Annotated in this window: 59 protein-coding genes, 1 tRNA gene and 1 pseudogene (2 of these 61 only partly in view); 35 read left to right on the top strand and 26 right to left on the bottom strand. The window is 66.3% G+C overall.

Annotated features, from left to right (window positions below):
- Window positions 1–323: the final stretch of a carbohydrate kinase family protein gene (locus tag AC4LGL_RS02950; RefSeq protein WP_491837534.1), read on the top strand. It extends 601 nt beyond the left edge of the window; 323 of the gene's 924 nt are visible here — the last part of the coding sequence; the start codon falls outside the window, past its left edge; the stop codon is at window positions 321–323.
- 6 nt (window positions 324–329) lie between these two features.
- On the opposite strand, the gene pdxR is transcribed toward AC4LGL_RS02950, so the two are convergent.
- Window positions 330–1766: a MocR-like pyridoxine biosynthesis transcription factor PdxR gene (gene pdxR, locus AC4LGL_RS02945; RefSeq protein ID WP_491837533.1), complete on the bottom strand. Its 1437-nt coding sequence runs from the start codon at window positions 1764–1766 to the stop codon at window positions 330–332.
- A gap of 80 nt (window positions 1767–1846) precedes the next feature.
- Between pdxR and AC4LGL_RS02940 the strand changes: the two genes are divergently transcribed.
- On the top strand, window positions 1847–2482 hold the full coding sequence (locus AC4LGL_RS02940; protein WP_491837532.1) for a pyridoxamine 5'-phosphate oxidase family protein: 636 nt from the start codon (window positions 1847–1849) through the stop codon (window positions 2480–2482).
- 60 nt (window positions 2483–2542) lie between these two features.
- Complete coding sequence (ku, locus tag AC4LGL_RS02935) at window positions 2543–3436, top strand: non-homologous end joining protein Ku (RefSeq protein WP_491837531.1); 894 nt, start codon at window positions 2543–2545, stop codon at window positions 3434–3436.
- Window position 3437: 1 nt separating this feature from the next.
- Here the strand turns inward: ku and AC4LGL_RS02930 are convergent, their stop codons facing one another.
- Window positions 3438–3761: a hypothetical protein gene (locus tag AC4LGL_RS02930; protein ID WP_491837530.1), complete on the bottom strand. Its 324-nt coding sequence runs from the start codon at window positions 3759–3761 to the stop codon at window positions 3438–3440.
- A gap of 154 nt (window positions 3762–3915) precedes the next feature.
- Window positions 3916–4392 carry a glucose-6-phosphate dehydrogenase gene (locus AC4LGL_RS02925; protein ID WP_491837529.1) on the bottom strand — a complete coding sequence of 159 codons (477 nt, stop codon included), beginning with the start codon at window positions 4390–4392 and terminating at the stop codon, window positions 3916–3918.
- A gap of 183 nt (window positions 4393–4575) precedes the next feature.
- Between AC4LGL_RS02925 and AC4LGL_RS02920 the strand changes: the two genes are divergently transcribed.
- The 6 genes and pseudogenes from AC4LGL_RS02920 to AC4LGL_RS02895 form a co-directional block, all read left to right on the top strand.
- Window positions 4576–5367: an SDR family oxidoreductase gene (locus tag AC4LGL_RS02920; protein WP_064931841.1), complete on the top strand. Its 792-nt coding sequence runs from the start codon at window positions 4576–4578 to the stop codon at window positions 5365–5367.
- 8 nt (window positions 5368–5375) lie between these two features.
- Window positions 5376–6452: an NAD(P)H-dependent amine dehydrogenase family protein gene (locus AC4LGL_RS02915; protein ID WP_491837528.1), complete on the top strand. Its 1077-nt coding sequence runs from the start codon at window positions 5376–5378 to the stop codon at window positions 6450–6452.
- 24 nt (window positions 6453–6476) lie between these two features.
- Window positions 6477–6743 (top strand): hypothetical protein, encoded by a 267-nt coding sequence (locus AC4LGL_RS02910; protein ID WP_003881781.1) that lies wholly within the window; start codon window positions 6477–6479, stop codon window positions 6741–6743.
- Between the two features lie 55 nt (window positions 6744–6798).
- Complete coding sequence (locus tag AC4LGL_RS02905; protein ID WP_491837527.1) at window positions 6799–7029, top strand: hypothetical protein; 231 nt, start codon at window positions 6799–6801, stop codon at window positions 7027–7029.
- Window positions 7030–7119: 90 nt separating this feature from the next.
- Entirely contained in the window at window positions 7120–8346 is a 1227-nt protein-coding gene (locus AC4LGL_RS02900) for an Nramp family divalent metal transporter (protein WP_491837526.1), read from the top strand.
- Window positions 8347–8757: pseudogene (locus AC4LGL_RS02895) on the top strand (gamma-glutamylcyclotransferase family protein); the annotation flags it as partial.
- A 5-nt stretch (window positions 8758–8762) separates the two neighbouring features.
- Here the strand turns inward: AC4LGL_RS02895 and AC4LGL_RS02890 are convergent.
- Window positions 8763–9860, bottom strand: coding sequence for a glutamate--cysteine ligase 2 (locus AC4LGL_RS02890; RefSeq protein ID WP_491837525.1), 1098 nt, complete (start codon window positions 9858–9860; stop codon window positions 8763–8765).
- A gap of 62 nt (window positions 9861–9922) precedes the next feature.
- On the opposite strand from AC4LGL_RS02890, the gene AC4LGL_RS02885 reads away from it, so the two are divergent.
- The 8 genes from AC4LGL_RS02885 (at window position 9923) to hchA (ending at window position 17106) form a co-directional block, all read left to right on the top strand.
- Entirely contained in the window at window positions 9923–10738 is an 816-nt protein-coding gene (locus AC4LGL_RS02885) for an LLM class F420-dependent oxidoreductase (RefSeq protein WP_491837524.1), read from the top strand.
- A 34-nt stretch (window positions 10739–10772) separates the two neighbouring features.
- On the top strand, window positions 10773–12083 hold the full coding sequence (locus AC4LGL_RS02880; RefSeq protein WP_491837523.1) for an NAD(P)/FAD-dependent oxidoreductase: 1311 nt from the start codon (window positions 10773–10775) through the stop codon (window positions 12081–12083).
- On the top strand, window positions 12077–12823 hold the full coding sequence (locus AC4LGL_RS02875; protein ID WP_491837522.1) for a DUF1365 domain-containing protein: 747 nt from the start codon (window positions 12077–12079) through the stop codon (window positions 12821–12823). The genes AC4LGL_RS02880 and AC4LGL_RS02875 overlap by 7 nt, the downstream gene beginning before the upstream one ends.
- Window positions 12820–14088 (top strand): class I SAM-dependent methyltransferase, encoded by a 1269-nt coding sequence (locus tag AC4LGL_RS02870; RefSeq protein WP_491837521.1) that lies wholly within the window; start codon window positions 12820–12822, stop codon window positions 14086–14088. The genes AC4LGL_RS02875 and AC4LGL_RS02870 overlap by 4 nt, the downstream gene beginning before the upstream one ends.
- 8 nt (window positions 14089–14096) lie before the next feature.
- A complete protein-coding gene (locus AC4LGL_RS02865; protein ID WP_491837568.1) occupies window positions 14097–14864 on the top strand; it encodes a DUF1295 domain-containing protein in 768 nt (255 codons plus the stop codon).
- Between the two features lie 2 nt (window positions 14865–14866).
- Entirely contained in the window at window positions 14867–15448 is a 582-nt protein-coding gene (locus tag AC4LGL_RS02860; RefSeq protein WP_491837520.1) for a sigma-70 family RNA polymerase sigma factor, read from the top strand.
- Window positions 15445–16152: an anti-sigma factor gene (locus tag AC4LGL_RS02855; protein WP_491837519.1), complete on the top strand. Its 708-nt coding sequence runs from the start codon at window positions 15445–15447 to the stop codon at window positions 16150–16152. The genes AC4LGL_RS02860 and AC4LGL_RS02855 overlap by 4 nt, the downstream gene beginning before the upstream one ends.
- Before the next feature lie 75 nt (window positions 16153–16227).
- On the top strand, window positions 16228–17106 hold the full coding sequence (hchA, locus tag AC4LGL_RS02850) for a glyoxalase III HchA (RefSeq protein ID WP_491837518.1): 879 nt from the start codon (window positions 16228–16230) through the stop codon (window positions 17104–17106).
- Between the two features lie 18 nt (window positions 17107–17124).
- Here the strand turns inward: hchA and AC4LGL_RS02845 are convergent, their stop codons facing one another.
- Genes AC4LGL_RS02845 through AC4LGL_RS02835 form a run of 3 tightly spaced genes read right to left on the bottom strand, consistent with a single transcriptional unit; the run spans window position 17125 to window position 20853 of the window.
- Entirely contained in the window at window positions 17125–17544 is a 420-nt protein-coding gene (locus AC4LGL_RS02845) for a hypothetical protein (protein WP_491837517.1), read from the bottom strand.
- Window position 17545: 1 nt separating this feature from the next.
- Window positions 17546–20410 carry an MMPL/RND family transporter gene (locus AC4LGL_RS02840; RefSeq protein ID WP_491837567.1) on the bottom strand — a complete coding sequence of 955 codons (2865 nt, stop codon included), beginning with the start codon at window positions 20408–20410 and terminating at the stop codon, window positions 17546–17548.
- A complete protein-coding gene (locus AC4LGL_RS02835) occupies window positions 20389–20853 on the bottom strand; it encodes an MmpS family transport accessory protein (RefSeq protein ID WP_491837516.1) in 465 nt (154 codons plus the stop codon). Before AC4LGL_RS02835 ends, AC4LGL_RS02840 begins: the two co-directional genes overlap by 22 nt.
- A 227-nt stretch (window positions 20854–21080) precedes the next feature.
- Here AC4LGL_RS02835 and AC4LGL_RS02830 point away from each other — a divergent pair, with 227 nt between their 5' ends.
- The 3 genes from AC4LGL_RS02830 to AC4LGL_RS02820 all read left to right on the top strand — a co-directional run bounded on the left by AC4LGL_RS02830 (window position 21081) and on the right by AC4LGL_RS02820 (window position 24592).
- Window positions 21081–21551, top strand: a complete 471-nt coding sequence (locus AC4LGL_RS02830) for a MarR family transcriptional regulator (RefSeq protein WP_491837515.1) — start codon at window positions 21081–21083, stop codon at window positions 21549–21551.
- Between the two features lie 133 nt (window positions 21552–21684).
- A complete protein-coding gene (locus AC4LGL_RS02825) occupies window positions 21685–22146 on the top strand; it encodes an SRPBCC family protein (RefSeq protein WP_491837566.1) in 462 nt (153 codons plus the stop codon).
- Window positions 22147–22372: 226 nt separating this feature from the next.
- Window positions 22373–24592 (top strand): hypothetical protein, encoded by a 2220-nt coding sequence (locus AC4LGL_RS02820; RefSeq protein WP_491837514.1) that lies wholly within the window; start codon window positions 22373–22375, stop codon window positions 24590–24592.
- A 19-nt stretch (window positions 24593–24611) separates the two neighbouring features.
- Here AC4LGL_RS02820 and AC4LGL_RS02815 read toward each other — a convergent pair whose 3' ends face one another.
- Window positions 24612–25190 carry a TetR/AcrR family transcriptional regulator gene (locus AC4LGL_RS02815; protein WP_491837513.1) on the bottom strand — a complete coding sequence of 193 codons (579 nt, stop codon included), beginning with the start codon at window positions 25188–25190 and terminating at the stop codon, window positions 24612–24614.
- A gap of 70 nt (window positions 25191–25260) precedes the next feature.
- Here AC4LGL_RS02815 and AC4LGL_RS02810 point away from each other — a divergent pair, with 70 nt between their 5' ends.
- The 3 genes from AC4LGL_RS02810 to AC4LGL_RS02800 all read left to right on the top strand — a co-directional run bounded on the left by AC4LGL_RS02810 (window position 25261) and on the right by AC4LGL_RS02800 (window position 29406).
- Entirely contained in the window at window positions 25261–28506 is a 3246-nt protein-coding gene (locus AC4LGL_RS02810) for an arabinosyltransferase domain-containing protein (protein WP_491837512.1), read from the top strand.
- Between the two features lie 62 nt (window positions 28507–28568).
- Window positions 28569–28961 carry a hypothetical protein gene (locus tag AC4LGL_RS02805; RefSeq protein WP_491837511.1) on the top strand — a complete coding sequence of 131 codons (393 nt, stop codon included), beginning with the start codon at window positions 28569–28571 and terminating at the stop codon, window positions 28959–28961.
- Between the two features lie 52 nt (window positions 28962–29013).
- Window positions 29014–29406: a hypothetical protein gene (locus tag AC4LGL_RS02800; RefSeq protein WP_491837510.1), complete on the top strand. Its 393-nt coding sequence runs from the start codon at window positions 29014–29016 to the stop codon at window positions 29404–29406.
- Here the strand turns inward: AC4LGL_RS02800 and AC4LGL_RS02795 are convergent.
- Window positions 29403–29648, bottom strand: a complete 246-nt coding sequence (locus tag AC4LGL_RS02795) for a hypothetical protein (RefSeq protein ID WP_491837509.1) — start codon at window positions 29646–29648, stop codon at window positions 29403–29405. The genes AC4LGL_RS02800 and AC4LGL_RS02795 overlap by 4 nt on opposite strands.
- A gap of 32 nt (window positions 29649–29680) precedes the next feature.
- Window positions 29681–30760 (bottom strand): phospho-N-acetylmuramoyl-pentapeptide-transferase, encoded by a 1080-nt coding sequence (gene mraY / locus AC4LGL_RS02790; protein ID WP_491837508.1) that lies wholly within the window; start codon window positions 30758–30760, stop codon window positions 29681–29683.
- Between the two features lie 77 nt (window positions 30761–30837).
- On the opposite strand from mraY, the gene AC4LGL_RS02785 reads away from it, so the two are divergent.
- From AC4LGL_RS02785 to AC4LGL_RS02775, 3 genes are all read left to right on the top strand, one after another.
- Window positions 30838–31038 (top strand): hypothetical protein, encoded by a 201-nt coding sequence (locus AC4LGL_RS02785; RefSeq protein WP_491837507.1) that lies wholly within the window; start codon window positions 30838–30840, stop codon window positions 31036–31038.
- 138 nt (window positions 31039–31176) lie between these two features.
- On the top strand, window positions 31177–31485 hold the full coding sequence (locus AC4LGL_RS02780; RefSeq protein ID WP_491837506.1) for a hypothetical protein: 309 nt from the start codon (window positions 31177–31179) through the stop codon (window positions 31483–31485).
- Between the two features lie 192 nt (window positions 31486–31677).
- Window positions 31678–31750, top strand: a tRNA-Arg gene (locus tag AC4LGL_RS02775).
- Window positions 31751–31801: 51 nt separating this feature from the next.
- On the opposite strand, the gene AC4LGL_RS02770 is transcribed toward AC4LGL_RS02775, so the two are convergent.
- Window positions 31802–32239, bottom strand: coding sequence for a rhodanese-like domain-containing protein (locus AC4LGL_RS02770; protein ID WP_491837505.1), 438 nt, complete (start codon window positions 32237–32239; stop codon window positions 31802–31804).
- Between the two features lie 105 nt (window positions 32240–32344).
- Between AC4LGL_RS02770 and AC4LGL_RS02765 the strand changes: the two genes are divergently transcribed.
- The 6 genes from AC4LGL_RS02765 (at window position 32345) to AC4LGL_RS02740 (ending at window position 38198) form a co-directional block, all read left to right on the top strand.
- Window positions 32345–33058: a DUF1326 domain-containing protein gene (locus AC4LGL_RS02765; RefSeq protein ID WP_491837504.1), complete on the top strand. Its 714-nt coding sequence runs from the start codon at window positions 32345–32347 to the stop codon at window positions 33056–33058.
- A gap of 382 nt (window positions 33059–33440) precedes the next feature.
- Window positions 33441–33677 carry a hypothetical protein gene (locus tag AC4LGL_RS02760; protein ID WP_491837503.1) on the top strand — a complete coding sequence of 79 codons (237 nt, stop codon included), beginning with the start codon at window positions 33441–33443 and terminating at the stop codon, window positions 33675–33677.
- Window positions 33678–33790: 113 nt separating this feature from the next.
- Entirely contained in the window at window positions 33791–35005 is a 1215-nt protein-coding gene (locus tag AC4LGL_RS02755; RefSeq protein ID WP_491837502.1) for an acetyl-CoA acetyltransferase, read from the top strand.
- Window positions 35002–36453: a carotenoid oxygenase family protein gene (locus tag AC4LGL_RS02750; protein WP_491837501.1), complete on the top strand. Its 1452-nt coding sequence runs from the start codon at window positions 35002–35004 to the stop codon at window positions 36451–36453. The genes AC4LGL_RS02755 and AC4LGL_RS02750 overlap by 4 nt, the downstream gene beginning before the upstream one ends.
- Window positions 36454–36487: 34 nt before the next feature.
- On the top strand, window positions 36488–37357 hold the full coding sequence (locus tag AC4LGL_RS02745; protein ID WP_491837565.1) for a winged helix-turn-helix transcriptional regulator: 870 nt from the start codon (window positions 36488–36490) through the stop codon (window positions 37355–37357).
- Window positions 37358–37748: 391 nt separating this feature from the next.
- The gene (locus tag AC4LGL_RS02740; protein WP_064881352.1) at window positions 37749–38198 is read left to right on the top strand and encodes an Hsp20/alpha crystallin family protein; all 450 of its coding nucleotides are present in this window, start codon (window positions 37749–37751) and stop codon (window positions 38196–38198) included.
- Here the strand turns inward: AC4LGL_RS02740 and AC4LGL_RS02735 are convergent.
- On the bottom strand, window positions 38195–38800 hold the full coding sequence (locus tag AC4LGL_RS02735; RefSeq protein WP_491837500.1) for a GNAT family N-acetyltransferase: 606 nt from the start codon (window positions 38798–38800) through the stop codon (window positions 38195–38197). The genes AC4LGL_RS02740 and AC4LGL_RS02735 overlap by 4 nt on opposite strands.
- Entirely contained in the window at window positions 38800–39237 is a 438-nt protein-coding gene (locus tag AC4LGL_RS02730; protein ID WP_491837499.1) for a hypothetical protein, read from the bottom strand. The genes AC4LGL_RS02735 and AC4LGL_RS02730 overlap by 1 nt, the downstream gene beginning before the upstream one ends.
- Before the next feature lie 19 nt (window positions 39238–39256).
- On the opposite strand from AC4LGL_RS02730, the gene AC4LGL_RS02725 reads away from it, so the two are divergent.
- Complete coding sequence (locus tag AC4LGL_RS02725; protein WP_491837498.1) at window positions 39257–39709, top strand: cupin domain-containing protein; 453 nt, start codon at window positions 39257–39259, stop codon at window positions 39707–39709.
- Here the strand turns inward: AC4LGL_RS02725 and AC4LGL_RS02720 are convergent.
- The 13 genes from AC4LGL_RS02720 to AC4LGL_RS02660 form a co-directional block, all read right to left on the bottom strand.
- Entirely contained in the window at window positions 39684–40457 is a 774-nt protein-coding gene (locus AC4LGL_RS02720) for a VOC family protein (RefSeq protein ID WP_491837497.1), read from the bottom strand. The genes AC4LGL_RS02725 and AC4LGL_RS02720 overlap by 26 nt on opposite strands.
- Window positions 40458–40527: 70 nt before the next feature.
- Window positions 40528–41085 (bottom strand): hypothetical protein, encoded by a 558-nt coding sequence (locus AC4LGL_RS02715; protein WP_491837496.1) that lies wholly within the window; start codon window positions 41083–41085, stop codon window positions 40528–40530.
- An 18-nt stretch (window positions 41086–41103) separates the two neighbouring features.
- Window positions 41104–42138 (bottom strand): acyl-CoA dehydrogenase family protein, encoded by a 1035-nt coding sequence (locus AC4LGL_RS02710; RefSeq protein ID WP_491837495.1) that lies wholly within the window; start codon window positions 42136–42138, stop codon window positions 41104–41106.
- A complete protein-coding gene (locus tag AC4LGL_RS02705; RefSeq protein ID WP_491837494.1) occupies window positions 42138–43301 on the bottom strand; it encodes an acyl-CoA dehydrogenase family protein in 1164 nt (387 codons plus the stop codon). Before AC4LGL_RS02705 ends, AC4LGL_RS02710 begins: the two co-directional genes overlap by 1 nt.
- Window positions 43298–44221, bottom strand: a complete 924-nt coding sequence (locus tag AC4LGL_RS02700; RefSeq protein WP_491837564.1) for an acyl-CoA dehydrogenase family protein — start codon at window positions 44219–44221, stop codon at window positions 43298–43300. The genes AC4LGL_RS02705 and AC4LGL_RS02700 overlap by 4 nt, the downstream gene beginning before the upstream one ends.
- Window positions 44222–44226: 5 nt before the next feature.
- Entirely contained in the window at window positions 44227–45381 is a 1155-nt protein-coding gene (locus AC4LGL_RS02695) for an acyl-CoA dehydrogenase family protein (RefSeq protein WP_491837493.1), read from the bottom strand.
- Between the two features lie 11 nt (window positions 45382–45392).
- The gene (locus AC4LGL_RS02690) at window positions 45393–46532 is read right to left on the bottom strand and encodes a CaiB/BaiF CoA transferase family protein (RefSeq protein WP_491837492.1); all 1140 of its coding nucleotides are present in this window, start codon (window positions 46530–46532) and stop codon (window positions 45393–45395) included.
- On the bottom strand, window positions 46529–47449 hold the full coding sequence (locus AC4LGL_RS02685) for an SDR family NAD(P)-dependent oxidoreductase (protein WP_491837491.1): 921 nt from the start codon (window positions 47447–47449) through the stop codon (window positions 46529–46531). Before AC4LGL_RS02685 ends, AC4LGL_RS02690 begins: the two co-directional genes overlap by 4 nt.
- Complete coding sequence (locus tag AC4LGL_RS02680) at window positions 47446–48288, bottom strand: TauD/TfdA dioxygenase family protein (protein WP_491837490.1); 843 nt, start codon at window positions 48286–48288, stop codon at window positions 47446–47448. Before AC4LGL_RS02680 ends, AC4LGL_RS02685 begins: the two co-directional genes overlap by 4 nt.
- Complete coding sequence (locus AC4LGL_RS02675; protein WP_491837489.1) at window positions 48285–50129, bottom strand: flavin-containing monooxygenase; 1845 nt, start codon at window positions 50127–50129, stop codon at window positions 48285–48287. Before AC4LGL_RS02675 ends, AC4LGL_RS02680 begins: the two co-directional genes overlap by 4 nt.
- Window positions 50126–51298, bottom strand: a complete 1173-nt coding sequence (locus tag AC4LGL_RS02670) for an LLM class flavin-dependent oxidoreductase (protein ID WP_055117395.1) — start codon at window positions 51296–51298, stop codon at window positions 50126–50128. The genes AC4LGL_RS02675 and AC4LGL_RS02670 overlap by 4 nt, the downstream gene beginning before the upstream one ends.
- Before the next feature lie 65 nt (window positions 51299–51363).
- Window positions 51364–52779: an aromatic ring-hydroxylating oxygenase subunit alpha gene (locus AC4LGL_RS02665; protein WP_491837488.1), complete on the bottom strand. Its 1416-nt coding sequence runs from the start codon at window positions 52777–52779 to the stop codon at window positions 51364–51366.
- Window positions 52779–53636 carry an SDR family NAD(P)-dependent oxidoreductase gene (locus tag AC4LGL_RS02660; protein ID WP_491837487.1) on the bottom strand — a complete coding sequence of 286 codons (858 nt, stop codon included), beginning with the start codon at window positions 53634–53636 and terminating at the stop codon, window positions 52779–52781. The genes AC4LGL_RS02665 and AC4LGL_RS02660 overlap by 1 nt, the downstream gene beginning before the upstream one ends.
- A 153-nt stretch (window positions 53637–53789) precedes the next feature.
- Between AC4LGL_RS02660 and AC4LGL_RS02655 the strand changes: the two genes are divergently transcribed.
- Window positions 53790–55391: an SMP-30/gluconolactonase/LRE family protein gene (locus AC4LGL_RS02655; protein ID WP_491837486.1), complete on the top strand. Its 1602-nt coding sequence runs from the start codon at window positions 53790–53792 to the stop codon at window positions 55389–55391.
- A gap of 7 nt (window positions 55392–55398) precedes the next feature.
- Window positions 55399–55454: the 5' portion of a GntR family transcriptional regulator gene (locus AC4LGL_RS02650; RefSeq protein ID WP_491837485.1), read on the top strand. It continues 682 nt past the right edge of the window; 56 of the gene's 738 nt are visible here — the first part of the coding sequence; its start codon is at window positions 55399–55401; its stop codon lies off the right edge, out of view.

Here is a 55454-nt window from a genome sequence, read left to right as displayed (position 1 = left end):
TCGGCCCGTCGATCGTCACGGTGACGTCGGGCGAGCGTGGCGCGTTCGCCGTGTGCCGGGCCGGCTCGGTGTCGGTCCCGGCGCGATCGGTGCAGGTGGTCGACACCGTCGGGGCCGGCGACGCCTTCATGACGGGTCTGCTCGACGCGGTGTGGTCGTTGGGGCTGCTCGGCGCGGACCGCCGGCGCGACCTGTCTCGGATCGGCACCGAGGCCCTCGAGGGTGTCCTGAGGTCCGCGGCGCTGTCGGCGGCGTTGACGGTGGCCCGGCCCGGCGCCGACCTGCCGGATCGAGCGGCGCGAGACGCCGCAGCGCAGTCCTGAGCGCGCTCACGGCCGACGGATCGCGTCCGTGATGAGCTCAGCCACGACGTCGGCCTGCGTCTCGGGCAGACGCGAGTATCCGCACACCAGGCCGCGGGCGGCGGGAACGTCGGAGAAGCCCGAAAAGAACCCAGACAGGGGCGGTACCGTGACACCCCGGTCATGCAGCGTTGCGGCGACCGCGCAGTCGTCGGCCCCGTCGGGCAGCCGCACCACCAGGTGCAGACCCGCCTCGACGCCCTCCAGGCGGATGCCGGCACAGCGCCGTCGGAGCGCATTGACGAGCGCCGACCGCCGTGCCGAGTACGTGCGCGCCGCCCTGGCGAGGTGCCGAGTCAGCGCACCCGACTCGATGAACCGGGCCAACGCCAGAGTGGTTACGGTACAGACGGATTCACCGCTGGCTTCCAGCGCGTCGGCGATGGCATCGTGCAGCCTCGGCGGCGGCAGCAGCCAGGCCACCCGCAGTGCGGGTGTGAGAACCTTCGACGCCGTCCCGACGTAGGCCACGCGATCGCGCCCGCCGTCGATGCCCCGCAATGCGGGCAACGCGGATACGTCGTAGCGGAACTCCCCGTCATAGTCGTCCTCGATGAGCAGGCTGCCGGTCCGGGCGGCCCACTGCACCAGCCGGGCGCGGCGCGTCACCGGTAGCCGCGCCCCGAGCGGATACTGGTGTGCCGGAGTGCAATACACCGCCGCATCGGAACCGCGCAGTGATGCCGGGTCGAGACCGTCAGCGTCGACCGCCACGGGACGCGTTCGGGCGCCCGACATCTCGAAGACCCGCCTTGCCTCGTCGTAACCGGGCTCCTCGAACGCGATGTCGCACCCGGCCAGCCCTGCTGCCGCGGTGACGGTCCGCAACGCCGAGACCACGCCGGGCACGATGATCAGCTCGCTCGGGTCGGCAACTATTCCGCGGGTGCGACGCAGATGCCCGGCCAGGGCGTGGCGCAGCTCGGCATGCCCGTGCGGCCCCGCGGCCGCGGAGGGTATCGGCGCAACAGCGGCAGTCCGCCAGGCGCGGCGCCAGTCGCTGGTCGAGATCAGGCCCGGGTCAGGATGGCCGGGCATGAGATCCCACACCGGTGGCCGCTCTCGCGGGGCACTCCGCACTGCGGGCATGACGCCGCTCGAGGTGACATGGGAGGCCGCACCGGCGTGGGCTGCGACATCTGCCCCGGCAGCGATCCGCGTCCCCGATCCGAGCTGGGCGGTGGCGTACCCGGCCGCGGCGAGCTCGTCGTACGCGTCGACCACCGACGAGCGGGCCACCCCGAGTTCGGCAGCCAGACTGCGGGTCGAGGGCAGCGCGTCGCCGGGTCCGAGCCGGCCCAGCCTGATCTGCTCGATGACGGCCGCCGCGATGCGCTGTCGCAGCGGGGAGTCGTCGGCAGGAAGCTGCAACGCCAAGTGCAGCTCGGGAGCGTGACGCGCCATGCGAGCCACAATAGTGGTCTGTAGATATCCACAGGTTCTGGATCTTCTGGCCATGCCGGAATGTCCGCAGAATCGGGCCTGTGAAGCAGATCAGAAGAGAAAGTCACCTTGCCCGCACCGACCGGGCCGCCCTTGACTCGGTGCTCGACGCGGCGTCCGTCGGCACGCTCGCGACGGTGGTGGACGGACTCCCGTGGGCCGTGCCCATGCTCTACGCCCGCGACGGTGACCGGATCCTCCTGCACGGTTCGACGGGCGCGGGTGCGCTGCGGCATGTCGCGGCCGGAGCACCCGTCGCGTTGTGCGTCACGCTTCTCGACGGGATGGTCGTGGCGGACACGCTCTTCGACTCGACGGCCAACTACCGGTCGGCGGTGGTGCGGGGCAACCTGACCGCCATCGACGCGGGCGATGCGGCGTACGCCCTGGATCTGCTGAGTGATTCGCTGATTCCCGGCCGCAGCAGTGAGGTGCGGTCCAGCACGAAGAAGGAGCTCGCTGCGACGCTCGCGATCGCGCTGCCCATCGAGCCGGAGGGTTGGACGGTCAAGATCCGGGATGCGCCGCCGCCACGTCCCGAAGTGCACGCCGACCTCGGCAGTTGGGCCGGGGTGGTGCCGCTACGCACGGTGGCCGGCGAGCCGGTTCCGGCGCCGTGGGTGGGCGCGGACGTCAGCACACCCGAATCCGTGCTCCGCCTGGTGAAAGGCACCTGACGCGGCGCACCGATCTGGTGGTTCTTCGCAACGACGGCCATATCAGGACATACTGGGCAAATGCGATCCATCTGGAAGGGTTCGATCGCCTTCGGCCTGGTGAACGTGCCGGTCAAGGTCTACAGCGCGACCGAGGACCACGACATCAAGTTCCACCAGGTCCACGCCAAGGACAACGGGCGCATCCGCTACAAGCGGGTCTGCGAAGTGTGTGGCGAGGTCGTCGAGTTCCGGGACATCAACAAGGCATTCGAATCAGACGACGGGCAGATGGTGGTGATCACCGACGAGGACATCGCCACGCTGCCCGAAGAACGCAGCCGTGAGATCGAAGTGGTCGAGTTCATCCCGGCCGACCAACTCGACCCGTTGATGTACGACAAGAGCTATTTCCTGGAGCCCGACTCCAAGTCCTCCAAGTCCTACGTGCTGTTGGCCAAGACCCTCGCCGAGACCGAACGCGTGGCCATCGTGCACTTCTCGTTGCGCAACAAGACACGGCTGGCCGCGTTGCGGGTCAAGGACTTCAGCAAGCGCAACGTGATGATGATCCACACCCTGCTGTGGCCCGACGAGATCCGCGATCCCGACTTCCCCGTGCTGGACAAGGAAGTCGAGATCAAGCCGGCCGAGCTGAAGATGGCCGGTCAGGTCGTGGAGTCGATGACGGACGACTTCAAGCCGGACCAGTTCCGCGACGACTACCAGGAACAGCTGCACGAGCTGGTTCAGGCCAAACTCGAAGGCGGAGAAGCGTTTTCTGTCGAAGAGCAGCCGACCGAGCTCGACGAGACCGAGGATGTGTCCGACCTGCTGGCCAAACTCGAGGCCAGCGTGAAGGCCAGAGGCGGCGCCGCGAAAGAGCCCGCCAAGAAGGCGCCCGCGAAGAAAGCTGCCGCGAAGAAGGCACCGGCCAAGAAAGCAGCGGCCAAGAAGGCTACCGCCAGGAAGTAGCTCAGCGCCTGCAGTCCAGATCCACGTACACCGTCGTGTACTGCAGATTCTGTCCCGGGTTGAACGACGTGATGCTCGCCGCTCCGGCCGGCACCTGCGGGCCGGTAACCGAGCGGCCCTGGCGCACCGCGCTGACCGTGCAATCGTCGATGGCTTTGGTGCCGACCTTGCTCAAGATCACCCGGTAGCCCTGACTTTCGAGGTCACTGATGGTTTGGCTCGCCGTCGACTCGGTGGGCGCGGCAGCAGCAGGCGCGGCCAACACCGTTCCCAGCCCACACAGCGCGGCACCGGCAACACACAAGCCCTTCAAGTTCCGTTTCACTGGGTTCAGCCCGCCCTTCGGTTTCGGTGAGGTGGGCTAAACCGTAAATCGACGAAATCCCTTGTCCGACAGACTCATACCGAACACATACGGGTTAATACGCACCGAACATCACCGAAACACGGCGTTAACATCCACCCGCCGGGGGGCGGCGTCACACAGTCACGTCGACGCGCAAGGCCTCGTGTTCATCGAGGATGCGACGCAACGCGGCATCCATGGGGTGGGCCGATTCGAGATCGTGACTGCAGCGACGATCGACGGCGACCACCGTGCCCGGGCGCAGCGACGTGTGCTCGATCTGGTCGACGAACGCGTCGAACATCAGGTGCGGAGTGGCCAGGTAGTACAGGCCGTGACGGGCGTCGGCGAACCGCGCGCCATACATCAGGCCGCACTGGGTGAAGACGAACAGTTCGGACGTCGGGTGCACGTGGCCGGGGTGGCCCATCTCCTCCTCACCCCACGCCGCGGCCGCGAGGCGCGCCTGAGCCAACCGGTCCTGCACGTCGTCGGTACACGCCAGCAGGCGGTGGACAAGGGTGCCCGCCGTGGATGGGTACCGATCGATCGCGGGGCTGAAGTACCGCGCGAACAGGTCGCCGAAGAAGTCATATCGCTGCTGGGTCATCGCGGCTCCCACCTTGAGCTGACCCCTCAATTGTGCGCCCGCCCGGGCCACCGCGGAGGGCTTTGCGCACACTGCGTGACACCGACGCGTGCAAAACGGGACAACTAGAACGTGTTTCAGAAACCGCTCCCATGCGCCCGCTCCCCCTGCTAGCGTGACGCCGAGCAAGCGATTGGAGTGCACGTGATTCTGGACAGATTCCGACTCGACGACAAGGTTGCGATCGTCACCGGAGCCGGCCGTGGATTGGGCGCTGCCACCGCCCTGGCATTCGCGGAAGCCGGTGCGGACGTGGTCATCGCGGCTCGTACGCAGACCCAACTCGACGAGGTTGCCGCCCAGATCGCCGCGACCGGGCGGCGGGCCCACGTGGTCGTCGCCGACCTGGCCCACCCCGAGGCCACCGCCGAGCTCGCGGCCGCCGCGGTGGACGCGTTCGGGAAACTAGACATCGTCGTCAACAACGTCGGCGGCACCATGCCGGCACCCCTGATGAACACCTCCACCAAGGACCTGCGCGACGCCTTCACCTTCAATGTGTCGACCGCGCACGCGCTGACCTGTGCGGCGGTTCCGCTGATGCTCGAGCACTCGGGCGGCGGCAGCATCATCAACATCACCTCCACGGTGGGGCGCCTGGCCGGCCGCGGGTTCGCCGCCTACGGCACCGCGAAGGCCGCGCTGGCGCACTACACCCGACTGTCCGCACTGGACCTGAGCCCCCGCATCCGCGTCAACGCCATCGCGCCCGGTTCGATCCTCACCTCGGCCCTCGACATCGTCGCCTCCAACGATGCGCTGCGCGGGCCGATGGAGCAGGCCACCCCGCTCCGCCGGCTCGGCGATCCGGCCGACATCGCCGCCGCGGCGGTGTACCTGTCCTCCCCCGCCGGTGGCTATCTGACCGGCAAGATCCTCGAGGTCGACGGCGGCCTGAACATGCCCAACCTCGACCTCCCCATCCCCGACCTCTGAGGAGAGAAATGACCATTCGCGTAGCGGCGATCGGCACCGGAAACGTCGGCAAGCATGCCCTGGCCCAGCTCGTCACCAACCCGGACTATGAACTCACCGGGGTGTGGGTGTCCTCGTCAGCCAAGGCCGGTAAGGACGCCGGAGAGCTTGCCGGCCTTGATGTTTCGACGGGCGTCCTGGCCACGGACGACCTCGACGCGATCCTGGCCGACAAGCCGGAATGTGTGGTCTACACCGCGCTCGCCGACAACCGGTTGCCCGAGGCCCTTGAGGACTACCGGCGCATCCTGTCCGCCGGGGTCAATGTCGTCGCCAGCTCCGCGGTGTTTCTCCAGTACCCCTGGGAGGTGCTGCCGGCCGAGTTGATCGAGCCCATCGCCACGGCTGCCGAGGCAGGCGGGGCCAGCATTTTCGTGAACGGCATCGATCCTGGTTTCGCCAATGACCTTCTGCCCCTTGCCCTTGCCGGCACCTGTCAGCAGATCGAGCAGATCCGGTGCATGGAGATCGTCGACTACGCGACGTACGACAGCCCGGCCGTGATGTTCGACGTGATGGGCTTCGGCAAGCCGATCGACGAGACCCCGATGCTGCTGCAACCGGGCGTGCTGACCCTGGCCTGGGGTTCGGTGGTCCGGCAGCTGGCCGCGGGTCTCGGCATCGAACTCGACGCGGTCACCGAGGAGCACACCCGGGTTCCGGCGCCGGAGGACTTCGACATCGCGGCCGGGCGGATCCCCGCGGGGACCACCGCCGCATTGCGTTTCGAGGTGCGCGGAATGCGCGACGGCAAGGCTGCCGTGGTGCTGGAGCACGTGACACGACTGCGTGACGACCTGTGCCCCGAGTGGCCCCAGCCCGCGCAGGAGGGCGGCTCGTACCGGGTCGTGGTGACCGGCGAGCCGTCCTACACGCTGGACCTGTGCCTGAGCAGCCCGAACGGCGATCACAACCACGCGGGCCTGGTTGCCACTGCGGCCCGGGTGGTCAACGCGATCCCGGCTGTGGTGGACGCCAAGCCGGGTATCCGAACCACCCTCGATCTGCCGTTGATCACGGGTAAGGGTCTGTACGCTGCCGGATAGACCCACCTTGGAAGGACCGTCGCCATGAAGATTCGCCTCACCACGCTGACCGGTTGTCTCATGGTTGGCGGTGCTTCCGCGGCGATCGCCTTGGCCCCGCTTGCCTCGGCCGAGCCCAGCGCCCCCAGCGAGCCGCGCCTGCTGCCCCAGTGCGAGGTGACCGGCGGCAGTTCGGTCGAGGGTGGGCAGACCACTGAGTGCGCGTCCGAGGGCAACGTTCAGATCGACTCGACGCCGCCTCAGCCCGGGTACGGGATGTTCCCCTGGGATGACGACTTTTTTGTCCTCTGACCAGCGCTGACGGCGCCGTTCGGACGTAGACTTGCTCCATCGATCGGAGCTCGTCATGAACAACCTCTCGCGGTGTCTGGCGGCGTTGCTGGCGGTGCCATGTTTGGCGATCCTCACGGCCCCGGCGGGCTCGGCCGCACCGAAATGCACCAACACGACACCGACCACCACGCTGTGCCAGACCAACGGCAGCACTGCGATCGTGACCTCGCCGCCCGCCCTGAACAACTACGGCCCCTGGTACGGGCCGGTATTCGGGTTCGCCGGCATCGGTATCGGCTGGTAACGGCGTCGTCCAGCCCCCGCCGCTGATTATCGCGGGAGGTTTCGGGTACCCTAACTTTTCTATTCGCATACCCGGATAGAAGGTAGGCCGTTGCTAGAGGACACCAAGACGCGCACCATCCCGAGCTGGTCGCTGCTCGGACCGGCATTCGTCGCCGCGATCGCCTACGTCGATCCGGGCAACGTCGCCGCCAATGTCAGCGCGGGTGCGCAGTTCGGCTACCTGCTGGTCTGGGTGATCGTCGTGGCCAACGCGATGGCCGGGCTGGTGCAGTACCTCTCGGCCAAGTTGGGCCTGGTCACCGGTCGTTCCCTGCCCGAGGTGGTCGCCGACAACAGCCGCACCCCGTCCCGGATCGCCTACTGGATACAGGCCGAATTGGTAGCTGTGGCAACCGATCTCGCTGAGGTGGTCGGCGGGGCGATCGCGCTGCACCTGTTGTTCGACCTGCCGCTGCTCCTCGGCGGAATCATCACCGGGGTGGTGTCGCTGCTATTGCTGAGTGTGCAGAACCGACGGGGCCAACGGGTCTTCGAGCGGGTCATCACCGGACTGCTGATGATCATCGCCATCGGATTTCTCACCAGCCTGTTCGTCGAGGCACCCCCAGCGGCCGAGGTCGCCGCCGGTCTGGTTCCCCGCTTCCAGGGCGCCGAAAGCCTGCTGCTGGCCACCGCGATGCTCGGTGCCACGGTGATGCCACACGCGGTCTACCTGCACTCCGGCCTGGCCCGCGATCGGCACGGCCACCTCCAACCGGGCGCTGTGCGGCGACGCCTGCTGCGGATAACCCGCTACGACGTCGGGCTGGCGATGCTGCTGGCCGGCGCGGTGAACCTGGCCATGCTGCTGGTCGCGGCCACCAACCTGCAGGGACGCGACGACACCGACTCCATCGAGGGTGCCCACGCCGCCGTCCGCGACACCCTGGGCCCGACGGTGGCACTGCTGTTCGCGATCGGACTGCTGGCCTCGGGCCTGGCGTCCACCTCCGTCGGTGCGTACGCGGGCGCGATGATCATGCAGGGATTGCTGCGTCGCTCCTACCCGCTACTGCTGCGCCGGCTGGTCACCCTGATCCCCGCCCTGGTGGTCTTGGCCATCGGCGTCGACCCCAGCCGGGCCCTGGTCCTCTCGCAGGTCGTGCTCTCCTTCGGCATACCGATGGCCCTCATCCCGCTGGTCCGGTTGACCAGTCGCGCGACTCTGATGGGCGAGGACGTCAACCACCGCCTGACGACGGCGCTGGGCTGGGGTGTTGCCGGATTGATTAGTGTGCTCAACGTGGTGCTGATCTATCTGACCGTGAAGGGCTGAATGCTTCACCCGTACTTCGCCTACGGCTCGAATCTGTGCGTGACACAGATGGCCCGGCGCTGTCCGGGTGCGGTCGATCCCACCCCGGCCCGCCTGGACGGCCACAGCTGGCTGATCAACCAGCGCGGCGTGGCCACCATCGAACCGCTCGGCACTGCACAGGTGCACGGTGTCCTGTGGCAGGTCACTGACCACGACCTGGCCGCGCTTGACGCCGCCGAAGGGGTGCCGGTGCGCTACCGCCGGGACCGGCTGACCGTGCACACTGGCGGCGGAGCGGAACCGGCGTGGGTCTACATCGATCATCGCGTCGAACCCGGACCGCCGCGGCCGGGATATCTGGAACGCATCCTGGCCGGCGCGGCGCACCACGAGCTCCCCGACCCCTGGGTGGAATTCCTGCGCCGCTGGGCGGACTAGTCGCTGGTCACAGCGGCCGCCAATTCGCTTATCACGTCGGCGATTTCATTTCGTTTCCGCCAGGCGCGACGCTGCCGGATCGCGCCGTTGCCTTCGGCCACGACGCGGGCGAGCTCGCCGCGCACCATCTCGTATTCATCCAGCGCCACCAATGCCGGCCGCACCGTCTCGACGAATCGTCCGAGCAGATCCCGCACCGGGACTGGCGACTGATCTCCCAGCAGGTCGATGCCGTCTCCCTCCAGGCCATCGTGGGCGGCCTTCCAATGCGCTGCACGGATCTGACTGTCCGCCAGGCACGGAACTGATTCGCCTTCGTCGTAGCCACGCAACGCCGTCATCGCCCCGGCACGGATCAACGTGGCGAGCAACACCGTCTCGGCCACCGTCGCGGGCACATCGGACACCCGCACCTCGACGGTCGGGAAATTCGCCGACGGCCGGACGTCCCAATAGATCATGCCGTCTTCCAGCGCAACGCCGGCCCGCTCCAGCATGGCGACCGCGGAGTCATACTGCGCGACGGAATCGAAATGCGGCGGCGGTCCCGAACTCGGCCACCGCGACCACAGCACGCTGCGGAAGCTGGCATAGCCGCTGTCGGTGTTTCGATAGATCGCCGAGTTGGCGGTCAGCGCCAACAGCACATGCAGCCATGGCCGCAGCCAGTTGCTGACGTGAATCGCGGCGTCCCGGTCCGGCACCGCCACATGGACGTGGCAGCCACAGATGCCCTGCTCGTGAGCGATCATGCCGAACCGGTGGGCGATCCTTCGGTAGCGCGCGGTCGGTGTCACCGGGAACTTGTGCGGCACGGTCGGCGGCAGCGCGACGGCCAGCAGCTGCGCACCGTTTGCCGCGGCGGCCTCGGCGGCAGTCCGGCGCAGCCGGCTCAGCTCGGAGCGCAGGGCGCTGCTCGTGGCCGTCACGTCTGTGGTGGTCTCGACCTGGCAGCTGGTCAACTCCAGTTGCAGGTCGACCCCGTGCTCGGCGGCGCTGGCGGCGACCTGCTTGTTCCGGGCGATCGGTTCGCCGCTCTGCGAGTCGATGAGCAGGAACTCTTCTTCCACGCCCACCGTCGGGTGACTTGTCACGGCTCTGAATTGCCCGCCGCAGACGCCTCCAAACCTGCACTGGCCGTGCTTAAGATCGGGTGATGCCCAACGATTTCCGCTTCGGCGTCAGCCTGCGCGTCGCCGAGTCCCAGTCTCAGATTGCCGACGAGGCCCGACGTGCCGAAGACCTCGGCTTCGACGTGCTCAACGTGCCCGACCATCTCGGTGCGCCTGCCCCGTTCCCCACCCTGACCGCGATCGCCGCGGCGACGAGCACGCTGCGCGTCGGAACCTTCGTGCTCAATGCCGGGTTCTACAAGCCGGCGCTGCTCGCGCGCGACGCCACGGCACTGCGGGATCTGTCCGGCGGAAGGTTCGACCTCGGCCTCGGCGCCGGCTACGTGCGCGAAGAGTTCGAGGCCGCCGAACTGCCGTTCCCCACCGCACGCGAGCGCATCGATCATCTGCGCCACACCACCGAGTACCTGAAAGAACACGCATCCGATATACCGATCCTCATCGCGGGCAACGGCGACCGGTTGTTGACGGTGGCCGCCGAGACCGCCGACATCATCGGCCTCACCGGGGGTGATCAGGTCGGTGGGGATCCCTTGGCCGAACGAATCTCCTTTGTGCGCAACGCCGCCGGTGACCGCTTCGATCAGCTGGAGCTCAACATCGCGATCACCGCCATGCCCGCACCCGGCAGCGAGATGCCCATCCTGAATGTCCCCCGTCATTTCCTGCCGGGGCTCAGCGACGAAGAACTTCTCCGCCACCCCGGGGTGCTGTCCGGTTCGGTCAGCGCCATGGCCGACCACATTCGCGGTCTGCGCGAGAAGTACGGGATCACCTACGTCATCGTGCAGATCGCCCACGCCGAGGCGTTCGGGAAGGTGATCGCCGAACTCCGGTAGAAGTTCCTCCCATCCACGCCCGGACCGGCAACGAATGCCGGGAGTGGAGAACATTCATCCTCGCGGACGTGCCGTCGCGGTGATCGGCAGCGGCGTCGCCGGCCTCACGGCCGCGTATGTCCTGTCTACACGTGACCGCGTCACCCTGCTGGAAGCCGATGCCCGCTTCGGCGGGCATGCCCACACCCAGCACGTCGTCGAAGACGGCCGCACCGTCGCGCTCGATACGGCTTTCCTGGTGCACAACGACCGCACGTATCCCACCCTGTGCCGGTTGTTCGACGAACTCGGGATCCGTACGCAGGACACCGACATGTCGATGTCCGTACGCGACGACGGCACCGGGCTGGAGTATGCCGGGGCGCGCGGCCTGGGCGGATTGTTCCCCAACTGGTCGAACGTGGGCCGGCCGCGCTATCTGCTGATGCTGGGCGAGATCACCCGATTTCACCGGCTGGCAACGCAATTGCTGCGCCAGACGGCGACCGGAGACGAGGTAACCGTCGAGGAGTTCGTGCACCGGCACGGGTTCTCCCGGTACTTCACGGACCGTTTCATGACCCCGTTGGTCGCCGCGGTGTGGTCATGCCCGCCCGGTGAGGCACTCCGCTACCCGGCGCGGTACCTGTTCGTCTTCCTGCAGCACCATGGGATGTTGTCGGTGTTCGGTTCCCCGACGTGGCGCACGGTGGTCGGTGGGTCGGTCAACTACGTCGATGCCGTTGTGGCCCGGCTGCCCGAGGCGATCACCGGCGCGCGCGTGCGATCCGTACGGCGAAGCGCCGAGGGCGTACTGGTCACCGTCGACGGGCAGCCGCCGCGGCGGTTCGATGCCGTGGTCATCGCCACTCATCCGAGCCAGGCGCTGCTGATGCTCGACCGCCCCAGCGAGCACGAACGGTGCATCCTCGGCTCCATCCCCTACAGCCTCAACCAGGCTCAACTGCACACCGACGAGTCGATACTGCCCCGCCTGCCGAGAGCCCGCGCTTCGTGGAACTACCTGATCGACCCCGAAGACCACGCAGTCACCGTCAGCTACGACATCACCAGACTGATGAGGCTGGGTGGCTCCCGGCGGTATCTGGTGACCCTGGGCGGCACTCATCGGGTGGACCCGTCGAAGGTCATCGCCGAGATGGTCTATGAGCATCCGGCCTACACCACCGAATCCGTGGCCGCACAACAACTCCTGCCTGAGCTCAACGACGACCGCGTCGTCTTCGCCGGGGCGTACCACGGCTGGGGTTTCCATGAGGACGGCGCCGCGTCGGGACTGCGGGCCGCGGAGCGACTGGGCGCCCGGTGGGCCGGCGGCACGGTTGCGGAGCCGCTGGCATGCTGACTCCCGCGCTGTACCGCACCAGGATCACCCACACTCGGCGCGCTCCCGTGCACCATCGCTTCAGCTACCGCGGATACAGCTGGTACGTCGATCTCGACCGGATACCGCGATTGCCACGATGGCTGCGCCCCTTCGCCCGATTCGAGGTCGACGACCATTTCGCTGGTGAACCGAAAGACACACTGCGCCAACGGGTGGACGCATTCCTCGCGTCACGCGACGTGGACCTCGACGGCGGCAGGGTGACCGCGCTACTCCAGGCGCGCGTGCTCGGGTACGTGTTCAACCCGCTGAGCCTGTACTGGTGCCACGACGCTGCAGGTGCACTGCGTTGCGTGGTCGCCGAAGTCCACAACACCTACGGCGGGCGGCATGCCTACCTGCTCCCGGCCGGGCAACCCGCACGCGTGTCCAAGCGCATGTACGTCTCACCGTTCAACGCCGTCGAGGGCCACTACCGGATCATGGCTCCCGAACCCGCGGAGCGACTCGATGTGACGATTTCGCTGCACCGCAAAGGACATCCGGCCTTTGTCGCCACGCTTCGGGGCGACCGCAGGCCTACGACCACGTGGGAGATCCTGCGCCTGCAACTGACCGCACCGGTGGCACCCCTGGCCGGAGCCCTCGCCATCCGTGTCGAAGGGATCAAGTTGTGGCTGCGCCGGGTGCCGGTGGTTCCCCGCCCCACCGATGAGGTCGTCGAGAGCGTTACCCAGAACCGAGGAAGGTCGCTGTGAACACGCGGACCGGAGCGTTCCCCGCCATCGACCAGACCCGCTGGCCGGACGTGGCACATCCACCGCGCGGGCCGGTCGCCGCGGTCTCCGGCGCGGTGGCCGATCAACTGCTGCGACGCGCCGCCGCGACATTGCCGGTCCGGCTGGTGTTTCCCGACCGGACCGTGATCGGCGCGGCCGATCCGACCCTGCCCACCATGGTCATCGAGCATCCGGAGGCCCTGGCCCGCCGGATCGGCCGTCACGGCCTGATCGGGTTCGGCGAGTCGTACATGGCCGGTGAGTGGCACTCGACCGATCTGGTCGGATTGCTCACGGAGTTCGGCAGGTCCATGGGTGACCTGGTTCCGGCTGCGCTGCAACGGTTCCGGAGTGTGACGCTGCCCCGCCCTCCCCGCTCCGCCCACAACAACCCTGCGCAGTCCCGGCGCAACATCGCAGCCCACTACGATCTGTCGAACGAGTTGTTCTCGGAGTTTCTCGACGAGACGATGACGTACTCCAGCGCACTGTTCGCGCAACTGCCGGGGACGACCGCCGGCCTGGCCGAGGCCCAGCACCGCAAGATCGATCGACTGCTCGACACCGCGGGCGTCGGACCAGGCAGCCGAGTACTGGAGATCGGCACCGGCTGGGGAGAACTCTGCATCCGTGCCGCCGAGCGCGGCGCCCAGGTGCGCTCGGTCACCCTGTCGGCCGAGCAACAACTGCTGGCCCGCCAGCGGGTGGCGGCGGCGGGCCTGTCGGACCGGGTCGCTATCGAACTGCTCGACTACCGCGACATCGAGGGCTGTTACGACGCGGTGGTATCGGTCGAGATGATCGAGGCCGTCGGATATCAGTTCTGGCCCACCTATTTTCGGGCACTGGACCGGCTCGTCACCCCCGGAGGGCGCGTGGCGATCCAGGCGATCACCATGCCGCACGATCGCATGCTGGCCTCACGCGGCACGCACACCTGGATCCAGAAGTACATCTTCCCGGGCGGGCTGCTGCCGTCGACCGAAGCGATCATCGGCCTCACCGAACGGCACACCCGGCTGCGCACCGTCGACATGATGTCACTGCGGCCGCACTACGCCGAGACCCTGCGACTGTGGCGGGAACGTTTCATCGCACACCGTGACGCGGTGACGGCACTCGGTTTCGACGAGGTCTTCGCCCGCATGTGGGACCTGTACCTGGCGTACTCCGAAGCGGGTTTCGCCTCGGGCTATCTCGACGTATACCAGTGGACATTCGCCCCGACAGGAGGACACCGGTGAATCTGCTCATCGTCACCGCGGTATCGCTGGCCGCCCTCGCCGTCGTACACGGGGCGACGTTCGTGATCGGCCGGAACCTCGGGCGGTACAACGTCGTCGACGTGGCCTGGGGCATCGGGTTCATCGTGGTCGCCGCCGTCAGCGCCGTGCTCGGCGCCGGTGACCTCTTCCGGCGCATCCTGCTGTTGGTGCTGATCACGCTCTGGGCAGGCCGACTGTCCTGGCACATGGTGCTCAAGTCGGCGGGCAAGGGGGAAGACCCGCGCTATCAGGAGCTGCTGGGTGGCGACTATTCGGCCGGTCACGTGCTGCGCAAGGTGTTCGTGATCCAGGGGGCGGCAACGTGGTTCGTTTCGCTGCCGGTGCAGCTGTCCTCGACCTTGGGGCCCACCCCGGCCGCCCTACGACCGGTCCTGATTGCGGGCGTCTTGATCTGGGCCGTCGGACTGACGTTCGAGGCGGTCGGCGACCATCAGCTGCGCCGGTTCAAATCCGATCCGGCCCACCGAGGCGTGATCATGGACCGCGGATTGTGGGCGTGGACCCGCCATCCGAACTATTTCGGCGACAGCTGCGTGTGGTGGGGACTGTGGATGGCGACCATCTGCGAGTGGTTGTCGCTCACGACGGTGCTCTCCCCCATGCTGATGACGTACTTCCTGGTGTACGCGACCGGCGCGCGTCTGGCCGAGAAGCATATGGCAGGCCGGCCAGGCTTTGACGAATATCGCTCGCGCACTTCGTTTTTCGTACCGTCTCCACCTAGATCTGGATAAGCATGACGGCGCAGGCTCCGGTGGCTAGGCTGCTGTGGGTGACCGCCGAACTCGACGCGTTGCTACGGCGGGTGGCCCGACACGACGTCGACGCCTTCGCCGAGCTGTACGACCATACGCGATCGAGGGTGTTCGGCCTGGTCACGCGGGTCCTGCGGGACCCGGGGTACAGCGAGGAAACCACCCAGGAGGTCTACCTCCAGGTGTGGCGCTCCGCCGACAGCTACGACCCGACAGCCGGCTCCGCCATCGCGTGGCTGATGACGCTCGCACACCGGCGCGCGGTGGACCGGGTGCGCGCCGAACAAGCCGCCAGCCGGCGCGAGTCCCGCTACGGCGCGACCAACCTGGATCCGCCCGCCGATCATGTCGCCGACGCGGTGATCACCCAGGACGAGCAGCGGCGGGTCGCCGAATGCCTGTCCGCGCTGACCGATGCCCAACGTGAGTGCATCCATCTCGCCTATTACGACGGCCTGACCTATAGCCAGGTCTCGCAGCGGCTGGCGGCCAACCTCGCGACCATCAAATCCCGGATGCGCGACGCCCTCCGCGGCCTGCGCAATTGTCTGGGGGCCGCATGACCGAGCCCTTTGACTCCGAACTGCTCGAGTTGGCGACCCCGTATGCGCTGCACGCGGTGTCCGACAGCGAGCGCACCGACATCGAACAGCGCCTGACTGCTGCTCCTCCCGAGGTCGCAGCCCAGTTCACGACAGAGGTGCGGGAGGTGCGGGAGACCATGGCCCGACTGGCGGGGTCCACCGCCCTGGAACCACCGCCGCATGTGCGCGAGCAGGTGCTCGCGAGGGTCTCGGTGCGTGAGCTGCGTCGACGACCTGCGGCGCGCTGGCGCAACACAGCCCTGGCGGCCGCGGCGGCCGTCGTCATCGCCCTGGCCGGCGTCGGTATCGGTATCGCGCTGCGCCCGGGCCCCCAGCCGACCACCGCCGAGCAGATCTTCGCCGCCCCCGACGTCCGGACCGTCTCCGGGGACATCCCCACCGGCGGCACCGCCACCGTGGTGTTCTCCCGCGAGCGCAACGCCGGCGTGCTGGTGATGAACGGTGTCACGCCTCCACAATCGGGCACGGTCTATCAGATGTGGCTGTTGCGCGAGGGTGCGGCAACCTCGGCCGGCACCATGGACTCCGCTGCTGTCGCGCCGTCGACCACTGCGGTGCTGCCAGACCTTGGCGATGCATCGGCCTTGGCCTTCACCGTCGAGCCGGGCACGGGCTCGACCTCACCGACCACGCCGATCTTCGCCGAGCTGCCATTGCGCTGACACGCATGAGGCGGGCGGGCGCCGGGTATCACTGACCTCACCGCACGAGTTCGGGAAAAGGAAGTGGTGAACGAAATGTCACAAGCCACCGACGACCTCAGCAGGGCGCCCACCCCTGACCGGGCCGAGGACAACGCGTTCTTCCCGTCGCCCTACTCGCTGAGCCAATACACGTCGGCCAAGACCGATTTCGCCGGCGTGGAACATGCGGGTGCCTACGTCGAGGGCCGGTGGAAGATACTCATGATCGCCGCCGAAGAGCGATATGTGTTGTGCCAGAACGGAAAGATGTTCTCCACCGGCAACCATCCGGTGGAGATGCTGCTGCCACTGCACCACCTGATGGAGACCGGATTCGACGTCGACGTCGCGACCGTCACCGGGTATCCGGCCAAGCTGGAACTGTGGGCGATGCCCCGCGAGGACGAGGCCGTGGCATCGACCTATGAGGCCCTCAGACCCAAGCTCAAACAGCCCCTCACGTTGTCCGAAGTCGCCGCGGATCTGCACCCGTCCTCCGACTATCTCGCGGTCTTCGTTCCCGGCGGGCACGGCGCCGTCGTCGGACTGCCGGGCAGCGAGGCGGTAGGTCGGACACTGAACTGGGCTCTGGACCACGGCCGGTTCATCATCACCCTGTGCCACGGCCCGGCGGCCCTGCTGGCCGCCGGCCTCGGCAATGCACGGTCACCGTTCGCCGGATACTCGGTGTGCGTGTTCCCCGACTCGCTCGACGAGGGCCCCAACATCGAGATCGGCTATCTTCCGGGGCGCCTGCAGTGGCTCGTCGCCGACCTGCTGGCCAAGCAGGGACTCACCATCGTCAACGACGACATGGCCGGCACTGTGCACCAGGACCGCCGCCTGCTCACCGGCGACAGCCCGCTGGCCTCCGATGCGCTGGGCAAACTGGCCGTCAACTGCCTGCTCGATGCGCTCGGGCGGGAGGCCTGAGCGCATCGGACGGCTCGATCACGGGAGCCGCCGCTTCAGGCGCGCGCTCCTGAGAATCTGCATCGCCATGTTGGTGGAGGTGAGCATCGGGAAGACGCCGAGAAATGTGCGCTCCGACGGGGTACGTCCGTGTAGCTGTTCGAGGCTGCCGAAGACGTAGAAGCATCCGATGCAGAACAGCGTGGCCGGCACCGCGAGCGCCAAGATGCTGCCACGGTCGGCGAGGACCTGTCGCGCGAGTGCCAGTTCGTCGTCCGAGAGCGCCTCGCGTTTACGCACCTTGCGCAAGGTGGCCGACAGGGTGCCGATGGCGAGCTTCGAGGTGACGTGGGTGTGGCCCCTCATCCGCCTGGTGAAGACGAAGGCCACGACGGCGAACACCCAGATCAGCGCAAAGGAAATGATCGACAGGATGCCGTACAGAGTCGACGTCGTCATGTCAGGCCTCCGCCCGCTGCCGTTGTGGCACTGGTTTCCTCTGCTGTAGCGGTCGCTGCCGGATGAAGGTCGGCCACCAGAACCACGGACCCAGGAAACGCAGCAGACACGGCACCACGAACGAACGCACGATCAGCGTGTCCAGCAGGAGGCCGATACACACCGTCGAGCCCACCTGACCGATGGTGCGCAGATCGCTGATCAGCATCGCCAGCATGGTGAACGCGAACACCAGGCCCGCCGAGGTCACCACACCGCCGGTGCTGCCCAGGGCGCGGATCAGGCCGGTGTTCAGCCCCGCGCCCGACTCCTCCTTGACCCGGGAGATCAGCAGCAGGTTGTAGTCCGAGCCGACCGCGACCAGGATGATGAAGGTCAACGGCAACACCAGCCAGTGCAGGTGCAGGCCGATCAGGTGCTGCCACACCAGGATTGACAGTCCGAACGCACCTGCGTACGAGAACGCCACCGTGCCGGGAATGACCATGGCCGCGACCAGGCTCCGGGTCAGATACAGCATGATCAGGAAGATCAGCACGAACGCCGCGATCGCCACGATGAGCAGGTCTGACGCGGCATAGGCCTTGATGTCCTTGTTGTTCGACCCCGCCCCGCCGATGTAGATCTTGGAGCCCGCCAGCGAGGTCTCTTTGAGCGCCGCCTTGATCGCGTCGGGGAACTGTTCGACATGGTCGATCCCTTCCGGCCCCATGGCATTTCCCTCGTGGGTGACGATGAACCGCGCGGCCTTGCCGTCCGGCGACATCATCAGTTGCATCCCGGTCTTGACGTCCTCGTTGTCGAACGCCTCTCGGGGGATGTAGAAGAAGTCGTCGCTGCGGGATGTGTCGAAGTCATTGCCCACGTTGATCAGGTCGTAGTAGGTCTGATCGGTCTGGGTGGACTGCAGATGCGCCGGACCATAGTTGTTGGTGATGACACCCAGAAGCGACCGGCTGTCGGCCATCATCCGCTCCAGCTGCGAGATCATCTGCGGCAACAGCCGGTCGATGGCCTCGAAGGACGTGACGGCGTCAGCGATCTGGGCGTCGAGGCTGTCGATCCCGTCGAGCGAGTCGAACAGCGAGCGCATCGCCCAGCACGCCGGGATGTCGAAACAGTGCGGCTCCCAATAGAAGTAGCTCTTCAAGGGCCGCAGGAAGTCGTCGAGGTTGGAGATCCCGGCGTTCATGTCGTCGGTGACCTGTTTCAGGTTCTCCAACGTGAGCACCGTGGAATGCAGTTCGTCGGCCATCTGCTGGGTCAGTCCGATCACCTTCTGCAGCACCTCGACTGAACGCGCCTGGATCTCGGCCTGTTTGTCGGTGTTCTCGTTCTGCCGCTCGGTGAACGGCAGCTGCTGGCCGCTGCCACTGCCCTGGGTGGTGAACAGGTAGGGAATCGTGGCGTGCTCCAGCGGCCGGCCCAATGGTCGGGTGATGCTCTGCACCATGGCGACACCGGGAAGCCGGATCAGGCTCTTGGCGACCCGGTCCAAGGAGATGAAGTCGGCCGAGTTGCGCATGTCGTGATCGCTTTCGACCATCAGCATCTCGCTGAACAGCTTGCTCTGCGAGAAGTGCCGATCGGAGGCCTCGAAGCCGAGATTGGCTGCGCCATCGGCAGGTTGGTAGGCACGATCGTCGTAGCTGACCTTGAAGGTGGGCACGAAAACCGCACCGATCATCACGACGGCGGTGCTTGCGACGAAGACGGGTTTGGGCCAGCGCACGACGCTCGTCGCGATCCGCCGGTACAGATGTCCCTTGGTCATGCGCTTCGGGTCGAACAGGCCGAAGAGGCTGCCCAAAGTGAGCAGAGCCGGCGCGAGCGTCAGTGCCGCGGCGATGGTGAACAGCATGCTGATGGCGACCGCAGGCCCCATCGTGTGGAAGTAGTCCAGCCGGGCCAGGCTCAGGCAGTAACACGCCCCGGCGATCGTCAGCCCCGAGCCGATGATGATGGGGGCGACGCTGCGATAGGCAGTGTAGAACGCGTCTTCGCGACTCTCGCCGTCCTGGCGGGCTTCCTGATAGCGCCCCATCAGGAAGATGCCGTAGTCGGTTCCCGCGCCCAATGTCAGTGCCACCACGATGTTCACCGCGAACGACGACAACGGGATGACACCGAAGTGCCCGAGCGTCGCGATGACGCCTTTGGCGACAAGCATTTCGATCAGCACGCTCACGAGCGGCACCAGCACGTTGGCCAACGATCGGTAGACCACCAGGAGCATGATCACGATCAGGATGATCGTGAGGATGGTGATGTTGTTGAGGCTGGAGTTCGCGATGGTCAGCGTGTCCGACGCCAGCGGCGCGGCGCCGCTCACGTAGACCTTGAGCCCCGGCGGTGGGGTGTCGTCGGCGATGACGTCCCGAACCGCGTTCACCGACTCGTTCGCCTGGAGCTGGCCGATGTTTCCGGCCAACCGCAACAGCACGAAAGTCGCCTTGCCGTCCACACTTTGGGCTCCGGCCGCGGTGATCGGTTTGCCCCACAGGTCCATCACGTACTGCACGTGCTCCGGGTCCTGTTTGAGCCGGTTCATCAGGTCGTCGTAGTAGCGGTGATCGCCGTCGTCGAGCGGGCGGTCGGCCTCGAACACCAACATGGTGAGGCTCGTGGAGGTGGACTCCTGGAACTTCTCCCCGATCCGCAGCATCGCGACCTGCGACGGCGCGTAGCTCGGGATCATCGAGCCCGCCAACTGTTCGGCGACGTGCTCGACCTGCGGGATGAAGGTGTTGGTGGTGACGGCGAGCAGTGCCCAGAACACGATGATCGGCACGGCCAGGACGCGCACGGTCTGCGCGACAAGGGGCCGGTGCGCCCGATGCGTGCTCACGCGGACTTCACCCGGCAGGTGACGTCGGCTTCGGCATGGGTGGACGTTTGTTCGTCGCGCACAACACCGTTGACCGACATTCGGCACCCGACCTCGCCACCTTTGACCTGCACGGAGATGCTGCCGGAAACCACGGTGAGGGTCGTCGTCTCGGTGTGCGTCCAAGGCAGCTCGGTGACGTCGACCTTGTGCGGGTGCCCGTCGATGTCGACGTAGCTCAGCATCCCGCCGTCACCGACGGAGCCGAACACCTCGTAGGTGAGCTGCTTGGGGGTGAACTGCTCGGGCGCCTGCGCGGCGAGGACGGTGGGCACAGGTCCGGGTTCCGACATCTGGTGCACCTTCCAGACGCCCAACGCACCTACGCCCACTGCGATGACTGTGACGACCGGAAGCCATCCGTTCTGCAAGAGCGTTCGGTTTCGTCGTCTGCGACCGCCCGCGGGCTGCTCCCCGATCATGACCGACAGATATATCGCACACAGGATGCACTTCTCAAGCCGTTCACCAACGACCGTCGCGCATTCACAGCAGATTGGCAGCTTGGCGACAACACAGAGATGCCCGCCGTACCACGCGCTGTTCTGCACAAATCTGCCGATGACCGCCGCGGTCCAGCGTCCGCGCCACCAGCAGCCAGCCGCACCGCTTTCCGCCACTTACTTCCTATAACTGATATAAATGAGCGGTGAGCAGCGCACCCTTCGGCAGCAACGTGGAAGCCGTCTCGTCGATGCTCGTGGCGAGCGCCGACCTCATGTGGCGGCATCTCGCCGATCGCAAGGGCTTGAGCGCGAGCGCGACGCTCGTCCTCGTCCGACTCAACCGCGAGGGGCCGATGCGGGTCACCGCGCTCGCGGAGGCCGAGGGGGCGAGCCAGTCGGGTATGACGCAACTGGTCCAGCGCCTGGAACAGCAAGGCCTGGTGGAGCGGTGCAGCGACCCCGACGACGGACGGGCCTGCCTGGTCAAGGTGAGCGACGGCGGCCGGCACCTGTGGGAAGAGCGGGCCGTTCTGCGCAAGCAACGCATCGCCGAATTGTTGGCGGGCTTGTCGGATGACGACCAGATGGCGCTGTGGCTCGCCGCCCAGGTCGCAGGACGATTGGTCGACCAGATGCGCGAGGTCGCCGACACCCGCGCAGGCACCGATGCGTAGCGTGGCCCGAGGAACGCTCATGCGTCGACGATCACACGCCGCCCGGGCGCCACGAACCCCGGAAAACCCGTAGTCCTGGTCCGGACCGGTGTTACGTCGACACCATTGCCCCGAGGAGGCGGACGCCATGCCCATGGAAGGCTCAGCAACCGTACGCATGTCCGCGCCGGCGGACCGCATCTGGAATCTCATCGCCGACGTGCGCAACACCGGAAAGTTCTCGCCGGAGGTGATGGAAGCCGAATGGCTCGGCGGCGCCACCGGTCCCGCCCTCGGCGCCCGGTTCCGCGGACACGTCAAACGGAACGAGATCGGGCCCACCTACTGGACGACGTGCAAGGTGACGGCCTGCGATCCCGGGCGGGAGTTCGGCTTCGCGGTTCTGGTGGGCGACCGAGCGGCGAACAACTGGCACTACCGGCTGGAGCCGGCCGGCACCGAGACCGATGTCACCGAATCCTTCCGGATGCCGCCGGGAGCCTTCACCACCGTGTTCTCGATGTTCGGCGGGCAGCTCCGCCGGCGCCGCAACATCCGCGACATGCGCAAGACTCTCGAAAGAATCAAGGACGTCGTGGAGACCGGCGAGCAATAGCCGGATATACCGCCTTCCTGTGAATCCCTGTGCGACAGCTATGCGTTGATGAGAATTCCGGCGTGGTGCCGACGCCTGCGGTGGGAATAAATAAAATTTAGTTGCGCTTAGCAGTTGTGGTAGGCATTAGGTACCGGGCCGAACTGCTGAGCACCGGGACATCTGAATCCGCGCGGTCGGGAGCGGCGCGATCACGGCCACACCGGCCGTAGCTGAGGAGGACGGCATGACAATTCTCGGGCCCCGACCGGTCCGCGAGAATGTCGTGGAGCTCGCCGAGCCGTTGCCGAGGCGGCGAAGATTCGTACCCAGCACACGCCGTGGCAAGGCAACCGTTGCCGCCGCAATGGTCGGTGTGCTCGTGGTTGGCCTGCTCGGCACGGCGTATGGAACCTCACCCGGCGGTGCCCTGTGGGGTGTCACGCGGACGGTGTTTCCGGGACACGCCCAAGACGTCGCCTTGACCGCTGTCGTCGCCGACCTGAAGAAGGCACAGGACATCCTCGGCAGCGGGCAGCAGCCCACTGCCGATCAGCTGACCGACGCCCGCACCGCGCTCAATCAAGCCAAGCAGGACCTTGACTACCTGTCGCCGTCACCTGAGCGAACCAGTCTGCAGAACCTCTATCTTCAACTGACACAACAACTTCTGCAGTACACACCCGATTCGGTACTGCGACTCGCGCCATTGCCCGCCCCGTCTCCGGAGCCCTCGGTGGCCGCCCCGGCCACCGTCCCGACCGACCCGCAGCAGGACGTTGTGGCACTGACCAGCGCGAACGCGCCGACCTGGGGATATGGCGCGTCCGACGACTACGTCCCGGCACCGGCAGGCGTTCCCGATTCCCCGATGGCCGATTGGCCGCAGCCCATAGATCCGCCGTCGACGCCCAACCTCACGAACCTGGGCTACTACGACCAGTCCTGGGGTCAGCTCTACGGCTACAACCCCGGCGGCTGGTACAACTACGACCTCAGTGGCTACAACCAGTACGGGTACGACTTCATCGGCTTCGACCGGTGGGGATATGACCGTTGGGGTTATGACCGGTGGGGATACGACCGCTGGGGCTACAACTGGGCCGGCTACAACTGGGCGGGCTACGACCGCCACGGCTGGGACCGCGGTGGCCGCAACGAATGGGGCCAGCACCGCGACCGCCCAGGCGACCCGCGTGACCAGCGATGGTACGACCATCACCATCCGTACCAGCAGTACTACGGGTGGAAGTTCCGGATCTACAACCCGGTGTATCGCCGTGCGCAGTGGGACCGGGCCCACGGATTCAACCCGCACCTTTACCAGAACTGGAACCGGAACCGAGACTGGCACCATCCGCGGAACCGCGATTGGGCCCCACCGGCTGTCAGGGTCAACACAACAGTCAACATCCGCGTCTCGTCGCCGGTGGTGAACCTCAATGCCTCACTGACACAGTTCATCTCCAACGACAAGGCGACCCGTACCTCCGGGCACCTGATGAAGGACCTCGCAGACAAGTCCGCACGTAACTTCGCCAGGGACCTCACCCCGCGGACCAATTCCTTCGTCGGGTGGCAGCTGCCGTCGGGACTCGGACAGCGACCCGATACGCCCAAAGAAAGCCACCGGCCGTCGTCTGAACCACCGGAATCAGCCGCACCACCGGCCTTGGCAGCACCCGCACCGGCGGCGCCGCCGTCGAAGGTGTCACCCACATTCACTGCGCCCAAGCTGTCGCCGGTGCCCGCCTACACGCCGCCGACGATCGACAAACCGCGCGAAAAGCCGGAAACCGCACCGGCACCGGAAAAGGACCTGGAACTTTCCCCGGAGCGACCGGCAACACCGCCGCGGGCCGACCGGCCGAATCCGGCCGAGGCCACGTCGCCGGGTGACCAAGCGGAACCGGCGAGCCCACCCGACCCTGCACTCGATCGTCCGCGTGAGATCCCGGGGCCGCGCCAGACCGCTCCCGATCCGCAGGCGCCGGCATCGGAGGCACCGGCCGCGCCTCCGGAGGCACCGAGAAAGCAGGAGCCTCCGCAGCAACGCAATACGCCGGAAGAACCACCGGCGCAGCGTGATCCGGCTCCCAAGGTCCAGGTTCCCGAGCCCGAGGCGCCGGCCCCCGAGACCCAGGCTCCTGTTCGCGAGGCACCGGTGTGGCAGGAACCCGCGCCCGCGCCCGAGCGCGAGGCGCCCAAGGAGGCTCCGGCCCCCAGGTATCAGGCTCCCGAGCGCCAGGCCCCCGTCTGGCAGGAACCCGCTCAGCAGGCACCTCGGCAAGAGGCGCCTGCCCGGCAACGACCTGCGCGGGAGGCACCCGCTCGACAGGAACCGCCGGCCCGCGAGGCTCCTTCCCCGCGGCAGGCTCCTCAGCAACGTTCGGAGCAACCGCGATCGGAGCCCTCGTCACCGAAGGGTCCGAAGTGCCCGCCGCCGATGTGTTCGGGGCGCGGGTAACCGACAAGCTGTTGACGACCTAGAAAGGGGCGAGCAGAAATTCGTCGACGAACCTGGCGAACGTGTCATCGACGAACGTCGGGTCGGGTGCGGTGAAGTATTCGATGATGAAGCCCTGGAAGGCTGCCAGCGCGATGCGCGAACGGGTCTCGGCGACATGGGCGGGCATCCCGAGCGCGAGAAGACGGGCCTTGGAGTTGCGCGTCAACAGCGACAAGGTGTCCCAGGTGTATTCGCGGTAGGGGCTGTCGACGCCACACGCTGCACCGAAGATCTGCAGCACCACCCGCAAGCTGTCGCGACGCTCACCGCGCGTGCACTCATACCAGTCTTCGAAACACCATTCGCGGTGCGCCGCAATCGACTCCGGCAGATCCAGATCCTCGGTCTCTGGTATCGCCGCACGCTGCTGACGGTTCAGCACTTCGAGCATGAGTTGCTCTTTGGTGCCGAAGTAGTACACCAGCATCCGAGCGCTGGTCTCCATCTGGGAGGCGAGCTCACGCAGCGAAGTGTCGACGACCCCGGTGCGCGCCAAAATGGCACCCGCAGTGGCCAATAGCGCTTCGCGTTTGTCGCGGTCGAAAGGTCGCGGCACACTTGACTGTAACACTTGCTTCAGATACTGATGATGCGATGCGTGCGAACACGAGGGCAGGGGACGCTCGGTGAGCCTGGTCGAGGACGTCGCCTCGGCACCCGGAAACGGGCTCTCCGAAACGACGGCAGCACCAAGCCGTCGGCCGTTGCCGGTGACCCGATGGGTCGCCATCATCGCGGGGCTGGTGGGCTTCGTGGCCAGCGCGCTGATCCCGGTATTGCCGGTCGTGCAGACGACCGCGTCGCTGCAGTGGCCACAGAACGGACACCTCGGCAATGTGACCGCGCCGCTGATCGCGCTGGCCCCGGAGTCGTTGGAAGCGTCGGTGCCCTGCAGCGTGTTTCGCGAGATGCCCGCCTCCGGCGGGGTGGCGTTGAGCACGGCGCCGGCGGCCGGCAAGCAGGCGATGCTCAACGGACTCTTCGTCACGGCCGGCACCCAACGGGTCGATGTGATCGCCCGCAATGTGGTGGTCCTCAGCGTGCCGCGCAGCCGGATGAGCGACCCACAGTGTCAGCAGCTGACGCTGTCCTCCTCGACGGCAGGTACCTTCGCCGCAGTCGAAGGACTGAACGATCCGGCTACCGGCGGGCCGCTGCGCGGCGGTTTCGGTGATCCGAACCTGCGGCCCCAGATCGTCGGGGTGTTCACCGACCTGAGCGGTCCTGTTCCGGCCGGACTGTCCTTCGCCGCGACCATCGATACCCGGTACACCAGCACCCCGTCGCCGCTGAAAACTGCTGCGATGGTCGCCGGCATCCTCGGCACGATTGTCGCGCTGTTGGCGTTGTGGCGACTCGACCGCCTCGACGGTCGGCGTGCGCAGCGTCTCATTCCGACCCGTTGGCGCACCTTCACCGCAGTGGACGCCACCGTCATCGTGGTATCGGTGGTCTGGTTTGTCGCCGGTGCCGGATCCTCCGATGACGGTTACCAATTCGGCATGGCCAACACCTCCAGTCATTCCGGCTACATGGCCAACTACTTCCGTTGGTACGGGAGCCCCGAAGATCCCTTCGGCTGGTACTACGAGCTGATCGCGGCGATGACCCACGTCAGTCATGCCAGTCTCTGGTTACGTCTGCCGGACTTGGTCTGCGCGCTGGTGTGTTGGCTGCTGCTCTCCCGGGAAGTTCTGCCCCGGCTCGGACGGGCGGTGGTGCGAAACCGCGCCGCGGTGTGGACGGCGGCGCTGGTGTTCATCGCAGCGTGGATGCCGTTCAACAACGGGTTGCGGCCCGAAGGTCAGATCGCCACCGGCGCGCTCATCACCTATGTCCTTGTCGAGCGCGCCATTGCGACACGCCGCGCCGCACCGGTCGGGCTGGCGATCGTAGTGGCCGCGTTCACCCTCGGCATTCAGCCCACCGGGATCATCGCGGTGGCGGTGCTGCTGGCCGGTGGGCGCCCGATCGTGCGGATCATCGTCACTCGCGCGAAATCGGTGGGGATCTGGCCGGTGCTGGCGCCCCTGGCCGCAGCCGGGTTTGTGGTGCTCACGGTGATCTTCGCCGATCAAACCCTGGCAGCGGTACGCGAAGCCACCGCGGTGCGCACCGCGATCGGGCCCGCGCAGCCCTGGTACACCGAGAACCTGCGCTACTTCTACCTGTTCCTGCCGACCACCGACGCTGCCTTGTCCCGCCGCTTCGGGATCCTGATCACCATCGCGTGCCTGTTCGCCTCCATGCTGCTGTTGCTGCGCCGCAAGCGAATACCCGGAATCGCCGTCGGGCCGGTATGGCGATTGATGGGGGTCATCTTCGCCACCGTCTTCCTGCTGACGTTCGCCCCGACCAAGTGGATCCACCATTTCGGGCTGTTCGCCGCCGCCGGCGCGGCGATGGCCGCAGTCGCCACCGTGCTCTTCGGTCCGACGGTGCTGCGGTCACGACGCAATCAGGCGGCGTTCGTGTCGATCGTGCTGTTGATTCTGGCCCTGTGTTTCGCTTCCACCAACGGGTTCTGGTACGTCTCCAGCTACGGGGTGCCGTTCAACGACAGCAGTCCGCACTGGGGCCCGGTCACCGCGAGCGCGGTGTTCCTCTGGCTGTCACTCGCGGCCGCGGGCTATGCCGGCTGGCTACACCTCGTCCCACCGCGACGACCTCCGGCGCGCCTGACCCGGGCGCTGACCGCAGCACCGGTGCCCGTGGCGGCCGGGCTGATGGTGCTGGTGTGCACCGGGTCGATGCTGGCCGGTGCGGTCAAGCAGTACCCGAGCTACTCCAACGGCTGGGCCAACCTACGGGAGCTGACCGGCGGATGCGGACTGGCCGACGATGTTCTCGTCGAACCCGACGCCAACGCAGGGTTCTTGGCACCGCTGCCCGGACCCGACGGCCCGCTGGGCCCATTGGGCGGCACTGATCCGATCGGTTTCATCCCGAACGGATTGCCCGAACACACACTGGCAGAGGCTGTTTGGCAGAGCCAGGCGAAATCCGGAACCGATTACGACTGGGATGCGCCCACCGCACTGGACAAGCCCGGGGTCAATGGTTCCAGCGTCGTGTTGCCCTACGGTCTTGATCCCTCCCGTGTTCCGGTGGCCGGAAGCTTCACCGCCGGCCCGCAACAGGTCAGCACGCTGACCTCTGAGTGGTATCGGCTTCCGGCCGCCGACGACGCCCACCCGCTCGTGGTGATCACCGCGGCCGGCACCATCACCGGCGACAGCGTCCTCTCCGGGCACACCGCTGCCCAAACCGTCGCCCTGGAATACGGCACACTCGGCCCCGGAGGCACACCAGAACCAGGCGGACGGCTCGTCCCCTACGACATCGGCCCGCAACCGGCCTGGCGAAATCTGCGGTTCCCACGCGCCGCCATCCCCGCCGACGCCTCCTACGTCCGGATTGTCGCCGACGACCGCTCACTGGATCCGGGTGATTGGGTCGCCGTCACCCCGCCGCGGGTGCCTGAGCTCCGGTCGCTGCAGGAGTACCTCGGCTCCACGCAGCCGGTGCTGCTGGATTGGGCTGTGGGACTGGTATTTCCATGCCAGCAGCCCATGTTGCACGCGAACGGCGTCATGCAGATCCCCAACTATCGAATCTCACCGGACTACCCCGCCAAGATCGAAATGCCGGACACCTGGCAGTCCGGCGACAACGGCGGCCCGTTGGGTATCACCGACCTGATGCTGCGGGCTCATGCCATGCCCACGTACCTGTCCCGGGACTGGGGCCGCGACTGGGGTTCGTTGCGCCGCTTCACCCCCGTCGTCGATGCGCCCGAAGCTCACCTGCAGCTCGGGACCGCCGTTCGAAGCGGTCTCTGGAGCCCCGGCCCGATCCGCATCGGACCGTGAGTGCTCGCTGACGTGGCCATTTCGATCTGGTGCGAGGACCGCATGTTCGAGAGAGTGGCGGTATGACGTCGACACAGAGCAGCCCTCTCATCCGGACCTTCTTCGCCCTGCGATTCGCCACCGGTGTCGCAGCCTGGTTGGCCCCGAACAAGACCGGCCGCCTCATCGGACTCAACGCCGGCCGCGACCAACCATTCACGACCCAACTCTTCGGCTCCCGTGAACTCACACTGGCACTGGCGATCACCGATGTTTCGCCCAAGCTGCGCAAGCGCGCGTTGCAGATGGGCCTACTCACCGACCTGCTCGATGTCGTCGCCACCGCCCGAGGTGTTCGTGCGGGCACACTCTCGGGGACCGGCGCAATCCTCGCCGGAGGCGGCGCAGCGCTGTTCGCCGGTCTCGGAGTCGCCGCCTTGAACCACGGCGACCGGTCGATCAGGGCGACCGGGTAGGCACCGCAAGCGGGCCGATCACCCGCCACGTCCACGTGCTTTAATCGCCCCCATGCAGGATGAGCCTTCTGTAGACCCCAGTGGTCCTGACCAGTGGCTGGCGACGATCGGCGATATTTCTGTGTCGGAGTACTGGATATCGACCCCGGCCGGGCAATTTCCGATACGTGGCACCACGTGGACGGTCACGGACATGTCCACCACCGAAGAGCACTTCCCCACCGCGGCGATTGTTCTCGGGATCCTGTTTACCTTGGTCTGCCTGCTGGGCCTACTTATCTTGTTCATGATGAAGCAGGTGCGCCAAGTTGGGTTTGTTCAAGTCGTGGTTCACGGCGACGGGTTCGGCTACACGACGACGATTCCGGTATCACACCCTCAAGACGTCCTCGCCATCTACGACGAAGTCGAATATGCCCGCGAGTTGGCCGGTCAGACAACCTAGTTCAAAACTAGAGTAGGTCGTGGTTGAGCATCCGGCAGGCCGGCATCGGCGCGCCGTAGCGCCTCGTTCAAGATCTCATCGCCTGCATCTGCTTCGGAGTCAGCGACTACGTGCCAGTCAACACCGGGATACTGGGCGCGCCAACGATTGTCGCTCGTCTTGGTGATGATTGGGCGGAAGTGAGTGGCGTATTTCTCGTGGAGGGCAGTGAGGACCTCGTGCATGTCGTGTTGGTCAGTCATAGTTTGGCTTCCTACTGCCATTGGCCCGGCGCTCAGGCCCCGACCGCCGTCAACCACTCGCCGTAGAAGAGCGCGACTCCGAGGCCGCTGGCGATTGCCCCAATCAGCCAGAACCGTATCGTCAGTGCGCTTTCCGGCCAGTCCATCAGCTCGAAGTGGTGGTGAAGCGGGGTCAATCGGAAGACCCGTCGTCCGGTCGTGCGGAACGCCACGACTTGGATGACGACGGAGGTCACCTCGGCCACGAACAGGGCACCGAGGATGACGGCCAGGAGCTCGGTGCGGCTGACCACCGATAAGCCGGCAATGATGCCGCCCAAGGCGAGCGAACCCGTGTCACCCATGATGATCCTGGCGGGTGCGGCGTTCCACCATAGGAATCCGATGCAGGCGCCGGCGGTGGCAGCGGCGACGAGTGCCAGATCGAGAGGGTCGCGGACGTGGTAGCAACCGGCCTCCTGGGCAAGGGCACATGAGTTTCGGAACTGCCAGAAGGTGATGAGCACGTAGGCGGCACTCACCATCGCCATGGTCCCCGCGGCGAGCCCGTCGAGCCCGTCGGTGAGGTTGACGGCATTGGACCACGCCGAGACCACGATGATGCAGAACAGGACGAACACCACGGCCGGCAGCGCGAACGAGGCGATCTCACGGACGTAGGACAGTTCGGCGCTTGCCGGTGTGAGACCGTCAGCGTTACGGAACTGCAGCGCGAGCATCGCAAAAAGGACTGCCGCGACCAATTGCCCAGCAGACTTGGCTCTCTTGTTCAGACCGAGATTGCGTGCGCGCCGCAACTTGATGTAGTCGTCGGTGAAGCCGACCGCGCCCAGCGCGGTGGCCAGTCCGAGAACCAGCAGACCCGATGCCGACGGGCCGCCTCCCCCGAATGCGAGCCCAATGAGGTTGGTACTCAAATAACTTGCCCAGATCGCGGTGAGGATAGCCAGACCGCCCATTGTCGGGGTGCCACGCTTGCGTTGGTGGGTCTGTGGGGCGTCGTCGCGGATCTCCTGACCGAAGCCCAGCCGGGTGAACATCCGGATCAGCACCGGGGTCAGCAGAATCGCGACCAACACGGCTATGCCCGCGGCGAACAGTATCTGGCTCATCGGCGACGCCGGTCGCTACCGCGTGATCCGGTCGGCGACTGCACCCGATTGAAATCCAATCCCCCCATCGGGCCAGTATGGCCGATCCGCTGTTGCATCGACTGGTCGGTGACGAAGTGTTGCCCGCTGCGTATGCCACCGACGACGGAGCCGGCCTGCTGTACCGCGGCACCACGTTGGTCGAAGCCGTCGCCGAAAACCGCACTGCCGGGGCGTACTTCGTCGAAGCGCGAGACGGCGTCGCAATCGAGACGGCGCTCGACGTCCGGCGGCTGTAGAACGAAGCATCCGGAGGGAGCCGAGGCTGCAGGAAGGGCAGCCCAGACACGGGCGGCGGCGTGTACTGCGTTCCACCGTCCAGCACCCAGGTAGTTCTACCGATCCGGTCGCCCGCCGGGTCGCCGACGATGTGAGCCATGAGTCAGGAACACGACCGCGGCGTGATGTTGTCTGTCGCCGCTCTTGCCGCGATGGTCATCGCCTACCTGCTTACGTTCACGGTTCTCACTGACACTGATATGGCGTCTAGATTCGAGAACGGAGTCGCACCGCCGGGAACCGACATCGCCGGCCTCCGCACCGCAGCTGTTAGTAGCATCGTCGCCGCGGCCGGGGCATGGGCGGCAGCCGTTGCAAGCCGCAGGGCCGTCCCGGTCGTGCTGATATTCATCGGTTCTGTACCGTTTGCGCCGCTGGCCCTGTTCGCACTGGGGCTGGCGTTCTGAACACCACGCGCCGCGATCCTTCCAAGACCACGATCGAGGCCCGGGACTGCGAATACAACGACCATGGCGTCGGGATTCGAGTTCGACGAGAGTGATCTGCGCAAAGCCCGCCCGATGCCACCGATTGACGCTTCGCCAACTACGATGAGTCGTCCCTTAGGGTTGTAGAACACCTATCTCGGTAGGTCCCGAGCCCCCGTAGCTCAGGGGATAGAGCACGGCTCTCCTAAAGCCGGTGTCGCAGGTTCGAATCCTGCCGGGGGCACTCACGTTGTTGCAGGCCAAGGCCCATGTCCGGGCGGCCGCCAAAGCAAGCTCAATTTCCCACCAATGGCCGGCCGCTGGCCTGCCAGGCCTTCATTCCGCCCTCGAGTTCGACCACATCGGTATAGCCCAGCGATTTCAGCGCTTCGGCGGCCGTCGCGCTCATCGGGCCGGTTCGGCAGTAGATCGCGATCGGCGCCCCGCGATCGGTGGGCAGCTGATCTGCCTGCTCGACGATCCGATCGAACGGAATCGACAGGTCCGTACCGGCGATGTCGCCTTCGAAAGGCACGTGGACGTTGATCGTCGTCCGGTCGGATTCACCTATGGCAGTGGCGAATTCATCAGGGCCGACCAGTCGATGCTGCACAACGCTTGCCGCCGCGGCTCCCGTGGAGGCAGCCGGCGGCGCCTCGGCCGGTGAGCCACACGATGCCAACGACACCGAAGCCACGACCGCGATTACACCGATGCACATCCTTGCGAACATGCCGAAAGAATACCCCTAGGGGGTACTTGCGCTCCACTCTTCGACGGTGCTACGTTCGCCGTGTCAGATACCCCCCAGGGGTATTCAACGAAAGGAGCGGGATCGATGACCACTGCATCGACGCAGGTCGATTGGCATTTGCGCGGAGAATGGTTCGATGTGTGCAGCTGCAAGTTGCCCTGCCCGTGCAGCTTCGCCCAGGAGCCCACGCACGGCGATTGCCTGTTCACCTTGGTGTGGCACGTCCGTGAAGGGCATTACGGTGACACCGATTTGGCGGGTCTCAGCGTGATTGCCCTCGGCGAGTTCGCCGGCAACATGTGGATCGGCGACCCGAACGCGACGATGAAGTTGATGTTCTACATCGACGAGAAGGGTGACGCCGCCCAGCGAGATGCGCTCGAACGGATCTTCACCGGCAAGGAAGGCGGTTGGCCGGCCGAGTTCGGCAGCCTGATCGAGGAGTTGCGCGGCATCGAATACGCCCCGATCAGCTTCGAGGCCGCCGACGACCTCGCCTACTGGCGGGCCGAGATTCCCGGCAAGGTCGACTTGAAAGTGGAGGCCCTGACCGGCCCGACGGCCGATCCGAACCGACGGGTGACCACCACCAACGCGCCGGGCGCCGAGGTCGGCCCAGGCCAGGTCGCAACCTGGGGTGTGGTCAAGGAAGACCACGCCGTGGGCTTCGACTGGTCACACGAGCACACCGGCGCCTCGAGCAAGCACTTCCCGTTCGACTGGCGCCCCGGGTCTGACGATGCGGACGGGGGCGAGGCGACGACGGAAGCGCAAGCCTCCTGCAGCTGCGGCTGCTGAGTCGCGCGCCGGCACCGGGCGGGAAGGCAGCGGCTCCCGCCTGGCGCCGGGTCACGGCGCATCGCGCCCTAGTTCAATCCGTTCGGACAGGATCATCGACTGGTCAGTTCCCGGCACGGGCAAAATTCGTCGCCACGGCTCGTCGCACCACCTGGCACGCGAGTCACACACGTTGGCTGGCAACACTCCGGGAAGACGCCACGGAACCCTATTTTCCTTGGCAAATGAATTCAACGCTCTGACCGGGAAGGCTTCGATGAGAGCAAATTGGCTGCACCGTGGCATTCCAGGCGATTCCCAGGAATATCGTGAGATGCACTAATGTTATCTGCAGACGGGGGTCTTGAGCTCGTACACAGCTAACAACCCGGAGGCGAGAAAGATGCGTTCGAAACTGAAGAAAGTCGCGGCGATCGGGCTGGGCACGCTGGCAATTCCGGTGGGCGTGGCCGTGGCGTCAGCCGCTCCGGCGTCTGCCGGTCCCGACATCTGCGCGACCGGTCCGTACGGCTACGTGCAGGCCTGCGTCGAGGGTCCCGGCTGGGGCCGTTGGAACGGCTGGGACAGGGGCTGGCACGGCCGCGGCCACGGACACGGCCACGGCGGCTGGGACGACTGAGCCGACTTAACCACGGGTAACGCCGTGGCGGGAATCTGATCCTGGATTCCCGCCACGGCGTTTTCTCGTTGAATGCCTGTAGTCACTCTCTTAGTTGTAGTAGCGTCGCCGCCATGGAGGACGTCTGGATTCTCGGTGGGTACCAGAGCGATTTCGCCCGCAATCTCAGCCGTGAGGAGGTCGACTTCGCCGGACTCACCCGCGAGGTTGTCGATCACACGCTGAACAGCGCCAGGATCGACGCCGCCGGCATCGGCGTCGTCCACGTCGCAAACGCCTTCGGCGACCTGTTCGCCGGGCAAGCCCACCTCGGCGCCATGCCGGCGACCGTGCACCCCGACCTGTGGGAAACCCCGGCGTCCCGACACGAGGCCGCGTGCGCGTCGGGCAGCGTCGCGACGCTGGCGGCTATTGCCGATCTGCGCTCGGGCGCCTACGACAGCGCCCTGGTCATCGGGGTGGAACTGGAGAAGACAGTGCCCGGCGACACCGCCGCCGCGCACCTCGGCGCCGCCGCATGGACGGGCCACGAGGCCGGGGACGCCCGGTTCGTCTGGCCATCGATGTTCTCCGACGTGGCCGACGCCTACGACCGCCGCTACGGCCTCAACGCCGAACATCTGCGCGCCATCGCCGCGCTGAACTTCCGCAACGCCAAGGCCAACTCCCACGCCCAGACCCGGGACTGGACGGTGCCCGATCCCGTCGGGGATGACGACGCCACCAATCCGCTCGTGGAGGGACGACTGCGCCGGTTCGACTGCAGTCAGATGACCGACGGCGGAGCAGGGCTGGTACTCGTCAGCGACGCCTACCTGCGCGCACACCCGAACGTCCGCCCCATCGCCCGAATCGAGGGCTGGGGCCACCGCACCGTCGGTCTGGGTCTGCAACAGAAACTCGACCGCAGTGCGGCAGATCCGTATCTGCTGCCGCATGTGCGTCATGCCGTGCTGGACGCGTTCGGCCGCGCTGGGCTGACACTCGACGACGTCGACGGTTTCGAGGTGCACGACTGCTTCACCCCCAGCGAGTACTTGGCCATCGACCACATCGGACTGACCGGCCCCGGCGAATCCTGGAAGGCCATCGAGAACGCTGAGATCGAGATCGGTGGGCGGTTGCCGATCAACCCCAGCGGTGGGCTGATCGGCGGCGGGCACCCGGTTGGCGCGTCCGGGGTGCGGATGCTGCTCGACGCCGCCAAGCAGGTCAGCGCTACCGCCGGCCCGTACCAGGTCGAGGGCGCAAAGACGTTCGGCACCTTGAACTTCGGTGGCAGTACCGCCACCACCGTCAGCTTCGTCGTAGGAGGAGCCCCGCAATGAACACCGAGGTTGTGGCCAAGTATCTGTCCACGCTGCCCGAGGACGACGACCATCCGTACCGCACCGGGGCGTGGCGGCCACAGACCACCGAATGGGATTCCGACGACCTGCGGGTCATCGACGGTGAGATCCCGACCGATCTCGACGGTGTCTACCTGCGCAACACCGAGAACCCACTGCATCCGGCGTTACAGACGTACCACCCGTTCGACGGTGACGGCATGCTGCACATCGTCGGCTTCCGGGACGGAAAAGCGTTCTACCGCAACAGGTTCATCCCCACCGACGGACTGTTGGCCGAGATCGAGGCGGGCGGGCCGCTGTGGCCGGGAATCGCCGAACCGATCGAACTGGCCAAACGCGACCACGGCTGGGGTGCGCGCACGCTGATGAAGGACGCCTCCAGCACGGACGTGACGGTGCACCGTGGCGTCGCGCTCACCAGCTTCTACCAGTGCGGCGACCTGTACCGCATCGACCCGTACACCGGCGATGCCCTGGGCAAGGAGGATTGGGGCGGGGCGTTTCCCGCCGAGTGGGGCGTCTCGGCGCATCCCAAAGCCGACGACGCCACCGGCGAACTGCTGTTCTTCAACTATGGCAAGCAGGTGCCGTACATGCACTACGGCGTGGTGGATGCCGACAACCGCCTGGTGCACTACGTGGACGTCGAGCTGCCCGGACCCCGCCTGCCCCACGACATGGCGTTCACCGAAAACTACGTGATTCTCAACGACTTTCCGTTGTTCTGGGACGCCAAGTTCCTCAAGAGCAACGTGCACCTGCCCAAGCTGCACCGCGACCTGCCGTCCCGGTTCGCGATCCTGCCCCGCCGCGGCGCCGCCGGCGACGTCAAGTGGTTCGAGGCCGACACCACCTACGTCCTGCATTTCACCAACGCCTACGAGGACGGCGACGAGATCGTGCTCGACGGGTTCTTCCAGGGCGACGCGACGCCGGCCCTGGCGCTGGACAAGATGCAGACCCGCCTGCACCGCTGGCGGTTCAATCTGGTCACCGGCCAGACCCGCGAAGAGCAATTGTCGGACAGCATCACCGAATTCGGCATGATCAATCCCCGTCACGCGGGGCGTGACTACCGCTACGCCTACGCCGCCACCGGGAAACCGGGCTGGTTCCTCTTCGACGGGCTGGTCCGTCACGATCTGCACACCGGCTCCGAACAGCGCTATGCGTTCGACGACGGCGTGTACGGCAGCGAGACCGCCATGGCGCCGCGGGTGGGCAGCACCGGTGAGGACGACGGCTATCTGGTCACCATCACCACGGACATGAACGGCGACGCCTCCTACTGCCTGGTGTTCGATGCCGCCCGGGTTCCCGACGGGCCGGTGTGCAAACTCGCTCTGCCGGAACGGGTTTCCAGCGGCACCCACTCCACCTGGGCGCCGGGCGACGAGCTGCGCCGATGGCTGGTGCGTGACTGACGCTCCGTCCGGCGGCACCAACGCGGTCGGGCAGATGTTGGCTCTGGTCGGCGACGAATGGACGCTGCTGGTGATGCAGCAGGCCCTGCTCGGCGCCACGCGTTACGGGGAATTCCGGACCCGGCTGCCGATCTCCAACTCGGTGCTGACCCGCCGCCTCGGGTCTCTGACAGAAAACGGGCTGCTGCAACGCCACCGCTATCAGGAGCGGCCTCCGCGCGACGAATACCTGATCACCGCCCGTGGCCGGGCGCTGTGGCCGGTGCTGCTGTCCATCTGGGAGTGGGAACGCCACTGGGTGCCCGAGCACCGCGAATCCCTGCCTGCCATGCGGCATCTGCGGTGCGGCGCCGATTTCACCCCGGTCCTGACGTGCGGCAGCTGCGATGCACCGACCACTGCCGGCGACGTGACCGCCGTATGGGGGCCCAGCGGCGGCTGGGATCGGTCGCTGCCGGGGGCCACGACGCGGCGTCGCTCCGAGGGCGATCGGCGCGATTCCCCTTCCGGCCAGTTCCCCCAGACCATGAGCGTGCTGGGTAACCGCTGGGCGTTTGCCATCCTGGTCGCCGCCTTCACCGGCACCACCAGGTTCTCCGAATTTCAACGGGCGCTGTCCGCGTCGCCGGCGTCGCTCGCTGACCGGCTGCAGACGTTCCGGGCCAACGGGATTCTCGCCACCACCGACGAGGACCGCCAATACCGGCTGACCCCGAAGGGTGCCGCTTTCCTACCCGTTCTCGTCACAGCCCTGGCGTGGGCGCAGCGGTCGTTCCCGGCCGTCGAGGGCCCGGCGGTGCTCCTCACCCACACCGGCCACAGGCATCCCTTTTCTCCGATGCTGACGTGCGATCAGTGCAGTGAACGGCTCACCGGCGCAGCAGTGTCCGTCGTCGAATCGTGATGGCCAGCACCACCATCAGGGCGGCCCCGGTAAGCGAAACAGCGACCCACACCGGCCCGAGGTTTCCCGATGGCAAGGTTGCTACCGGTTCGGCCGAACCGGCCAAGGGTCGGTGGCGGCAGACAGTGGGGCGGCGTCGGCTCGCGCCTCCCGAACACTCGGCCACACCTCCGGACGAGTCCACGGCGACACCATCAACCCTTTCGCCTCGGTACACACCATCACGAGCGCTTCGCAGCCGATAAACGTCTCTGACATGCATCACCTAGGAAGAATCGCGCGCCAAAAAGTTCTGGCACTCTCCTGGATCGAGTGCTAATATCGGCGCTGCACAGTGATTGGTTGCCCGCCAGGGTGGCGGGCTCTGAGACGGTACGGGAGGTGAATTACTGTGCTTCGTTTTGATCCGTTCAGCGACCTTGATGTGTTGACCAGAAGTTTGCTGTCAGGTGACTCAGGGTCAACGCGTACACCCCGGTTCATGCCGATGGACCTATGCAAGATCGGCGACCACTACGTCCTGACAGCCGACCTTCCCGGTGTCGATCCGGGCTCGGTGGACGTCAACGTCGACAACGGCACACTCACCATCTCGGCGCATCGAACCGCTCGTTCGGAAGAATCCGCGCAGTGGCTCACCAATGAGCGGTTCTTCGGCAAATTCCGACGCCAGTTGTCGCTCGGCGACGGGATCGATACGTCGGCGATCTCCGCCACGTACGAGAACGGTGTCCTCACCGTCACCATCCCGATGGCTGAACGTGCCAGGCCCCGCAAGATCGCAGTGGCCCACGGTGCCGACCGCAAGTCGATCGAAACAACCACTGTCGACGCGGACTAATTGCCCCCGCCGCGGCGGTCCAGCCTGAACTTCAGGTTGGACCGCGCAGCGGGCCATTCGATGTCCAGGATCGAATACACCACGGTGTCGCGGCGGGATCCGTCCGGCAGCAGCTGTTGGCTTCGCAACACGCCGTCGAGCTTGGCACCGAGCCGTTCGATGGCCGCACGGCTGGCGAAGTTGAAGAAGTGGGTGCGGAATTCCACTGCCACACAATTCAACTCATCGAATGCATGCCCGAGCATCAACAGCTTGGTCTCGGCGTTGATGCCGGTGCGCCGGGCCGCGGCGGTGTACCAGGTGTGCCCGATCTCCAGCCGCCGGTTCGGTCCGTCGACATGCAGGTAGCTGGAAGACCCCACCAACTCGCCGTCGAAGTTGCGTACCACGAAGGTCACGCCGTGATCGGCAGCGCGCAACTCGAACATGCGCTGCACCCACTCGGCGGCACCGCCGGGCTTCGGCGTCATCGTGTACCAGAGCGAACCCAACTCACCGTCCGCAGCCGCGGCGTCGATCTCAGGGACATGCTCGGTCGTCAACGGTTCCAACGTCACCCACCGTTGCCCGGTCAACTCCACCGGCGTGACGAATTCACCCATCACTGGTCACCTAACGTCGACAGGAAGGACCACACCGAACACAACCCCGCAAGCACCGCCATCGCACCGCCGACGTACAGCCCGTAACCCGCGGCCACCAGGCCTTTGACGTTGAGCGTGTAGTACCACACCGTCAACGCCACCAGAGCCACCGAAATCAGCAGCCCCACAGCCGAAGCCCACCGCTGCGACAGGCCTCGCCCGGCCATAGCCCCCGCCACGATCAATCCGGCGCTCAACAGAACGATCAGCTGCCCGGCGCCGAAACTGCTGGGCGGCACGATGCTTCCCACTGCCCCGCCGATCGCATTGGCCCGGCCGCCGCCGTTGGCGCTGGTGGTCAGCCACGGCAACCAGGCGACCACCACCAGGACCGCAGCACAGAGGGCGATCAGCCACCCAGGGGCAATGCGCCACCCTGGACGCAGACGAACCATGACGACGAGACTATCGGTTGTGACCGAACTTCCCGATTGGGCCAGACGGCTCGACCTCGCCCCGCACCCCGAGGGCGGGTGGTACCGAGAAACGTGGCGCAGCGAACTGACGGTGAGCCAGTCCTCGCTGCCGCCGGGCTACTCCGGGCCCCGCAGCGCCGGCACTGCGATCCTGTTCCTGCTGATGCCCGGCCAACAGTCGGCCTGGCACACCGTCCGCAGCGCCGAGCTGTGGTTCCACCATCGGGGCAGCCCGCTGATCCTCGAGATCGGTGCGGACCGGAACGCGGCGGGCACGCGCCTGCTGGGTCCGGACATCGAAGCCGGGCAGCACCCGCAACTGCTGGTGCCGCCCGGCCACTGGCAGCGCGCAAAGCCCCGCGACGACGAGCCCGCCCTGGTCAGTTGCGTGGTGGTGCCTGGCTTCGACTTCGCCGACTTCGCGCTCAGCCCTGCAGCGACGACAGATTGAAGCCGGCCCCGGTCGGATCGGCCACCGCGGCCAGCCGCCCGTATGGGGTGTCCTCGGCTCCGCGCACCACTGAACCACCGTTGGCGATTACCAGCTCGATCGTCTTGTCCACGTCGTCGGATCCGAAGAACGTGGTCCACGCCGACGGCGCGCCTTCGGGGATGAACGCGGAACCGTCCATCACACCGACCAACTCCTCACCATCGAATGATGCCGTGCTGTAACGGAACTCATCGGTATCCGACACGACCTGGGTGGTCCAGCCGAACACCGTCCGGTAGAAGTCCAGCGCCTTGGCGTAGTCGCTGGTGGTCAGCTGGTGATACACCGGTGCGCCGGCCTCGTTGAACAGGGCGAAGCCGTCGTGCCCGGCAGGCTGCCAGATACCGAAGAACCCGTTCGCGGTATCGGTCATCATCGCCATCCGACCCTTGGCCGGAATGTCCATCACGCCACCGCAATTGCTCCCGCCCGCAGCGATTGTCGCCGCCACCGTGGCATCGGCATCGGCGGTGTGCAGATAGGTGGTCCAGGCATCGGGTGCGTTCCACTGCGGATCGTTGCGCATCAGCCCGGCGACCACCTGACCGTCGACCGCCGCCGTGACATAGCCGCCGTACTCGGGGCCGCCGGTTTCGAACGTCCACCCGAACACCGCACCGTAGAACTGCTGGGCACGCTCAAGGTCGGACGTGGCCAGGTCGATCCAATTGGGGGCGCCCAGCGGGGCGCTCTGACGGGTAACCACGATATTTCTCCTTCACGGAATGGACAGTCGCTAGGTCTGACCACTGCCGCGCGGAAAACTCATCGCGGGTTCAACAGCTGAGTGTCTGATCCGGCCGACCTCGGTCGTCCAGCGTGATGGTGGTCGTCCCGCCACGCGACAGCTCGACCCGCACCGTCCTCGGACCCGTCCACTCGACTTCTTTGAGCCCGTCACGGTCGCCGTTGACGCAACCCAGATAATTCTCCCGCGACAGCAGACCGTTGTGGGTGTAAACGCGCAGCGACGTTATCGGGTCGATCGTGAACCCGCCGCCACTGAACACGGCCAGCTCCATGCTGTCGTCCGGTGAGGGGACCCGTTTCACCTCGCGCTCGTGCCCGCCGGCAAGCAACATCGCAAACCACGCCATGGCGCCCCACACCACTCCGATCACAACGATCAGCACCACGCCCAGCCATTTGAGCACCGGCTGACGAATTCCCAACCCCCAGGCGATGGCCAGGGCCGCGCAACCTGCGACGCCGAAGATCACCGGGTGGAGCAGAAACGGACGCAGCCGGTAGTAGTCGATCAGCAGAAACCCGGAAGCGACCAGACCGCAGAAGAATACGCCGACAATCGCTGATAACCCCGCGCCTACCCGCACGCAGCTACTGTACGCAGCTCACCGATAACGCTGCGCGACCTTGGCGCGGTGCTCGGCGGGCGAGCCGTAGAGCGAACGGTTGAGCGCTGCCCGCTTGAGGTAGACGTGCACCCCGCTCTCCCAGGTGTAGCCGATGCCGCCGTGCAACTGCATGGCCTTGCCGGCCACCTCGACAGCGGCCTCGGTCGTGTACGCCTTGGCCATGGAAACCGCGCGGGGATCGGGTGATGCAATGGCGGCCCCGACGAGCTGTCTGGCCACCGAGATCTGCACCAGCATGTCGGCGCAGGCGTGTTTGACGGCCTGGAACGAGCCGATCGGACGACCGAACTGTTGGCGAACCCCGGTGTAGGACACCGTGGTTTCGAGCATGGCCTCCGCGACACCGAGACTGTCGCAGGCCACCGCGAGCGCGGCCCGGTCGGTGAGTGCGTCCAAGCCGGCGTCGGGATCACCATCGAAATGCCAGACCGCGTCCTCGTCGACCTCGACACCCTCGGCCGTCACGGTGGCAAGCCTGCGGGTCTCGTCGAGCACCGGTTGCTCGGTGACCGCCAGCCCGGGTGAGTCCGCGGCCACGTCGACGAGCACCGCAACGCCATCGGCGTCACGGGCAGGCAGAAGCAGCCGCTGGGCTCCGGCAGCGTCCGGCACAAACGCGGCACTGCCGTGCATGCGCCAGCCCAGCCGGGTGGTGGCCAATTCGAAGGGCGCCGAATCGCCTGCTCCGGGCAGCGCGATCGCGGCCCGGATACTTCCGGACACCACCGCCTTGAGCAGTGCGTCACGTGATTCATTGGGGTGCACAATATTCAGGGCGCCGATGGCCAGCACGGCACCGCCCAGGTAACCGGTGGCCGCGGCGGCCCGGCCGAGCTCCTCGCAGATCACCGCGACCTCGGCGTACGTGGCGCCGGCACCACCGGCATCCTCGGGCGCATCCAGCCCGACCCAGCCTGCCGAGACCAGCAGTGGCCAGTCGATGGTGTCCTTGGCCAGCAGATCGGCTGCTACCGAACGCAGCTCGTCATGGATCTCAGAAAATTCGCTCATCACACCGCACTCGGTTCTCGAGGCAGGCCCAGACCGCGCTCACCGATGATGGTGCGCTGGATCTCGCTGGCGCCGCCGGGGATGGTCCATTCCCACGATCCGATGAAATCGAGCATCCAGGATCCCGACTCCCACCCGCTGGAAGCCGGTTTGGTCAGCACGGTGTGGGCGGCCAGGCCGCCGATCTCCGCACCGAAACCCGTCATCCGCTGCAACAATTCGCTGTAGTAGAGCTTCACGATCGAGGCGTCGGCCGGTCCGGCCTTCCCTGCTTCGGTGCGCTCCACCAGATCCCGGCACAGCCCGCGCAAGCCGGAGAGCTCGATCTCGAACTGCGCCAGCCGATCTGCCACCGCAGGGTCATCTGTCGGCGCAGCCTCCAGCAGCCACGTGAAACCTGCATTGCCGAGGCGTTCGGACAGTTCCAGCATGGTCATGCCACGTTCAGCACCGAGGGTGGCCTGGGCCACCTGCCAGCCCTTGTTCACCGGGCCGATCAGGTTGGCCGCGGGCACGGCCACGTCGTTGAGGAAGATCTCGCAGAAGTGCGAATCCCCCACGGCATTTCGGATCGGCCGCACGTCGATGCCGGGGGTGGTCATGTCCATCAGGAAGTAGGAGATACCGTGCCGCTTGGGTGCGTCCGGATCGGTGCGGGCCAGCAGCAGGCACCAGTCGGCGTGCATCGCGCCACTGGCCCACAGCTTCTGGCCGTTGACGATGAAGTTGTCGCCATCAGCTCTGGCCGTGGTGCGTAACGCCGCGAGATCGGATCCGGCTTCCGGCTCGGAGAAACCCTGAACCCAGATCTCGCCGTCGAGAATGGCAGGCAGGTGCCTCCTGCGCTGCGCGTCGGTGCCCGCGGCCAGCAGTGTGGAAGCGGCGTGGTGGATGCCGACGAACGCCAGCACCAGGCGGGGCGCATCGTGGGCGGCCAGTTCCTGGTACAGCACGATCTGTTGAGGCACGGACATACCGCCGCCCCATTCGGCAGGCCAGTGCGGCACAGCGTATCCGGCGGTGTGCAGCTCGGCGAACCAGGATTTCTGGAAGGACACGAATTCGTCGTCGCCGACGCCGGTCTGGTTGGGGCGCCAGTCCTTCGGGACGTGGAGTGCGCACCAGTCCTTTACTGTGGCGCGGAAATCATCGAGGTCGGTCATGACGAGAACAACCCGGTGAGTCCGCGCCGGCCGAGCCGGGCGGTGAGGGTATCGCGGGTCTTGGAGACCCCGAATGGCAAGCGGCGCAACGGCTGGCTGTAGCGCGACAGCCAGGACAGTACGGTCTCGTCGCAGAAGCCGACGGCTCCGTGCAGTTGGTGGCATACCCGGAACACCACCTCGGCCGCCTCGATCGTGGCCAGTCGCAGAGCCAGCGCGTCGTTGATGGCCTCGTCTGCGGGGTGGATGCCCAGGCTCCACAGTGCGTGTTTGGCCAGCATGTCGGCACCGCTGCGCTCCACTTCGGCGTCGGTCAGCTGGAACTGCACACTTTGGAAGGCTGAAAGCGGCTGACCGAACTGCTTGCGCAGACTGACATGCGCGATGGTCAGGTCGATGGCCCGATCCAGCATGCCGAGTAGCGTCCACGACGGCAGCACCAGGGCCAGGGCGACATCTGTGGTGCCCGCGTCGTCCAGCGCCGACAGTTCCAGTGCGGTGGCGAACGACGGACCTGACGCACCTGTCTTGGTCACGGTGCTGCGCCGACCATCCAATGTGACAGTGGCCCAACGGTTGTCCAAGCCCTGCAGCGCCGCCTCGGGCGCGTCGGGATCGACGATGACCAGGCCGTCGACGTCGAGGTTTGCCGGGCGCGAAAGCCGCTCGGCCACCGGATACGGCAGCGCCCAATAGCCCGCACTGCGGCACAAGGCAGCCGCGGCCTCCAACGAGTCCGCATCGCTGCGCGGCTCCAACTCGAAAGCGCCGAGGCTTTCCAGCACGGGGGTGGTCAGGTCGGCGCGGGTATCGGGTTTGGCGTCGGCCTGGGCCAGCAGCTGATCGCCGCCGGCGGCTTCGAATGCCTTGAGAGCCTGGCGGCCATATTCTTTGGCGTCATCACTGAGATCGAGAATCATCGCCGTCACGCCTTTCCGGCCAGCATGGTGCGCGACAGCAGGATGCGCTGCATCTCGATGCTGCCCGAGGACACCGTGGATGCCTGCGAGTACCGCCAGTGGTCCTCGACCTCGGCACGGAAGTATTCGATGCGGCTGTCCTCACCCCGCGGCAGTGCGGCCGCTATCTCCATGAGCACCTCGGCACTCTCCTGATCCAGCCTGGTGACCGCGATCCGATATGCCGCGGAGTCACCGGGATTCACCCGCCCGGTCGCCTGCATCGACACCACCCGGTAGGCCATCAGCCGGGCCCGGCGGCAGTGCGTGAGCATCCGGGTCCACCGGCCCCGCAGCTCGGCGGGCAGCTGTTCCCATTTGTCGCCGAGCACCTCAGGCGCGGCCTGCAGCAGCCGCTCACAACGCGCGTAGCGGGCGATACCGACGCGCTCGAAGGACACCACGTCCTGCACGATCGACCAGCCCTGATCCACGGTGCCCAACACATCGGCCTCGGTCACCTTGAGATCATCGAAGAACACCTCGTTCAGATGGTGCGGACCCATCATCGTGCGAATCGGGCGCACCGTGATCCCCGGGGAATCCATCGGCACCAGGAAGATCGTCATGCCCTGTTGCTTCTTCTCCCCCTTGGAGGTGCGAGCCAGCAGGAAGATCCACTGCGCCATGGTGGCGTACGAGGTCCAGATCTTCTGACCGTTGACCCGCCAGCCGTCGTCCTCCCGGCGGGCGAAGGTGCGCAGCGAGGCCAGATCGGAGCCGGCCTCTGGCTCGGAAAAGCCCTGGCACCAGATCACTTCACCATTGGCGATCGGCGGCAGGTGTCTGCGCTGCTGTTCTTCGCTGCCGTGCCGCATGATGATCGGCCCGACCCAGTTGACGCCCATGTACTGGGCCCCGCGTGGTTCGTGGTGCGCCCACATCTCCTCGCGCACCACGGTCTGTTCCCACACCGTGGCGTCGCCGCCGCCGAACTCCTTCGGCCACGACATGCACAGCAGATGCTGCTGCGCCAGCGTCCGGCAAAACTGCTGGGCCACCGCCAGATCGGCAGGGTCATCGGTGAACGCGCCGAGGAAGTCGGCGGGCACCTGGTCGGCGATCAGCTCCCGCAGCTCACCGCGCAGCGTGTCGGCCGCCTCACCAAAGTCGAAATCCACTCCTGGCCTTTCTATCGCGGACCGAGTTCAGCGAGCACCTCGGCGGTGTCCGCGCCCAGTTCCGGTGCATACCCGGCGATGTGTCCCGGGGTACGGGAGAACCACGTGGGCACTCCGGGCATGCGCACCCGGCCGTGCGGGGTGTCGACGGTTTCGAACAGTCCGACCGCGTTGAGATGCTCGTTGTCGAAGAGCTCATCCGGCGTGAGCATCGGAGCCGCCGGAATCTCCAACTCCGCGAACAGGTCCAGCCACTCCGCGGTGGTGCGCTCCTTCAGAGTGCCTGCCAGCAGCCCGTACACCGTGTCGATCTGGCGGGCGCGCTGCTCCAGCGTCGCGTATTCGTGGCTGTCCCAGGCCGGTTGCACCCGTTCGATGAACGCATTCCAGTGCTTGTCGTTGTAGATCAGCGCCGCGATGTGACCGTCCTTGGTCTCATACGGCCTGCGGTTCGGGGTGACCGCCCTGGGGTACACCGCAGGACTCAGCGGAGGGTCGAACATGGCGCCGTTGGCATGTTCGACCAGCATGAAGGAGGCCATGGTCTCGAACATGCTGACCTCCACCTCCTGGCCCTCGCCGGTGCGCTCGCGGTGAAACAGCGCCATCGTCGTCGCATACAGGGCGGTCAACCCGGCCACCTTGTCGGCCATGATCGTGCCGACGTAGGACGCCTCTCCGGTCAATTGCTGTTGCACCGCAGGCAATCCGCACTCGGCCTGAATGGTGTCGTCGTAGGCGGGCCGGTCGGCATCCGGGCCGCGGCGGCCGTACCCGTAGCAGTTGGTGTAGACGATGCCCGGGTTGATCGCGGCCACGTCGTCGTAGCCGAAGCCGAGCTTGCTGATGGCCTTGGCGCGCATCGAGTGGATGAACACGTCGGCGTCGGCGATCAACGCCCGCAGGTCCACCTTGCCCTGCTCCGACCGCAGATCCAGCACCACACTGCGCTTGCCACGGTTGACGTTGACGAACACCCCGCTCATGCCGGGGGCCGGCCCCACCGAGATGTATCGGGTGTTGTCGCCGGCCGGCGTCTCGACCTTGATCACGTCGGCACCCATGTCGGCCATGATCTGCGTGCAGTACGGCCCCATCACCATCGCGGTGAGGTCGACGACCCGAACCCCTTGCAATGGACCGGTGCTCATGATCGGGCTCCCTCTGCTGCGCGTCCGAAGCTGTAGCGAATGTGGTCGGCGTGCCCGTCGGGAACGACCGGGAAGATCACCGGTTCACCCAGGTCACGGATGCGGTCGATCTGCTCGCCGACCTCCTCGACGGTCCACGACGGCTGGTACACCCCCGGCGATTCGGCGACGACGGCCCGGGCTATCCGCCCGGCGATCGCCACGAAGAACTCGCCGGTGACCGAACACGTTTCGTGGGCCAGCCAGCCCACTGCGGGGGCCACGAGGTCCGCGCCCATCGGCGGGTAGGCCGAGGTATCCAGGCCCTCGGCCATTCGGGTCACCGCGCCCGGAACGATCGCATTGCACAACACACCTTCGGCGGCACCTTCCAGTGCCACCACGTTGCACAGCCCGAGGATCCCGGCCTTGGCCGCAGCGTAGTTGGCCACCTGATGGTTGCCATACAGCCCGCCGATCGACGAGGTCAGCACCACGCGGCCGTACCCGGCCTGGCACATGAGCGGAAAAGCCGGGCGCACAACGTGGAACGCACCGCGCAGGTGCACGTCGAGCACGGCTTCGAAATCGTCGTAGGTGAGTTCCTTCAGTGAGCCCCGGCGCACCGTGCCGGCGTTGTGGATCAGGATGTCGATGCGGCCGAAGCGCTCGATGGTCGCGTCGATGATGGCCTGACCGCCTTCAGCGGTGGCCACCGAAGCGGTGACGGCAATGGCTTCTCCACCGGCCGAGACGATTTCGTCGGCCACCTGCTGCGCCGGTGCGGTGTCGGCACCGTCTCCGGTGAGGCTGCCGCCGGGGTCGTTGACGACGACCTTCGCGCCCTTCGAGGCCAGGAGCAGGGCGTATTGGCGGCCCAGCCCCCGGCCGGCGCCGGTGATGACGGCGACGCGATCGTCGAATCTCAGAGTGCTCAAGCGAAGGGCTCCTCGCCCTCGAGCTTGGTCCGCTGCAGCAGCCGGCCTGACGTCGGGTCATACGGGGTGGCCCGGTGCATGGTTCCGGTGTTGTCCCAGATCACCAGGTCACCGACGGTCCATTTGTGCCGGTAGGTGAAGTCGGGTTGGGTGGCCCAATCCCGCAGCCGCACCAGCAGTTCGGCGCTTTTGCGGAAGTCGATCGGGCCGTCGGTGTCGACGATGTGTCGTGCGGTGGCACCCAGTACCAGTGACTTGCGACCGGACTGATGGGTCCAAACCAACGGCAGTTCCCGGTCACCGATCGCCATCATGCGGCGCAGGGTCTTTGCCGTGGGTTCCGGGTCGTAGTAGAACAGCGTGTTCCACGCCGAATGCATCACCCGCATGCCCTCGATCTCGGCCTTGTCCTCGTCGGACAGGTCGTCGTAGGCGGCATAGGTGTTGCAGAACTCGGTGTCGCCTTCCTCCGGGTTACCGAGCGCCACGCTCTGCAGCAGCGAGGCCAAGATCGGCACCTCGTTCATGGTGCCGTCGATGTGCCAGTACAGCGAGCCCTTGAGGTAGTCGGCCTGCTTGTTCACCTCAGTGTCGAGGGAGACTTTGTAGAGCTTCTCGCCTTGGTGCTCGGGAGCGAACGTGCCGAGAGTCTCGGTGAACGCGATCTGCTCGTCGTCGCTGAACCCGATCTGCGGGAACACCAGCACCCCGCGCTGCTCGAGCAGTTCCCGGATCCGCCCGGCATGTTCACCCGATAGCAGCGTGGCCTTGTCGGCAATGATCTCGGTTCCGATGCGGGGCTTGATGTCCCGGGTCTGCAGAGCTGTGGACGTGGTCATGAGGTGAGCTCTAATCCCTCGAGGTCGCCCTTGTCCCGCCAGTCGGCGATCAGCTCATCGAAGGCATAGAAACCTGGCGAGTAGAAATCACCCAGGAAGGCACCGTTGCGTTCCGCTCCACCGCGGCCCTCGTTGTTGTAGTAGCCGGGCGTGCACGACAGTTCGAACGCCGAATTGTCGATCGCCAGTTCGCGGACCGTCGCGACCCACGTGTCCTGGCCCTCCTGGCTGGGCTCGACCGTGGTGGCGCCCCGGTTCTGCGCCTCGGCGATGATGTAGGCGATGTGCTTGGCTTGCTGTTCAAACATCGCCGTGGTGTTGGCCGACACGCCGCCCTGGATGAAGCCCATGAAGAACTGGTTGGGGAATCCGCGGCTGGTCATCCCGTGCAGGGTCTTGTAGTCGTTCTGCCAGTAGTCGAACAGCGACAGTCCGTCGCGACCCACGATGCTCTCGATCGCGAACCGGCGGCTGATCTCGGTGGAGATCTCGAAGCCGCTCGCGAAAATGACGCAGTCGACCTCGTATTCGACGCCGTCGGCGACGATGCCCTTCTCGGTCAGCCGTTCCACACCCTTGGATGCCGAGACGTCGACGAGCGTCACGTTGGGGCGGTTGAACGTGGACAGATAGTGCTCACTGGATGTCGGTCGCTTGCACATGAAGCGGTAGTACGGCTTGAGCGCCTCGGCAGTACCGGGATCCTCGACGATCTCGGCGACCAGACGACGCAGCCGCTCCATGATCTTGAAGTCTTCCTCTTCCCGGAAGGCCATGATCTGCTCGATGGTCACTTCGGCGGGGTTCTCGCTGGCCGCGATCCGGGCGGTCAGGTTGCGCCCGAGCTCGGTCCAGAAGTCGCACACCAGGTCTGGTTCGCCGAACACCACACCGACGAACGGCGACCAGTTGTGGAAGTTGCGCTTGCGCTCCTCCTGCCAGCCCGGTTGCAGGGACGCCGCCCACGCCGGATCGGTGGGCGGGTTGGAGCGGGCATCGACCGACGACGGGGTCCGCTGGAAGACGAACAACTGCTCGGCGTCGCGGCCGAGGTGCGGCACCAACTGGATGCCCGTCGCACCGGTGCCGACCAGGGCGACGCGCTTGTCGGCCAGCTTGTGCAGGCCGCCGTCAGCGTCGCCGCCGGTGTAGTCGTAATCCCAGCGTGCGGAATGGAATACGTGTCCCGTGAAGTCCTTGATGCCGGGGACGCCCGGGAGCTTCGGCCGGTTGTAGGAGCCCTGCGCCATCACGACGAAGCGGGCCCGGATGTCGTCTCCCCGGTCGGTGCTGATCTGCCAGCGCTGCGTCGCGTCGTTCCACCGCATGTCCCGCACCTGGGTGGAGAACAGGGCACCGTCGTACAGGCCGAAGTGCTTGCCGATGTTGCGGCAGTGCTGGAAGATCTCGGCACCGTCGGCGAACTTCTTGCTCGGCATGAAGTCGAGTTCTTCGAGCAGCGGGATGTAGCAGTAGGCGTCGTTGTCGCACTGGATTCCCGGGAAGCGGTTCCAGTACCAGACCCCGCCGAAGTCGCCGGCCATCTCGATGACGCGGATACCCTCGACGCCCGCCTTCTTCAGGTACGCCCCGGCCAGCAGGCCCGCGAAGCCGCCACCGAGGATGACGACGTCGGAGTCCTCACTGACCGGATCCCGTTCGGCCACCGTTGTGTACGGGTCTACCTCGTAGAACTCGGCGAACTCGCCTTCCAGTTCCAGGTACTGGTCACCACCTTCGGGCCGCAGCCGCTTGGCCCGCTCGGCCGCGTACTTCTCCCGGATCGCGTCGATGTCGAAATCGGCGGGAGTGTCGGTGGGACCACACGTTGTTTCCGTCATGCGTTGGCCTTCTCGGGCAGCGCGGCGGCGTGCAGCGGGGCCGGCATATCGTGCACCGCGGGCAGCACCTCGGCGGCGAACAGCTTGGTGGACTCCATCGCCTTCTCGTACGGCATCGTGCCGAACTGCGGAACGATGGTGACCTCGCAGAACGAGCAGGCCTCCTGCGCGGCCTTGAGCTTCTCGAACACCGTCTCGGGGGTGCCGATCAGCAGGTTGGAGGCGTGGTATCCGGGCGGGCCGCCCTTCTTCTGGTTACCGACCTCCGAGGCGAGCACGGCAGTGGCGCTGGCCTCGCGGGCGGCGTAGGCCTCATAGCCCTTGACGCCCTTGAAGTTCGACGCATCGGCGAAGCCGTAGTGCACGTTGACGTCGCGGTTGGCGGTCCAGATCCACTCCTCGGTCTGGGCCACTTCGTCCTCGGAGCCCACGCAGTACATGAACATCACGTTCTTCGGCTGACAGGGCCCCAGGCCTTCTTCGGCGCGGAAGGTGTTGACCTTGCGCACCTCTTCGCCCGCGTCGGTGATCGGCTTGTTGCCGACGAACAGCGGAACCATGCCACGCCGGGACAGGATCTCCAGCGACTCGGCCGTCGAGGACGAGCTGTAGATGCGGTCGAACAGGTCGGTGCTGATCGGCTCGGGCCGCAGCGACATCTCCGGGAAGCTGAAGATCTTGCCCTCGTAGGAGAACCGCTCACCTGAGAACGCCAGTTTGAGGATGTCCAGTGTCTCGTTGAAGCGGTCGCGGCTCTCCTCACGCGGTACACCGACCGCGGCGAACTCACCCTTCGACACCCCGCGGCCCAGGCCGATCGTGGTGTAACGACCGTTGGACACGATGTCCAGGTAGGCGATCTGGGTGGCCAACCGGATCGGGTTCCACCACGGCACCACCGCCACGAAGGTGCCCAGGCTGACCCGCTCGGTGCGTCCGGCGAAATACGTCAGGGCCTGGATCGGGTTGGGCGTCATGCCGTATGGCGTGCCGTGGTGCTCGGGGAACCAGATCCCGTCGAAGCCGAGCGGCTCGGCCAGATCACCGAGGGCCAGCGCGGCTTGCACGCACTTGTAGTCCGGCGTGGCCGGCGGGGTGCTGAAGTCACCGGCGAGCACGCGCTCCCAGTCGTGGGAGTTCTGCGCCCCGGTACCCAAATTTACTTTCATTGCGTCTCCTTACTCGGCGATTTGGGTGCGTCTGGTAACGCTGGGCGTTACTGGATGCACCGAAATCACTGGATGTCTCGGGGTTCTCCGGTGCCCATGTACTTGGAAAGTTGGTAGTGCAGGTTGACCGTGCTGCGTTCGCGGTAGGGATTCGGCAGAGTTCCCGGGAAACCAGCCGACTTCATCCCCTGTTGCACCGCCGCCATGTTCGAGAAGTCCTGCGGCAGCACCGACAGCCAGTTCGGTGAGTCCTTCGGGGTGTAGGCCCACTCGGTCTGCGGCTCTTCACCTTTGGGGTACAGCTCGAAGACGGCGACCTCGAAGATGCACTTGTCCGGGTTATAGCTCGGATCAGGGCGTGCGCTGTAGCACAGCGCGCTGGTCAGGCCCTGGCCCACTTGGAAGTTCGGGAAGATCTGCCACGCCGTGCCGCTCTGCCCAAGGATGTCCGGCGGGATGGTCGGCCAGACCACGCCACGCGCCTCGTCATCGCGGCGGGCCGAGGCCAGCCAGTGCTGCAGCACCTCGTCGGCGGGGGTGCCCTCGGGCAGTTCGTCGACCAGTCGCTTGGCGGCGTTCACCAGCGTGTTCGTCGTCGTCGCGTTGGTCTCTTCCATGGTGTAGACCTGCATCTCGGCGGTGGAGATGCGCGGATCACCGGTCCCCAGACGGATCTTGGACTTGGTCTCGTCCATACCTTTGGGCGCGTCGTACCCGATGTTGCTGTGCTTGCCCTGCGCCTTCGCCCAGCCCTTGAACTCGCCGAACTGGTTGAACTCCGGGTGCGTGGTGAACACGTGGTAGGTCTCGTTGAAGGCCTCCATCGCGACCTTCCAGTTGCAGTCGAAGTACAACCACTTGCGCCACTTGTAGCGCATGTTCTCCAGCCCGAACGGGTCGAGGATCTTGGCTGCCGGGTACAGGTAGTCGACCAACGGCTCGCAGTGCGGGTCCATGTTGATGAACAGCCACCCGCCCCAGGTGTCCACCTGCACGGGCGCCAGATGCGTGTTGCGCGGAGTGAGCTTGCCCTGCCAGTCGTCCTGTTCCCGGATGTGGGTGCAGGCTCCGTCGAGGCCGTAGGTCCAGCCGTGGAATCCGCAGACCAAGGATTTCCGGGCCCGGCCGCTGGCGTTCTTGGCACCGTCGGGATTGTCGATGAGCTTGCGGCCGCGGTGCATGCAGACGTTGTGGTGCGCGGCGAATTCATTTGCGCCGGTTCGTACCACGATGATCGAGTCGTCGAGGATGTCGTAAGTGAGGTAACTACCGATCTCGGGAATCTCCTCGACCCGGCCTACCTGCTGCCACACCTTGCGCCACAGTCGATCCCGTTCCGCGCGTGCGTAGTCCGTCGAGATATAGGCCTCAACCGGGATGGTCGTCGGCGCAGACAGGTCCTCGGCGATGACTCCGGTCGAGTCGTCGGGTTCGGCGTCGACCTCCATCGCGGCGTCGAGATCAGATTCGGTGTGGGCCATTAGATCCTCCTGATGGCTTCGCGGAAGGATTCGTCTTTGAGGAACAGCGACGTGTTGTCACCGCCGAGATGGGTCCAGCGCAGATTGAGTCCGCCGTCGACCAGGATGGTCTGGCCGGTGATGTAGCTCGAAAGATCTGAGAGCAGAAACAGGATGGCCCCCGCCTGCTCCTCGGGAGTACCGCGCCGTCCCATCGCGATCGCCCGCTGGTCACGCTCGGGGTCGGCGTCGACATAGGTTGCCGAGGCGGCGGTTTCGGTAACGCCGGGTGCGACCGCATTGACGCGGATACCTTCGGCGGCAAGCTCTGCGGCCATGGTTCGGGTGGCCGCCACGATCGCGGCCTTCGCCGTGCCGTAGGCGACGTGATACGGCGCCGTGTTCATCCCGCTGATCGAGGACACCGACACGATCGAGCCCGGGTTGCCCTGGGCCCGGATTTCGGCGGCCACAGCCTGGCTCATGAAGAACATGGTTTCGAGATTCGCGGTGAACAATTCGCGCCAGTCGGCCCGTGACACCCGGGTGGCCGGCATCCAGGTGGACGGGGCCGCGCCGCCGGCGACATTGACCAGCCCGTACAGCGTCCCTTGTCCGTCAGATTGGAGCCGGCCCACCTTCTTCAGCACGGTGGCGATGCCCTCGTCCGTCGACGCGTCAGCCGCCACCGTCACCACGTTCAGACCCTTGTCCGCGAGCGGCGCGACGTGGGTGTCGAGGTTGTCCTGTGATCGGCTCACCGCCACGACCGTGGCCCCGGCCTCCGCCGCCATCCGCGTGACGGTGGTGCCGATGCCGCCACCACCGGCGCCCGACACGACCACGACCCGGCCGTCCAGGCTCAGGGAACTATCCATTCGCAACCCTTATCGGCTTAATTGTCCGGACAACATATTGCGATCTTCATATTGGAGAACACTATTCCCCAGCACTTATGCACCGTCAAGGGCCGATCTGAGCACCGAGGCGCCTATTGTCTGGACTACGAGGAGTTGCTAACGTCCGAGGTCATGAGCGCGCCATTGGTATCTGATGCGAGATATGCCGCAAACCCGACAGCCGCCGGGAGCTGGGCGTTGGAGCAGGTCACCGCCCCGAGCCGGTTGTTCGGCGCGAACGGCCTGCGCACGGGCCCGGACGGTCGCATCTACGTCGCCCAGGTGACCGGCAGCCAGATCAGCGCCCTCGACCTGAGTACCGGGCGCCTGGAAACCGTGAGCGCCAAGGGCGGCGACATCATCGCCCCCGACGACGTGGCATTCGACGCCGACGGCAACCTCTATGCCACCGAGGTGATGGACGGCCGGGTCAGCGTGCGCACGGCCGGTGGCACCACGCGCGTGTTGCGTGACGACGTCCCCTCGGCCAATGGCATCACCTTCCATCAGGGGCGCCTGTTCGTGGGCGAGTGCCGCGAAGGCGGCCGGCTCATGGAGTTCGACCTCGCCGGCGGCGCCCCGCGGATCCTGCTGGAGGACGTGCCCTCCCCCAACGCCATGGAGGTCGGCCCCGACGGGCTGCTCTACTTCCCGGTGATGGGCGCCAACGAGATCTGGCGCATTGACCCCAACGGCGGCGAGCCCCAGGTGGTGGCCGGCGGGCTCGGGGTACCGGACTCGGTCAAGTTCGATGCCGACGGCCACATCGTCTCCACCCAGGTGGCCAGTGGACAGGTGCTGCGCATCGACCCCCGCAGCGGCGAACAGACGCTGCTGGCCCAATTGAATCCCGGCCTGGACAACTGCACCTTTGTCGACGGTCGGTTGTTCGTCTCCAACTTCACCGGTGAGATCACCGAGATCTTGTCCAGCGGCGGCACTCATGCCCTGCTGCCGGGCGGGTTGAACTGGCCGCTGGATCTGACCGTCGGGGCCGACGGCGCGTTGTACGTGGCCGACGGCACCTACTTCTACCGGGTCGGTCCCGACGGCGCCCTGCAGACGGTCGCAATGCTGTTCTCGCCGGGCTACCCGGGCTTCCTGCGTGGGGTGATTTCCTCAGGCCCAGGCGAATTCATCGTCACCACTGCGGCCGACACCGTGGCACGGTTCCGCCCAGCGGGGGCCGAGGGCGAGGTCAGCCAGGTTCTCGCCAGTGGCATCGACCAACCCTATGGTGTCGCGTCGGCGCCCGACGGGTCCGTGCTGGTGGTCGAGCAAGGCGCCGGCCGGTTGCTCTCGGTGCATGACGGCTCCGTGACGGTGTTGGCTTCGGGGCTGGACACCCCGGTCGGTGTGGTGATCGGACCGGACGGGGCACCGTTGGTTTCGGTGGCCGGCGCCGTTCTCCGGGTGACCGGTGGGACGGCGCAGCCGCTGGTCGACGGATTACACACGCCACACGGCCTTCTCGTGCAGGACGGCGCGCTCTACATCGTCGACGCCGGCAGCAAAGAGGTTCTCGAGTACGACCTGGACAACGCTGCCCGCACCGTCATCGCCGCGGGACTGCCGGTCGGCCCGCCACCCGGGGTGACCCCCAAACCACTCAAGGGCATGCCCCCGTTCTCCGGTCCGCAGGGCCCGTTCGCCGGGATCGCCGCGGGACCCGATGGGACGCTCTACATCTCGGGTGACGGCGACGGCAGCGTGCTGGCGCTGCGCAGGGCCTGACGCGACCATGACTGTCACGCCGGCCGACCACCGTTACCTGCAGGTGGCACGCACCCTGCGCAA

This window comes from Mycolicibacterium arcueilense (assembly GCF_058536225.1).
This window is presented reverse-complemented; position numbering and strand designations above follow the sequence as displayed.

What these genes read in the sequence shown, in the direction of transcription:
- AC4LGL_RS02670 (WP_055117395.1), bottom strand. Translation starts at nt 51,298, where the DNA reads ATGAAAGTAAATTTGGGTACCGGGGCGCAGAACTCCCACGACTGGGAG.
- AC4LGL_RS02825 (WP_491837566.1), top strand. Translation starts at nt 21,685, where the DNA reads ATGGAAGGCTCAGCAACCGTACGCATGTCCGCGCCGGCGGACCGCATC.
- AC4LGL_RS02925 (WP_491837529.1), bottom strand. Translation starts at nt 4,392, where the DNA reads ATGACCCAGCAGCGATATGACTTCTTCGGCGACCTGTTCGCGCGGTAC.
- AC4LGL_RS02680 (WP_491837490.1), bottom strand. Translation starts at nt 48,288, where the DNA reads ATGACCACGTCCACAGCTCTGCAGACCCGGGACATCAAGCCCCGCATC.
- AC4LGL_RS02710 (WP_491837495.1), bottom strand. Translation starts at nt 42,138, where the DNA reads ATGAGCGAATTTTCTGAGATCCATGACGAGCTGCGTTCGGTAGCAGCC.
- AC4LGL_RS02845 (WP_491837517.1), bottom strand. Translation starts at nt 17,544, where the DNA reads ATGACGACGTCGACTCTGTACGGCATCCTGTCGATCATTTCCTTTGCG.
- AC4LGL_RS02915 (WP_491837528.1), top strand. Translation starts at nt 5,376, where the DNA reads ATGACCATTCGCGTAGCGGCGATCGGCACCGGAAACGTCGGCAAGCAT.
- AC4LGL_RS02785 (WP_491837507.1), top strand. Translation starts at nt 30,838, where the DNA reads ATGGCCGATCCGCTGTTGCATCGACTGGTCGGTGACGAAGTGTTGCCC.
- AC4LGL_RS02675 (WP_491837489.1), bottom strand. Translation starts at nt 50,129, where the DNA reads ATGACGGAAACAACGTGTGGTCCCACCGACACTCCCGCCGATTTCGAC.
- AC4LGL_RS02660 (WP_491837487.1), bottom strand. Translation starts at nt 53,636, where the DNA reads ATGGATAGTTCCCTGAGCCTGGACGGCCGGGTCGTGGTCGTGTCGGGC.
- AC4LGL_RS02880 (WP_491837523.1), top strand. Translation starts at nt 10,773, where the DNA reads ATGCCGGGAGTGGAGAACATTCATCCTCGCGGACGTGCCGTCGCGGTG.
- AC4LGL_RS02800 (WP_491837510.1), top strand. Translation starts at nt 29,014, where the DNA reads ATGCAGGATGAGCCTTCTGTAGACCCCAGTGGTCCTGACCAGTGGCTG.
- AC4LGL_RS02860 (WP_491837520.1), top strand. Translation starts at nt 14,867, where the DNA reads ATGACGGCGCAGGCTCCGGTGGCTAGGCTGCTGTGGGTGACCGCCGAA.
- mraY (WP_491837508.1), bottom strand. Translation starts at nt 30,760, where the DNA reads ATGAGCCAGATACTGTTCGCCGCGGGCATAGCCGTGTTGGTCGCGATT.
- AC4LGL_RS02770 (WP_491837505.1), bottom strand. Translation starts at nt 32,239, where the DNA reads ATGTTCGCAAGGATGTGCATCGGTGTAATCGCGGTCGTGGCTTCGGTG.
- AC4LGL_RS02655 (WP_491837486.1), top strand. Translation starts at nt 53,790, where the DNA reads ATGAGCGCGCCATTGGTATCTGATGCGAGATATGCCGCAAACCCGACA.
- AC4LGL_RS02780 (WP_491837506.1), top strand. Translation starts at nt 31,177, where the DNA reads ATGAGTCAGGAACACGACCGCGGCGTGATGTTGTCTGTCGCCGCTCTT.
- AC4LGL_RS02665 (WP_491837488.1), bottom strand. Translation starts at nt 52,779, where the DNA reads ATGGCCCACACCGAATCTGATCTCGACGCCGCGATGGAGGTCGACGCC.
- AC4LGL_RS02690 (WP_491837492.1), bottom strand. Translation starts at nt 46,532, where the DNA reads ATGAGCACCGGTCCATTGCAAGGGGTTCGGGTCGTCGACCTCACCGCG.
- AC4LGL_RS02910 (WP_003881781.1), top strand. Translation starts at nt 6,477, where the DNA reads ATGAAGATTCGCCTCACCACGCTGACCGGTTGTCTCATGGTTGGCGGT.
- AC4LGL_RS02755 (WP_491837502.1), top strand. Translation starts at nt 33,791, where the DNA reads ATGGAGGACGTCTGGATTCTCGGTGGGTACCAGAGCGATTTCGCCCGC.
- AC4LGL_RS02765 (WP_491837504.1), top strand. Translation starts at nt 32,345, where the DNA reads ATGACCACTGCATCGACGCAGGTCGATTGGCATTTGCGCGGAGAATGG.
- AC4LGL_RS02835 (WP_491837516.1), bottom strand. Translation starts at nt 20,853, where the DNA reads ATGATCGGGGAGCAGCCCGCGGGCGGTCGCAGACGACGAAACCGAACG.
- AC4LGL_RS02875 (WP_491837522.1), top strand. Translation starts at nt 12,077, where the DNA reads ATGCTGACTCCCGCGCTGTACCGCACCAGGATCACCCACACTCGGCGC.
- AC4LGL_RS02760 (WP_491837503.1), top strand. Translation starts at nt 33,441, where the DNA reads ATGCGTTCGAAACTGAAGAAAGTCGCGGCGATCGGGCTGGGCACGCTG.
- AC4LGL_RS02735 (WP_491837500.1), bottom strand. Translation starts at nt 38,800, where the DNA reads ATGGGTGAATTCGTCACGCCGGTGGAGTTGACCGGGCAACGGTGGGTG.
- pdxR (WP_491837533.1), bottom strand. Translation starts at nt 1,766, where the DNA reads ATGGCGCGTCACGCTCCCGAGCTGCACTTGGCGTTGCAGCTTCCTGCC.
- AC4LGL_RS02745 (WP_491837565.1), top strand. Translation starts at nt 36,488, where the DNA reads ATGTTGGCTCTGGTCGGCGACGAATGGACGCTGCTGGTGATGCAGCAG.
- AC4LGL_RS02805 (WP_491837511.1), top strand. Translation starts at nt 28,569, where the DNA reads ATGACGTCGACACAGAGCAGCCCTCTCATCCGGACCTTCTTCGCCCTG.
- AC4LGL_RS02705 (WP_491837494.1), bottom strand. Translation starts at nt 43,301, where the DNA reads ATGACCGACCTCGATGATTTCCGCGCCACAGTAAAGGACTGGTGCGCA.
- AC4LGL_RS02750 (WP_491837501.1), top strand. Translation starts at nt 35,002, where the DNA reads ATGAACACCGAGGTTGTGGCCAAGTATCTGTCCACGCTGCCCGAGGAC.
- AC4LGL_RS02885 (WP_491837524.1), top strand. Translation starts at nt 9,923, where the DNA reads ATGCCCAACGATTTCCGCTTCGGCGTCAGCCTGCGCGTCGCCGAGTCC.
- AC4LGL_RS02730 (WP_491837499.1), bottom strand. Translation starts at nt 39,237, where the DNA reads ATGGTTCGTCTGCGTCCAGGGTGGCGCATTGCCCCTGGGTGGCTGATC.
- AC4LGL_RS02820 (WP_491837514.1), top strand. Translation starts at nt 22,373, where the DNA reads ATGACAATTCTCGGGCCCCGACCGGTCCGCGAGAATGTCGTGGAGCTC.
- AC4LGL_RS02905 (WP_491837527.1), top strand. Translation starts at nt 6,799, where the DNA reads ATGAACAACCTCTCGCGGTGTCTGGCGGCGTTGCTGGCGGTGCCATGT.
- AC4LGL_RS02855 (WP_491837519.1), top strand. Translation starts at nt 15,445, where the DNA reads ATGACCGAGCCCTTTGACTCCGAACTGCTCGAGTTGGCGACCCCGTAT.
- hchA (WP_491837518.1), top strand. Translation starts at nt 16,228, where the DNA reads ATGTCACAAGCCACCGACGACCTCAGCAGGGCGCCCACCCCTGACCGG.
- ku (WP_491837531.1), top strand. Translation starts at nt 2,543, where the DNA reads ATGCGATCCATCTGGAAGGGTTCGATCGCCTTCGGCCTGGTGAACGTG.
- AC4LGL_RS02700 (WP_491837564.1), bottom strand. Translation starts at nt 44,221, where the DNA reads ATGATTCTCGATCTCAGTGATGACGCCAAAGAATATGGCCGCCAGGCT.
- AC4LGL_RS02795 (WP_491837509.1), bottom strand. Translation starts at nt 29,648, where the DNA reads ATGACTGACCAACACGACATGCACGAGGTCCTCACTGCCCTCCACGAG.